The organism is Erwinia persicina NBRC 102418 (assembly GCF_001571305.1).
Lineage (GTDB): Bacteria > Pseudomonadota > Gammaproteobacteria > Enterobacterales > Enterobacteriaceae > Erwinia > Erwinia persicina.
This window is the reverse complement of record NZ_BCTN01000019.1, coordinates 57,672-103,057: the sequence shown is the minus strand read 5'-3', so window position 1 is coordinate 103,057 and position 45,386 is coordinate 57,672. Positions and strand designations below refer to the sequence as shown.

General features: G+C 56.0%; 40 protein-coding genes and 1 pseudogene (1 of these 41 only partly in view). 27 read left to right on the top strand and 14 right to left on the bottom strand.

Annotated elements, in window-relative coordinates:
• On the top strand, positions 1–619 hold a 619-nt coding region (locus tag EPE01S_RS23660; protein WP_062748140.1), incomplete at its 5' end, for a hypothetical protein.
• Positions 609–884, top strand: a complete 276-nt coding sequence (locus EPE01S_RS18630; RefSeq protein WP_062748138.1) for a hypothetical protein — start codon at positions 609–611, stop codon at positions 882–884. The genes EPE01S_RS23660 and EPE01S_RS18630, both read left to right, overlap by 11 nt.
• A gap of 49 nt (positions 885–933) precedes the next feature.
• On the opposite strand, the gene EPE01S_RS24230 is transcribed toward EPE01S_RS18630, so the two are convergent.
• The 3 genes from EPE01S_RS24230 to EPE01S_RS18620 form a co-directional block, all read right to left on the bottom strand.
• The gene (locus EPE01S_RS24230) at positions 934–984 is read right to left on the bottom strand and encodes a hypothetical protein (RefSeq protein ID WP_488361379.1); all 51 of its coding nucleotides are present in this window, start codon (positions 982–984) and stop codon (positions 934–936) included.
• Positions 985–1,198: 214 nt separating this feature from the next.
• Entirely contained in the window at positions 1,199–1,525 is a 327-nt protein-coding gene (locus EPE01S_RS18625) for a hypothetical protein (protein ID WP_137269831.1), read from the bottom strand.
• Positions 1,526–1,558: 33 nt separating this feature from the next.
• On the bottom strand, positions 1,559–2,461 hold the full coding sequence (locus tag EPE01S_RS18620; protein WP_373279688.1) for a lipid kinase: 903 nt from the start codon (positions 2,459–2,461) through the stop codon (positions 1,559–1,561).
• 494 nt (positions 2,462–2,955) lie between these two features.
• Between EPE01S_RS18620 and gdhA the strand changes: the two genes are divergently transcribed.
• Entirely contained in the window at positions 2,956–4,299 is a 1,344-nt protein-coding gene (gene gdhA, locus EPE01S_RS18615; RefSeq protein ID WP_062748130.1) for an NADP-specific glutamate dehydrogenase, read from the top strand.
• 96 nt (positions 4,300–4,395) lie between these two features.
• Here gdhA and EPE01S_RS18610 read toward each other — a convergent pair whose 3' ends face one another.
• Complete coding sequence (locus tag EPE01S_RS18610; protein WP_062748128.1) at positions 4,396–5,793, bottom strand: amino acid permease; 1,398 nt, start codon at positions 5,791–5,793, stop codon at positions 4,396–4,398.
• Between the two features lie 457 nt (positions 5,794–6,250).
• On the opposite strand from EPE01S_RS18610, the gene dld reads away from it, so the two are divergent.
• Both dld and EPE01S_RS18600 read left to right on the top strand, forming a co-directional pair.
• Entirely contained in the window at positions 6,251–7,942 is a 1,692-nt protein-coding gene (dld, locus tag EPE01S_RS18605) for a D-lactate dehydrogenase (RefSeq protein WP_062748126.1), read from the top strand.
• 164 nt (positions 7,943–8,106) lie between these two features.
• The gene (locus EPE01S_RS18600) at positions 8,107–8,550 is read left to right on the top strand and encodes a DUF3828 domain-containing protein (protein ID WP_062748124.1); all 444 of its coding nucleotides are present in this window, start codon (positions 8,107–8,109) and stop codon (positions 8,548–8,550) included.
• A 6-nt stretch (positions 8,551–8,556) separates the two neighbouring features.
• On the opposite strand, the gene EPE01S_RS18595 is transcribed toward EPE01S_RS18600, so the two are convergent.
• Positions 8,557–9,489: a VirK/YbjX family protein gene (locus EPE01S_RS18595; RefSeq protein ID WP_062748122.1), complete on the bottom strand. Its 933-nt coding sequence runs from the start codon at positions 9,487–9,489 to the stop codon at positions 8,557–8,559.
• 215 nt (positions 9,490–9,704) lie between these two features.
• On the opposite strand from EPE01S_RS18595, the gene gstA reads away from it, so the two are divergent.
• The 3 genes from gstA (at position 9,705) to EPE01S_RS18580 (ending at position 12,244) form a co-directional block, all read left to right on the top strand.
• The gene (gene gstA / locus EPE01S_RS18590; protein ID WP_062748120.1) at positions 9,705–10,310 is read left to right on the top strand and encodes a glutathione transferase GstA; all 606 of its coding nucleotides are present in this window, start codon (positions 9,705–9,707) and stop codon (positions 10,308–10,310) included.
• 66 nt (positions 10,311–10,376) lie between these two features.
• Positions 10,377–11,210 carry an AraC family transcriptional regulator gene (locus tag EPE01S_RS18585; protein ID WP_062748118.1) on the top strand — a complete coding sequence of 278 codons (834 nt, stop codon included), beginning with the start codon at positions 10,377–10,379 and terminating at the stop codon, positions 11,208–11,210.
• Between the two features lie 71 nt (positions 11,211–11,281).
• Positions 11,282–12,244, top strand: coding sequence for a DMT family transporter (locus EPE01S_RS18580; protein ID WP_062748116.1), 963 nt, complete (start codon positions 11,282–11,284; stop codon positions 12,242–12,244).
• 862 nt (positions 12,245–13,106) lie between these two features.
• On the opposite strand, the gene EPE01S_RS18575 is transcribed toward EPE01S_RS18580, so the two are convergent.
• Positions 13,107–13,502 carry a transposase gene (locus EPE01S_RS18575; RefSeq protein ID WP_062748114.1) on the bottom strand — a complete coding sequence of 132 codons (396 nt, stop codon included), beginning with the start codon at positions 13,500–13,502 and terminating at the stop codon, positions 13,107–13,109.
• A gap of 546 nt (positions 13,503–14,048) precedes the next feature.
• Between EPE01S_RS18575 and EPE01S_RS18570 the strand changes: the two genes are divergently transcribed.
• Entirely contained in the window at positions 14,049–15,305 is a 1,257-nt protein-coding gene (locus EPE01S_RS18570; RefSeq protein WP_062748113.1) for an MATE family efflux transporter, read from the top strand.
• 8 nt (positions 15,306–15,313) lie between these two features.
• Positions 15,314–16,270 carry an ATP-grasp fold amidoligase family protein gene (locus tag EPE01S_RS18565; protein ID WP_062748111.1) on the top strand — a complete coding sequence of 319 codons (957 nt, stop codon included), beginning with the start codon at positions 15,314–15,316 and terminating at the stop codon, positions 16,268–16,270.
• Positions 16,271–16,327: 57 nt separating this feature from the next.
• Here the strand turns inward: EPE01S_RS18565 and EPE01S_RS18560 are convergent, their stop codons facing one another.
• The gene (locus EPE01S_RS18560; protein ID WP_062748109.1) at positions 16,328–16,609 is read right to left on the bottom strand and encodes a YjcB family protein; all 282 of its coding nucleotides are present in this window, start codon (positions 16,607–16,609) and stop codon (positions 16,328–16,330) included.
• A 491-nt stretch (positions 16,610–17,100) separates the two neighbouring features.
• Between EPE01S_RS18560 and dgcN the strand changes: the two genes are divergently transcribed.
• Positions 17,101–18,399 (top strand): diguanylate cyclase DgcN/YfiN, encoded by a 1,299-nt coding sequence (gene dgcN / locus EPE01S_RS18550; RefSeq protein ID WP_062748104.1) that lies wholly within the window; start codon positions 17,101–17,103, stop codon positions 18,397–18,399.
• A gap of 3 nt (positions 18,400–18,402) precedes the next feature.
• Here the strand turns inward: dgcN and soxS are convergent, their stop codons facing one another.
• Complete coding sequence (gene soxS / locus EPE01S_RS18545; protein WP_062748102.1) at positions 18,403–18,828, bottom strand: superoxide response transcriptional regulator SoxS; 426 nt, start codon at positions 18,826–18,828, stop codon at positions 18,403–18,405.
• Positions 18,829–18,919: 91 nt separating this feature from the next.
• Between soxS and soxR the strand changes: the two genes are divergently transcribed.
• The 4 genes from soxR to EPE01S_RS18525 all read left to right on the top strand — a co-directional run bounded on the left by soxR (position 18,920) and on the right by EPE01S_RS18525 (position 23,631).
• On the top strand, positions 18,920–19,387 hold the full coding sequence (soxR, locus tag EPE01S_RS18540) for a redox-sensitive transcriptional activator SoxR (RefSeq protein ID WP_062748100.1): 468 nt from the start codon (positions 18,920–18,922) through the stop codon (positions 19,385–19,387).
• A gap of 30 nt (positions 19,388–19,417) precedes the next feature.
• Positions 19,418–20,080, top strand: coding sequence for a glutathione S-transferase family protein (locus tag EPE01S_RS18535; RefSeq protein ID WP_062748098.1), 663 nt, complete (start codon positions 19,418–19,420; stop codon positions 20,078–20,080).
• A gap of 378 nt (positions 20,081–20,458) precedes the next feature.
• Positions 20,459–21,808, top strand: a complete 1,350-nt coding sequence (locus tag EPE01S_RS18530; RefSeq protein WP_062748096.1) for an NCS2 family permease — start codon at positions 20,459–20,461, stop codon at positions 21,806–21,808.
• Positions 21,809–21,981: 173 nt separating this feature from the next.
• On the top strand, positions 21,982–23,631 hold the full coding sequence (locus EPE01S_RS18525) for a Na+/H+ antiporter (RefSeq protein WP_062748094.1): 1,650 nt from the start codon (positions 21,982–21,984) through the stop codon (positions 23,629–23,631).
• Between the two features lie 84 nt (positions 23,632–23,715).
• On the opposite strand, the gene EPE01S_RS18520 is transcribed toward EPE01S_RS18525, so the two are convergent.
• Entirely contained in the window at positions 23,716–24,618 is a 903-nt protein-coding gene (locus EPE01S_RS18520) for a LysR family transcriptional regulator (RefSeq protein ID WP_062748092.1), read from the bottom strand.
• A 107-nt stretch (positions 24,619–24,725) separates the two neighbouring features.
• Between EPE01S_RS18520 and EPE01S_RS18515 the strand changes: the two genes are divergently transcribed.
• From EPE01S_RS18515 to EPE01S_RS18505, 3 genes are all read left to right on the top strand, one after another.
• Positions 24,726–25,154 (top strand): CidA/LrgA family protein, encoded by a 429-nt coding sequence (locus tag EPE01S_RS18515; RefSeq protein WP_062748090.1) that lies wholly within the window; start codon positions 24,726–24,728, stop codon positions 25,152–25,154.
• On the top strand, positions 25,147–25,845 hold the full coding sequence (locus EPE01S_RS18510; protein ID WP_062748088.1) for an LrgB family protein: 699 nt from the start codon (positions 25,147–25,149) through the stop codon (positions 25,843–25,845). Before EPE01S_RS18515 ends, EPE01S_RS18510 begins: the two co-directional genes overlap by 8 nt.
• A gap of 140 nt (positions 25,846–25,985) precedes the next feature.
• Positions 25,986–26,531, top strand: coding sequence for a YfaZ family outer membrane protein (locus tag EPE01S_RS18505; protein ID WP_062748087.1), 546 nt, complete (start codon positions 25,986–25,988; stop codon positions 26,529–26,531).
• A gap of 89 nt (positions 26,532–26,620) precedes the next feature.
• Here EPE01S_RS18505 and EPE01S_RS18500 read toward each other — a convergent pair.
• From EPE01S_RS18500 to acs, 3 genes and pseudogenes are all read right to left on the bottom strand, one after another.
• Positions 26,621–28,279 (bottom strand): annotated as a pseudogene (locus EPE01S_RS18500) (cation acetate symporter).
• Complete coding sequence (locus EPE01S_RS18495; protein WP_062748086.1) at positions 28,276–28,587, bottom strand: DUF485 domain-containing protein; 312 nt, start codon at positions 28,585–28,587, stop codon at positions 28,276–28,278. The pseudogene EPE01S_RS18500 and the gene EPE01S_RS18495 overlap by 4 nt, the downstream one beginning before the upstream one ends.
• 254 nt (positions 28,588–28,841) lie before the next feature.
• On the bottom strand, positions 28,842–30,797 hold the full coding sequence (acs, locus tag EPE01S_RS18490) for an acetate--CoA ligase (RefSeq protein WP_062748084.1): 1,956 nt from the start codon (positions 30,795–30,797) through the stop codon (positions 28,842–28,844).
• 524 nt (positions 30,798–31,321) lie between these two features.
• On the opposite strand from acs, the gene gltP reads away from it, so the two are divergent.
• From gltP to EPE01S_RS18475, 3 genes are all read left to right on the top strand, one after another.
• Entirely contained in the window at positions 31,322–32,623 is a 1,302-nt protein-coding gene (gene gltP, locus EPE01S_RS18485; RefSeq protein ID WP_062748081.1) for a glutamate/aspartate:proton symporter GltP, read from the top strand.
• 366 nt (positions 32,624–32,989) lie between these two features.
• Positions 32,990–34,534 (top strand): methyl-accepting chemotaxis protein, encoded by a 1,545-nt coding sequence (locus EPE01S_RS18480; RefSeq protein ID WP_062748079.1) that lies wholly within the window; start codon positions 32,990–32,992, stop codon positions 34,532–34,534.
• A 162-nt stretch (positions 34,535–34,696) separates the two neighbouring features.
• Positions 34,697–35,461 carry an AraC family transcriptional regulator gene (locus EPE01S_RS18475; protein ID WP_062748076.1) on the top strand — a complete coding sequence of 255 codons (765 nt, stop codon included), beginning with the start codon at positions 34,697–34,699 and terminating at the stop codon, positions 35,459–35,461.
• Here the strand turns inward: EPE01S_RS18475 and leuA are convergent.
• Positions 35,443–37,116, bottom strand: a complete 1,674-nt coding sequence (leuA, locus tag EPE01S_RS18470; RefSeq protein WP_062748074.1) for a 2-isopropylmalate synthase — start codon at positions 37,114–37,116, stop codon at positions 35,443–35,445. The two genes, EPE01S_RS18475 and leuA, sit on opposite strands and share 19 nt — an antisense overlap.
• Before the next feature lie 19 nt (positions 37,117–37,135).
• Between leuA and EPE01S_RS18465 the strand changes: the two genes are divergently transcribed.
• Both EPE01S_RS18465 and EPE01S_RS18460 read left to right on the top strand, forming a co-directional pair.
• The gene (locus EPE01S_RS18465) at positions 37,136–37,339 is read left to right on the top strand and encodes a hypothetical protein (RefSeq protein WP_157076031.1); all 204 of its coding nucleotides are present in this window, start codon (positions 37,136–37,138) and stop codon (positions 37,337–37,339) included.
• Positions 37,340–37,707: 368 nt separating this feature from the next.
• Complete coding sequence (locus EPE01S_RS18460; RefSeq protein ID WP_062748070.1) at positions 37,708–39,360, top strand: dihydroxyacetone kinase subunit DhaK; 1,653 nt, start codon at positions 37,708–37,710, stop codon at positions 39,358–39,360.
• A gap of 73 nt (positions 39,361–39,433) precedes the next feature.
• Here the strand turns inward: EPE01S_RS18460 and sbmA are convergent, their stop codons facing one another.
• A complete protein-coding gene (gene sbmA / locus EPE01S_RS18455; protein WP_062748068.1) occupies positions 39,434–40,642 on the bottom strand; it encodes a peptide antibiotic transporter SbmA in 1,209 nt (402 codons plus the stop codon).
• A 271-nt stretch (positions 40,643–40,913) separates the two neighbouring features.
• Here sbmA and EPE01S_RS23505 point away from each other — a divergent pair, with 271 nt between their 5' ends.
• The 4 genes from EPE01S_RS23505 to EPE01S_RS18440 all read left to right on the top strand — a co-directional run.
• Entirely contained in the window at positions 40,914–41,102 is a 189-nt protein-coding gene (locus tag EPE01S_RS23505) for a hypothetical protein (protein WP_137269818.1), read from the top strand.
• The gene (locus EPE01S_RS18450; protein ID WP_062748066.1) at positions 41,095–43,557 is read left to right on the top strand and encodes a sensor domain-containing protein; all 2,463 of its coding nucleotides are present in this window, start codon (positions 41,095–41,097) and stop codon (positions 43,555–43,557) included. Before EPE01S_RS23505 ends, EPE01S_RS18450 begins: the two co-directional genes overlap by 8 nt.
• Positions 43,558–43,820: 263 nt before the next feature.
• Positions 43,821–44,558, top strand: coding sequence for a gluconate 2-dehydrogenase subunit 3 family protein (locus tag EPE01S_RS18445; protein ID WP_062748064.1), 738 nt, complete (start codon positions 43,821–43,823; stop codon positions 44,556–44,558).
• Positions 44,559–44,560: 2 nt separating this feature from the next.
• On the top strand, positions 44,561–45,386 hold the 5' end (the start) of the coding sequence (locus EPE01S_RS18440) for a GMC family oxidoreductase (protein WP_062748062.1). It continues 959 nt past the right edge of the window; 826 of the gene's 1,785 nt are visible here — the first part of the coding sequence; it begins with the start codon at positions 44,561–44,563; the stop codon falls past the right edge of the window.

The window sequence follows — 45,386 nt, the reverse complement described above, 5'->3', positions numbered from 1 at the left end:
GACGGGTAAGAATGCGGTTGAGAATAATGCACTGAGTCTGCCAACGGGCCTGATGAATTATGGTCAGGCGGTGGCATCATGGGACCAGTACGCCCAGGATAACAATCTGACGCCGGAACAGAAACAGGCTGGATTAGATAAGCTGGCGCAGGGTGATTTACCGGAAGGTGCGAATATCACCAAAGTTATCGTGAATGGGTATAAGGATGGCGTATTGATTGCAGGAGCTGCTTATTTAGGTCCAGCGGCATCGGTGGGTAAAGCTGTGGGCGGTGCAGTAATAGCGGAAATCGCCAATGGCTCTTATCAGTGGTTCGATCTGAGTCAGCCTGGAAATGAAAATAAAACCTGGGATTATAAGGGAAGTCTCTCGACAGGAATTACAGGAGCATTAGCACCGGGGCGCGGGGTCTGGCAGAACGTCGGAATGGCAGCAGGTGGCTCGGTGTTTACTGATGGGCCTGACATAGGATCTGTTGGTGGTGCTGCTTTAGGGGCTTGGGCAGGAGGAAAGTTCGGGGAGTTAGCTCCTTTCCCTGGGGAAATAAATGATCTGTTTGGTGGCATCGGGGGAGAAATAATAAGCAATAAGGTTAAGGATAAAATTAATGAAAATTAAAAATAGGCAGAATAGAGCAACATTTACTGCTTTCCTTTTAAGCACAATTTACTACGGCTTTTGCTTTTTCGCATTTATCTTCTTGGTTAACAATGTAATTATCGAACTAGTTACCTCAGGTAAAATTGATTTCTCCAAAAAGTCCTTGAGCTATCTATCTGCTGTAAGTTTAATTATTGGGATAGCATCAGGAGCAAGAATATGGATCTTTGCCAAAATAGACGAGCGAAAAGCCCGTAAATCGCCTCCATCCAATCCAGAGTAACCCCATCAATCCCGGCCATCGCGCCGGGATTTTTTTGCTTGTTGTCCGGTCAGCTACCGCCCCGCCTCTGCGGCTTCGCCATGACCTGAATCACGTCCATCAGTTCCCGCTGCTTACGGGCCGAGAGCTTAGGGCAGCGCTGGCCTGCATCAATTCCGGCTCCGGTGGCGGTATTTCCGTCGTCAGCACCAGGCAACCGTTCATCACCCGCCCATCAGCCGGCGTGCCGGTGACAATATTATTTGGCTGCGATCTTTAAGAGTCTGCTTACAGTCTGGCCGTCCCTGACGGGCTGAAGGTGTCTTTACCGGCCGTTAATTATTCTCCGCCTCTTCCCCTTCCTCACCCTCTTTCTCTTCCCCACCGCCCGAAATCAAATCAGACAGCTTCATCTCCCCCAGTTCATCCATTTTTTTCCTGGCGTCTTCCAGGGGCTGCGCCGCATTCAGTTCTGCCACTTTAGCATCGGCCAGGTCCGTCGCCTGCTTTCTGGTTTCATCCCACTGGGTTTGTGCCGACTCCACCAGACTGTTTGTGCGTTTATCCGCTTCTTCTTTAATATTTTCTTTGGTCGCATCGTCACAGGCGGTAATTAACGTCATCATTGCCGTTAAGGCCAGAATGCTAAATTTATTCATCATATTAACCCTTATTAAACCTTTATCAGATGTTGCTCAGGACGGGGCAAAAACAGTTATTGCATGTGCCTTAATGGTAAACCGGGCGGGCGTCTGCCCAATCAGTTCGCCGTCGGCGTTAATATCATGGGGGCGGCGCGTGCTCAGCGTCATGGCGGTGGTGGACAGGGTGCGCACCTTACGCCAGCGACCGTGCGTTCCTCGCCGGAGTGCGGGCAGCAGGGCTATCATTTCCCACCAGTGCGCCACCTCCAGGCTGTACACGTCCAGCCGGCCGTCATCCGGGGCGGCGCTCTGTTCCACCGTCATTCCCCCGCCGTAAAAGCGGCCGTTGCCAACGGAAACCTGCACGGTTTTTACTTTCTCTACGATGCCGTCATGTTCCAGCGTGGCGCTGAACGGACGGCTCTGCTTCAGCAGCCGGAAGGCCGCCAGTGCATAGCCAAATGTCCCCCAGCGTTTTTTGGACTCGGCCGTTAAATGGTGTGCCAGCGTGGCGGAAAAACCGATGCTGGAAACGTTAAAAAACAGGTGGCCGTTGACCTCACCCAGATCGACGGGGCGCTGGTGCCCGGTGGCAATCACCCTGACGGCCTGACTCAGGTTATTCGCAATACCGAGCGTGCGGGCAAAATCATTGGCGGTGCCCAGCGGCAGTACGCCCAGCGGCAGCCCGCTGTGCATCAGGCCTCTCGCGGCGGCATTCAGGCTGCCGTCACCGCCGCCGACAATAACCAGATCGATGCGGTCGGCATAGTCGAGAATAATCTCGCTACTGTTACGGCGATCGCCGGGCCCGGGCTCAATCACCTGAATGCCTCCGGCGGTCAGCAGGGATAATGCCTGCTGTTTATTCGCTTTCCCGTTACGGGCGTTTTCATTAATCAGTAATAATCCGATCGGCTTTTCCTGATTATTTTCATTGTGATTGCTCATCATTATTTTCTCAGGTGGTAAAGCACAATTTGTGGAGGGTTGATGAAATCACACTCAATTACGATGCGGCAAGCCGCATTTATTAAGTTTACATTTATACATAAATAATGACGCCACAGGCTGTCTTGCGGCTTAAATAAATACAATTACTGTCGTTTGTTTGCGCTGTAATAAAAGTGTCATCTTTTCTTTTTTCGGCAGATATTTATTCAGCGGTCCGTTTTTGCTTTTCTGACCGGGCAATCAACAACAGTGATGATGGCGGCTTGGTGATAACTTTTTCTTATGGTGATGCGTGGGAATTCCTTGCATCAGCTCAGGTTTTCCGCCGCCTGCGGCAGTTTCACCCGTTTTTTAGCTATATTTCGGGTCATAAGTTTTTTGTTGTACCACCGAAAGCCGGTGATATAGTCGCAGAGGAACAACATCATCCCTCTGATTACCCTAACAATACTAAACAACATCAGGGCCAGAACATTACGCACAAGGAATTAGTCATGACAGCTTTTCACTCTCTTGAGTCGTTTCTCACCTCCGTTCAGCAGCGCGATCCTCACCAGCCGGAATATCTGCAGGCCGTGCGCGAGGTGTTCACGTCACTGTGGCCGTTCCTGGAACGACACCCGCAGTATCAGGAGCAAAGCCTGCTGGAGCGTCTGGTCGAGCCGGAACGTTTGATCCAGTTCCGCGTTGCCTGGACGGACGATCGCGGTCAGGTGCAGGTGAACCGGGCATGGCGCGTGCAGTTCAGCTCCTCCATTGGCCCCTATAAAGGCGGGATGCGCTTCCATCCGTCGGTAAACCTGTCGATTCTGAAATTCCTCGGCTTTGAGCAGACGTTTAAAAATGCCCTCACCACCCTGCCGATGGGCGGCGGTAAAGGCGGGTCGGACTTTAATCCGAAAGGGAAAAGCCAGGCGGAAGTGATGCGCTTCTGCCAGGCGCTGATGACAGAACTTTACCGCCACCTGGGCCCGGATACCGATGTGCCTGCGGGGGATATTGGTGTGGGGGGCCGTGAAGTAGCCTTTATGGCCGGAATGATGAAGAAGCTGTCGAATAATACCGCCTGCGTGTTTACCGGCAAAGGCCTGTCATTCGGCGGCAGCCTGATCCGCCCGGAAGCCACCGGCTACGGTCTGGTCTACTTCACCGATGCGATGCTGAAACGTCACGGGCTGGGCTTTGAAGGCAGTACCGTTGCGGTCTCCGGTGCCGGTAACGTGGCGCAGTACGCCATTGAAAAAGCGATGGCGCTGGGCGCGCGCGTGCTGACGGCTTCTGATTCACGCGGAACGGTGGTAGACGAAGCCGGGTTTACCCCGGAAAAGCTGGCGCTGCTGGCGGAGATCAAAAACGTGCGTTACGGCAGCGTGGAAGATTATGCGCGTGAACGTGGCCTGGTTTACCTTGCCGGGCAGCAGCCGTGGAGCGTGCCGGTCGATATCGCCTTACCGTGCGCGACGCAGAATGAGCTTGATCTGCCGGCGGCACGTCAGCTGATTGCTAACGGCGTGAAAGCCGTGGCGGAAGGGGCCAATATGCCGACCACTATCCCGGCGACCGATGTGTTCCTTGAGGCGGGTGTACTCTTTGCGCCGGGCAAAGCGGCAAATGCCGGTGGCGTAGCCACTTCTGGCCTGGAGATGGCGCAGAATGCGGCACGTCTGAGCTGGAAAGCGGAGAAGGTTGATATTCGTCTGCAACACATCATGCTGGATATTCATCACGCCTGCGTGGAGCACGGCGGGGAAGGCAGGCAGACCCACTACGTCCACGGCGCGAATATTGCCGGGTTCGTTAAAGTGGCGGATGCAATGCTGGCTCAGGGTGTGCTGTAACATCGGATCGTGAATGTTTTACCGGGTGGCCATGCTGATCGGGGCCGCCCGGCAGTGTCCGTCACCGGCACGGGGCGACCAGAAAAAGGGTCGCCCCTACGACGCCGTAACAACATTTTGCTGTTCACGCCGCTGTTTCACCCGCCAGAACCACGCCAGCAGGATAAACCACAGCGGCATCGCACACAGCGCGGTCAGCGTATCCGGGTCAAAGACCATTACCACCAGTGAGAACAGAAAAAACAGCAGCGTCAGCCAGCTCATCACAATCCCGGCGGGCATTTTAAACGCCGAGCGCTCGTGCAGGGCCGGGCTGCGCCTGCGATACACCAGATACGCCACCAGAATCATTCCCCAGGTATAAATCACCAGAATCGCTGCCAGTGTAGACACCACGGTAAACAGCGTCATCACGTTGGGCACCAGGAACAGCAACAGCGTGCCGCTTAACATGCAAAAGCAGGAAAACATCAGGCTGCGGACCGGGATCCGCGTGGTGCGCGACAGAATACGGAACTGCCAGTGGGCGTGCTGTTCCAGCGACAGGCCATACAGCATGCGGGTGCTGGAGTAGACCCCACTGTTGGCGGAGGACATCGCCGAGGTCAGCGCCACAAAGTTGATCACGGCGGCGGCTGCGGGCAGCCCGGCTTTGGCAAACAGCGTCACGAATGGGCTGGTGTCCGGCGAGATGTGCGGCCAGGACGTCACGGCGATGATCACCACCATCGACAGCACGTAAAAGATAATGATGCGCAGCGGGATCGCCCTGATCGCCCGCGGCAATACCTTCTCCGGCGAGCGGGTTTCTGCACTCATGGTGCCCAGCAGTTCAATGCCGGTGTAGGAGAAAATCGCGATCTGGAATCCGGCGAAGAAGCCGACGATGCCGTGTGGCATAAACACCGCCGTGTCCGTGAGGTTGTCCAGCGAAGCGGTCACGCCATCCGGTGACGTCCAGCCGCGGGCGATCATCCAGAAGCCGGTGACGATCAGCGCAATAATGGCAATAACTTTAATAATCGCAAACCAGAACTCGGCTTCGCCAAACATCTTCACCGACAGCAGGTTAAACAGGCACAGCAGCCCCAGCGTCAACAGCGCCGGGATCCACGGCGACAGCGTCGGCAGCCAGTACTGCATGTAGCCACCGCAGACCACCACATCGGCAATACAGGTCACCACCCAGCTCAGCCAGTATGACCAGCCGAGGAAGAAGCTCGCCTTTGGACCAAGGTAGTCGGAAACAAAATCTGCAAACGAACGGTAATCCAGACGGCTCAGCAACAGCTCGCCCATTGCCCGCATCACCATATACATAAAGAAGCCGACCACAATATAGGTGATCAGAATGGAGGTGCCGGACACCGCAATGGTTTTTCCCGCCCCCATAAACAGCCCGGTGCCGATAGCGCCGCCCAGCGAAATCAGCTGAATATGGCGCGAACTGAGTCCGCGATGCAGGTGCTGCGGCGCATCCTTTGGGTCAGACATGGCATCCTCTCAATCCGTTCTTGTTAGCAGACACAGCCCTCACTGAAACGGGTGACAATCAGGGCAATACGTCGGGGGGACAGGTACGTGGCGTTCATGCTGGCGCTGCGCTGTAACAAAGTCAACACAGGTGTATAGACAAATTATTCACTTTTTGATCACATTCAACTTTCTGAAAAACAGGGTAAAATATTTTTATATGCAGTTAAATTGCATAGAGGATGCATAAAAAAGCGTTTCCTACAGGTTAATAAAAAGTTAACTATTTATTCATTTTTTGCCGACAGACGCGTGCGAAAAAAAGATCGGCAGGCTGGCGTTACGATCGATTTCCGTTATGGGCTTTTCGCCGCGATCAGCAACCTGACCGATTTTCACGCCGCCGGCGCTGGCCCTGGCGCCAGCCCCTCGGGTACAATCGATGCTGCTAAAAATGCGCTATGGAGCGGCACCCTGAATGCAACATTCTCTGATCCTGCAACAACTGAGCGACCTCGTCGGCTCAGACCATCTGATCGCTGACGGTGAACGTAAGGCCTATTACTGCAAAGGTTTTCGCGTGGGTCACGGCGACGCACTGGCGGTGGTGCTGCCGGTAACGCTGCTGCAGCTGTGGCAGGTGCTCAGAGTCTGTCAGCAAAACGATGCCATTATCCTGATGCAGGCGTCCAATACCGGGGTGACCGGTGGCTCGACGCCGCACGGTGATGACTATGACCGTCCGGTGGTGATTGTCAGCACGCGCAATATTAAAGGCGTTCAGGTCATCGACAATGCGCAGCAGGTGATTGCCTTCCCCGGCAGTACCCTGACGGAGCTGGAAGAGAGCCTGAAGCCGTGGCAGAAAGAGCCGCATTCCGTGATCGGCTCCTCCTGCATTGGCGCGTCGGTGGTGGGGGGGATCTGCAATAACTCCGGTGGCTCGCTGCTGCAGCGCGGCCCGGCGTTTACCGAAAAGTCGCTGTTTGCGCAGATTGACGATCGCGGCCAGCTGCATCTGATCAACCACCTCGGTATTGATCTGGGCCAGACCCCGGAAGAGATGATCGCCCGGCTGGAAGCCGGAGACTATACCACCGGCACCGCGCCGGACTGGGAAGGGAAAACCTGGGCCGACGACTACGCGGCGGTGATCAAAGATGTCGATGCCACCACGCCCACGCGCTTCAACGGCAACCCGCAGTATCTGCACGACAGTGCGGGCTGTGCCGGCAAGGTGATCGTCTTTGCCGTACGTCTGGCCACTTTCGACGCCACGCCGCAGGAAGACACCTTCTACATCGGCACCAATGATGAGCAGGTACTGCTCGACCTGCGTCGCTATCTGATCGAACGGCTCGACACGCTGCCAATCCAGGCGGAATACATTCACCGCAACGCGTTTCGCCTGACCCTGCGCTATGCCCGTCATATGTTTTTGTCGATCAAACGGCTGGGGCCGGCGGCGCTGCCGGGGCTGATGCGCAAAAAGGCGCAGTGGGATGCGCGGGTGAAAAAGCTCAGGATCCTGCCAGCCAATACTGTCGACCGGCTGATCCAGTGGGGCAATCGCATCACGCCGTCAACCGTTGCCCCGCGCCTGCTCTCTTATCATCGCCGTTATGAGCATCATCTGATGATTAAGCTGGCCCGGCCGGAGGTGGCGCAAATGAGTCGTCTGCTCACCACGTTCTTTGCTTCACGCAACGGCGACTGGTTCCATTGTACGGACGCGGAGCAGCAGGATGCGTTTCTGGTCCGCTTTGGCGTGGGTGCCTGTACGGTGTTTTACTGCGAACATGCCGGTATCAGCACCGATGAACGACTGATCGCCTTTGACATTGCGCTGCGTCGTAATGACGACCAGTGGTTGATCCGCCTGCCGCCAGCACTGCAGGATCAGGTACTGGAAGCGTCCTGCTGTGGTCACTTCTTCTGTCTGGTGAACCATCAGGACTATATTCTGAAACCGGGCGTGGATGGCGCACAGTTCAAAGCGGCGGTGCTGGACTATCTTGACCAGCGCGGAGCAAAGTACCCGGCAGAACATAACATCGGGCATCTGTATCACGCTTCCGATGCTCATCAGCATCACTTCCATCAACTTGACCCCACTAACGCCTGTAATCCGGGCATTGGTAAAACCAGTAAGAAAAAGCACTGGGCATGACGGGGGTCATGCCTGTCTGTCTGGCCTGCGATAAACATTTACTAAATAAGCAGGTAAACAGGGGAACGGAGGCTGGATTAGCCGGATAAATTCAATACAATCACTGGCAACCTGACGGGTTCTGGTTGGGAAAATGAATAGCGGTGTTATCCGGAGCGGTTTGCATGAAAAAGTGGTTGCTGATGCTGGTGGTTTCGCTCGTTGCTTTTCAGGCAGCGGCGGCAGCACATAATGACGATCCCCAGGGAACCAGCCTGGCGTTTTACAACTGGTATCTGACGGCACTGAATAAAGAAGAGAGCCCGATTGATGAACACGATCCGTTACTTAACGAATACGTGACGCAGCGTCTGCTGGAAAAAATCAATCTGCTGATTAAAAGCCCGGATGGCATGGATGATGACTATTTTTTACAGGATCAGGACTACAGTGATGGTTGGGTCAATAACGTCAGTGTCAGCCGTTTTACGTTAAACGGTAACCGGGCAACGGGGGATGTCACCCTGGGGCGTGACCCCGGTGACCAGCAGCATCTGCTGGTCACGCTGCTTCACGAACGCGATGGCTGGAAGATCGACGATGTCGAGCAGGAGACCACCGCGCCGTAATCATCCTCAGTGGAAACGGGCGAACTGCTGGCGGATGACCTCCAGTAGTTCATAGCGGCGGCGATACTCCGCGCGCTTTTTACTGGGGATTTCATCCATACTCTTCTGACTGAATACCAGCGGCAACTGCCATAGCGCCGGGGAAACCCGTTCCGCGTTTAATGACTGCCAGAATTCGTCATAGCTCGCCAGAAAAACATCCTTCTTTTTAAAGCGGTAGCGCAGGCTGCGGTAGGTGTGGCCCCGGTCGCTCACTGCCCTGATCGCACTGATCCCGGTCGCCCGTGCCAGCAGCGAGAGCCCCTCCATCAGCACGCGTTTGGGGAACAGCCCATAGCAGGACTTGGTTGCAGCCCGGATCCGCTCGTGCGGCGTGCTGCTGCTTGCGCCCTGGATCCCGCCGATCACCAGCATCGGCAGTCCCTGATGGTCTGTTACCGCGAAGGTCAGAATAGCCAGTACCGTGCCGTCGCAGTGCAACAGCATATTCACTTCGCCTTCACGCTCACAGCGTCCGTTACAGGTCAGGGTGATCTGAAACTGTTCTCCCTCCTTGCCGGTGAAGCTGGCCAGCTCCGTGGGCTGGGCCGACAGCATCGCGTTGCGCAGGCCAGGGTGGGTAAGCTGTTGCAGGAAGTCATAATGCTGGCTCAGCACCGCTCCACGCTGTGCGGCGGACAGCCCCAGGTACAGGTAAGGCCGGTGGATTTTACCCGGCAGCATCGGTTGCAGATCCAGCGCCTGACGCATTGTGGGCCGGGAGGCGATCTGATGCATGTGCTGCGCACTTGCCAGAGGCCACGCCAGCGAACGCGCAAGGAATTTGGCGCGCCAGGATGGTTTTTCCCAGATCGCACCCGGAATAACGCCGCCGTTCAGCAGAGCCAGAAAAAGCGAAAGCCCGTCAGTATGACGGGGGATGACCAGTGTTTCTGACATGATGTTTTAACCTGTCCCTGTGGAGTTGACAGCATTGAAGCACGCGGAAAATAAATGGCGCATCAATGCCGGTCAGGCCACGCCCTCAGTCAGCACGGCGGTTAAGCTGGCGTTTAATTTTGCGCCAGACACGCCAGTGTGGCATCAACGGCCAACATCGGCGTAAGATGAGTCGCGTACTCTGACCCTCGTGAATTTAAAAGGAATTACGACTGATGAAACTGTTCTATACCCCGGGTGCCTGCTCGCTCTCCCCACATATCGTTCTGGAGGAGGTCGGGGCGACCTTTACGCTGGAAAAAGTTGACCTGAAAACCAAAAAAACCGAATCCGGTAGCGACTTTGTTACCATCAACAGTAAAGGTTACATTCCTGCGCTGTTACTGGATGACGGCAGCCTGATGACGGAAGGGACGGTCATCGCGCAGTATGTCGCCGATCTGAAGCCAGAAGCGGGTCTGATCCCGGCGGCAGGGAGTGCAGATCGTTACAGAGTGCTGGAGTGGTTGAGCTTTATTTCTACTGAACTCCATAAGCCGATGGGCGCGCTGTTTAACCCGGCGCAAACGGCAGACTGGAAGCAGGCGACCGTGGCTGGACTGAATAAGCGCCTCGACTGGCTGTCTTCCGCGCTGGCCGGAAAAACCTGGCTGCAGGGTGAGCAATTTACGGTGGCCGATGCCTACCTGTTCACCGTGCTCGGCTGGAGCCGGGTGGTGGGCTTTTCCCTCGATGGCTGGCCCGATCTGCAGGCTTACGCCGCCCGGGTAGGTGCGCGTCCTGCCGTACAGCGTGCAATGAAGGCCGAAGGTCTGATATAAGCCGTCTGGATCGCATCAGGTAAAGATCGTAAGCTGACGGCCTGATGTGATTTGGCGGGGGTGGCAATGGACGGAGTGCCTGAGCAGTTCAGTGATGAGCAGGATCGCGCCCGCTTCCGCCACCTTTCGGGGCGGCAGGGCGTTGAGCTCTATCGCGCCCATATCACCCGCTATGCGTTTGAGCCCCACACCCATGAAGCGTTTGGCATTGGCACTATCGATCGTGGGGCCGAGCGCTTTCGTTATCGTGGTGTACAGCACCTTGCCCCGGTTGACTCTCTGGTCCTGATGAACCCGGACGAGCTGCATACCGGGGAATCCGCCACCGAGGGCGGCTGGCAGTACCGCATGATCTACATTGAACCACAGCGGCTGGCGGCGCTGACCGGCGAGCCGGACTGGTGGTTTGAGCAGGCAGTGTGTCACGATCCCTTGCGTGCCCGACAGCTCTCTTATCTGCTCGGCAGCCTGTGGCAGACTGACGATCCCCTCGCCCTGGATGGGTTACTGTTGACCTTGTGCGATTTGCTGCGTCCTCATGCCCGCATCGCGCGTCCGCTAGCGCCGGAGCCGCGGCATCGCTTTGATAGTGTTCGCGACTATCTGCGCGCCAACCTCAGTCAGCGGATTACTCTCGACGAGCTGGCGGCGCTGGTCTCTCTCAGTCCCTTTCACTTTCAGCGGCAGTTTAAAGCCCACTATCACGTCACCCCACATCAGATGCTGATGGCATTTCGCCTGTATCAGGCCAGCCAGCTACTCCGTGCCGGGCTGCCGGCGGCTGATGTCGCGGCGGCGGTGGGCCTGACCGATCAGGCGCATCTGACCCGCAGCTTCGCCGCCCGCTATGGCATTACCCCTGGCCGCTATCAGCAGCAGGTGCGGGCCGCTGTCCGCTGACCGCAATTTGCTACAATCTCCCGGTCTTACCTTCCCCCATAATGGGGTTTTCTTGCTGTCCGGAGTGGACAATGCTCACTGGAATTTTCTTTGCCCTCAGTGCAGGGCTGATGTGGGGCCTGATTTTTGTCGGGCCGCTGATGGTGCCGGATTATCCCGGCACCCTGCAATCAATGGGCCGCTATCTGGCGTTTGGGCTGATTGCCCTGCCGCTGGCCTGGCAGGACCGCCATCGTCTGGCGGCCCTGACCCGCCGCGACTGGCAGGAGGTGATCAAGCTGACACTGGTGGGCAATCTGCTTTATTACGCCTGCCTGGCCACGGCGATACAGCGTACCGGCGCGCCAGTGTCGACGATGATTATCGGCACACTCCCGGTGGTGATCGCCGTCAGTGCCAATTTGTTTTATGGCCGGGATGAGGGCCAGTTACGCTGGGGTAAGTTATTCCCGGCCCTGGTGCTGATTATTGTGGGCCTGGTTTGTGTGAACGTGGCTGAACTGAACGGCGCGGCGCATCCACCGGACCTGTGGCGCTACCTCAGCGGAGTCGCGCTGGCTTTCATCGCCGTGGCGTGCTGGACGTGGTATCCGCTGCGCAATGCCCGCTGGTTGCGGAAAAATGCGATCCGTCCGGCCACCTGGGCTACCGCACAGGGACTGGCCACGCTGCCGATGGCGCTGCTCGGATACCTGCTGGTCATGGGGCAGCTGCACCTGACCCAGCCTGGATTTTCGCTGCCGTTTGGCCCGCGGCCCGGGGTTTTTATCGCGCTGATGCTGGCGATTGCACTGTTGTGCTCCTGGCTGGGCACGCTGTGCTGGAATGAAGCCAGCCAGCGTTTACCGACGGTGCTGGTGGGGCCGCTGATTGTTTTCGAGATCCTGGCCGGTCTGGCGTATACCTTCTTATTACGTCAGGCCTGGCCGCCGGTGCTGACGCTGTGCGGCATTTTGTGTCTGATGGTGGGCGTCGTCAGCGCAATGCGTATCAAGCCAGAACCGGTAGTAAACCCCTTGAAAATTCGCGATTAAATTTTCCTCTTCCGGGCGATGAAAGTCCCACTATCGCCGGAAGAGCAACGCAATCCTCTGTGGCCCGGTTTTGCCTATTTTCTTCGCCACAATGTGATCTTCGTCACTCTTTGCAGCGCAGCAATGGGGTTTTAATCCCTGCCAGCCCGCTGCCCCGTCTGGCACAGGTCGCGATTGTTCGGCTATAAGAATAATCGCTAATCAACAAATCCTTTTTTTTGTACAGTGAATCCCGTCTACTGAATGTGAAAATCTTCATTTTTGAGACGGCTTTCTCAGCCACAGACCATCCTTAACTTAACTTCGCTGATGATAAAATCACCAGACCCTGGTGTGTACCCGGAAGGGACAGATTGGCTAATGATAAGCGACGGCGTGATTCCAGCGGTGATGAGTGCGTGAAGGGGGATAAAATGATTAGTGTTGGTAAACTTTAAATTCTGCATCATCAGTCCTGCATATCGGTTCCCTGCCCGGCAGGCCAGGTAAATCGGTGTAAAGAGGCATCGCGGCGTCTGCGGCATCCATCAGAAAAAACTGAGATTAATGAACCATAAAAAAAAAGAGAAGTGTGAAGGGGGCTAACGTTTTTTTGGCAGAAAGAGAAATAATTATTAGAAACTTCAGGTTCACTTTAGGCGCGTTTATCTTTGGTTGCAAAGATAAACGCGCATTGAAAGCCTTGATGCTATTGAGGTTTTAGCTGGTGCGTGACGAAGATACAGCCAAATACTGTTGCGGGGTTACAAATAACTCATTAGTAATCGTCCGCATCAAAAAGTCGATCTGTACTTTTCAATAAGCGTAAAGAATATTTTATTTTGGTCCTGTTAAAGCATCATAATACACATCGACTGCCTGATTATTGATTTTCAAGATTGTAAGGATAATGGTAAACACTACGGCTGATATCCAGCAGACGGCAGCTGCGGCGCGTACCAATGTCATAGGTATCCTGTAGGAAATTAACGGCTTGCCGTTTGTCATTGGTTGTAAAGAAATTCTTGAGCACGCTTTGCAGCATCTCCTTATCAGATGAAAGGGACTGGATCTCTCTTTCCATACTATGAACTTTCTCTTCCAATTCCTTGATTTTCCTGCCTTCTTCAGATGACAGTCCGGCGTATTTCTTTTTCCAACTGTAGAATGTGGCTTCAGAAATGCCGAGTTCTTCACAAATCTCTTTCACTTTGATGCCGTTTTCAGAAGCTTTAATGGCACTGGTGATTTGTTCTTCGGTATATCGTGACTTTCTCATGAATGCTATTACCTTTCTTAACAATAATGGAGTGAGAATAACTGCATTAATCAATGGATCTGTTTTGCGTAAATATTAGCGCAGTGATTAAAAGTACGCGATTGGAATGGCAGGCTTTAAGTTAAGGGATTATGAAGAAATAACATCATGGGATTTCTCCTATTTTATTTCAAAAGGGTTTTGATAGCTTTCGATATTGGTTTTTTTGATATAGATTCGTCTCATGCCAGTACAAGACCACGGCGTAATTAGGAAAACTCCAACGTGCAGGGAAAAAAATGTGTGCTAACTTTAATCCCGGTCAAAGGGATTGAGAAAGCCATCATAGAAAAATTAAGACCATACAAAACCATAATCGACAGCATGGTCGACTGCTTCGCTTAGAAAACAGACTTTTAAAAATAAAAGGCACAATAAGGCCATTAAATATAAAATTTTTCGTTTTTACGTTCTCGCCAGCGTTCCACTGTGCGTAGTTGAATCAGTTGTGGACACGGATGTGTTGGTTTGCAGGGTTAGTGAGTGGGAAACACAAAGGATGCTTCGATGAAATACAGTGTGATGTCCAATGCGGCGTGGATGATGTCCGAAAAAATTGTGTCAGTGTTTGGTGTGATTTTTGTCACATCTTATGTGGCTAAATCGTTCGGCCCCGTTATATTTGGCCAGATAGCATTTTCTGCCTCACTGTTTTCAATTATTCAGACTATTGCCATTTTTGGTACTGAGACCATTCTTTTTAAAAGCATCAGTAAAAGCACGCCGAAAGGAATGCGACTGATGGCGGTGGCGAAGTCGCTGCGCCTGAATTTATTACTGCTGTTGTCACTGCCAGTATTGTTATACGTCTGGCTGACGATGCGCGAAAACTTTATTGTTTTCGCTGTGGCTTCTTTTTTTTCTGCCCTGTTTGTGACTCAGGATGTTTTTAGCGTTTACAATAACGCCCGCCTGGAATCACGAATGAATACGGTGGCGAATGCCACCGGAATGATACTGAGCTTTATCATTAGTTTTACTATCGCCTGGTGCAAACTGAGTCCGCTGTGGTTGTCACTTTCGATGGTCGCGGTCACGCTGGTACCCTATCTGATTAAGCGCAGTCGCTTCTATCAGGTCAACACTATCAGCCTGCCGCCACAGCATAAGCGTAAGAATTATCTGCGTTATTTGTTGTACGCGGGTCTGCCACTCGCCATTTCCAGCGTGTTTATTGCTGTGCAGGTAAAAACCGCACAGTTCTTTTTGCTGGGGGTGAGCTCGGCCCACGACCTGGGGCTGTTTACCGCGGCGAATACCATCTCTGCTTCATGGATTTTTATTCCAGTGGCACTTATTACATCCTGCTTTTCTGAAATTTTCAGAGAGCGTGCGGATGTGGCAGTTAAACTGGCTTCACGACTGAATGGTTATGTTATGGCAGTTTCACTTTTGATGCTCTCCGTTGTCACGCTGTTTGGTGACAGGATCATTAACAGCCTGTATGGGCAAGATTACACACAATCAGGAAATCTCATTACATTATTGTCGCTAGCGACCTGTTTTTCAGCAATGGGCACCGTAGCGTATCGCTACATGGTTAAAGAGGGTGGTTTCAATTACTTACTGGTGAAAGTGGTTCTCCTGGTCGTGATTGGTCTGGCCACGTCTTACTTCTTTATCCACGCCTGGGGATTAACAGGGGCAGCATGGAGTGTATTTATCACCGAACTCCTTTCCCTGACGATAATGAATTATTTCTTTAAGAATGGCGTCATTCTTAAAATACAGCTTTCCTCACTCAACTACAAAACCTACAGATGAGGTCAATCATGTTGAAGCTCAAAGCAGAATTGAGAAAGGGTTTTGTTTACCTGTTCAAGAAAATGCCTTGGTCTTACCAGGATAAAGTTTATTACTTTCAGAAGTTCAAAAGAATACCGAATATCCGGGAACCCAGACTCTTCAATGAGAAAGTTCTGTATCGAAAATATGTGACGGGAGACCATGTGCGCTATGCCAATTTATCGGACAAATTACTGGTCCGGGATTATATTGCTCATACCATTGGTGAGTCATATCTGATCCCGCTGGTTCATCAGACCGACGATCCGATTTCACTGCTGAGCTTGCCAAGCCTGAAGAATACGGTGATCAAACCCAATCATGGTTCAGGCATGGTTGAGATCGTGCTGGAAGAGCCGGACTGCATCCAGAAGCAGCTGCTGATCAAGCGTTGCGATGAGTGGCTGCATAAGGATTTCTCGCACCATGCCCGTGAGATCCACTATCGCTACATTAAGCCCCGTATTCTGGTTGAACAGTACGTTGGTGACGGTAAGTTTGCCGCCGTTGACTACAAATTTCATATGTTCAACAAGAAAGACGGTAACTTCGAATATGTGCTGCAGGTGATTTATAACCGGGTGGGGAACGCTGCGCTGTCGATGAACTTCTACGTTAACAACCTGAAGCAGACGTTCTATAAAATTCGTGACACCGGATTCGATACCAGCGCCGAGCTGGAGACGCTGGAGCATGCACTGGCGCTCAGTAAACAGCTGGCAGCAGATTTTGATTATGTGCGGGTGGACTGGTATATCCATGAAGGCAATATCTACTTCGGTGAGCTGACCTTCACGCCTGGCGCGGGCATGGTCACCGGACTGGAAAACGGTCTGAACCAGATCATGGGTGATATGTGGTTGCAGGATCGCCAGACGTCAGCGCTGCCTGAGGTCAAAGCCTCCAGCGACGTGCCGATGCCGGCGGTGCTCAAAAAGATCTAAACGTGGCAAGACATCGCCTGCCCGGTGAGTCAGGACAGCTCCCCGGGCTGATGTCGTTTACGGCATGGGCCAGTCGGCAGGAGCACGGCTCATCACCTCAACAAACACCTCTTTGGTGATATGCCAGAAGTTGTGCAGGTTTTCCATACTCAGCGTAATGCCCAGCAGCCCGGTGACAAACCAGCACGACATGCCAATACCGATGCCGGTAAAAGCAAAGGCCATCACGTTACGACTGGCTTTACGGCAGCGTACGTTGAAGGTACTGGCAAAAAACATCATCACTGCACTGAGCAGCTCCCATCTCATAAGGATAACGCTGGTGGTAATCGTCGCCATGCTGAAAAACTCCTGGGGGGCCTGTCCTGACAAATCAAATGCGACATCACCCGAAGCGGAACCGGAGCTGCCAGGTGTGCTCCTTTCCGGTCTGACGCACAGGTCATTAAAGTGTGATGGCGATCACATTATATCACCCGATTTTAAAAATTGAACAAAATTTAAACCTGGTATGGTAGATATTTTTTAGCCGCTAGTCTGAGTATTCTGTTAAGTCAAATTTATTGGTTTAAGATGAATCCGACGCTATTTAACATTGTGCGTTGACTTGATGATCTGTAGGATTTTTTCGCTAATGCTACTCATAACCCGGTTGTCTCTTTTTTCCCAGTGCTTTTTCCTGGGCCGGACAGCTGTCGGTCTAAAACAAGAATTATAAATATTTCTAATATAATTATCGATCTGCGTACAGCAGAAATCACCAAGGGGGAGTATATGTCTTTTCATGGTCACTCCTGGCTTCGCTGCCTTTCATCACTTGTGAACATCGGATGAACACCCTCAATCAGCGACCGTCTCAGACGGCACGTGTGCTGCCGACGATGGGCCAGTCGTTCCGGCGTATTCACCTGACGGTGATGCTGGTGTTCCTGCTGTGCAGTGGCCTTTCCCTGTCCGCACTGTCGATGTATGTGCTGCGCAGCTACGCGGAAAACAATATTCAGCTTATTGCCACCAGCGTCAGTTACAGCGCCCATAGCGCAGTATTAAAAGGCGATGCTGAAACAGCAAAAAACCTGTTGAGTGATATCGGCACCCATTCCGATTTTTCGGCTGCGCGCATCTATGATGCTCATCAGAAACTGCTGGTGAGCTGGCAGATGCCGGGAGCCAATGTGCACCGTGGCCTCAGCGCAGCCGTTGCAGAATGGCTGTTTCCAAAACCGGTCAGCGCGCCCATCATCCACCATCATAAGGAAATTGGCCGGGTCTGGATCCATGGCGACGCGACGCGCGTGCTGCATTATCTCTGGCAGGCCCTGCAGTGGCTGGGAGGCAGCCTGTTGATCACCGCCTTCCTGGCTTTCTATCTTTCTCACCGTATGCACGCCGGCATTTTACAGGGGTTGAAAAATATCGCCTCCGTCACTCATGACGTAAGAAAGCGAAGGGCGTTTTCCCTGCGCGTGCCGTCGGCGTCGATTGCCGAACTGGACAAACTGAGCGGGGATTTTAACGCCCTGCTCGACGAACTCGACCAGTGGCAGCGTCATCTGACGCGGGAGAACAGCTCCCTTGCCCATCAGGCACTTCACGACGGGCTGACCGGGCTGCCAAACCGTAAGGCGTTCGAACGCCGGCTTCAGGCCCTGCTGCTGGACCCCCATCGTCGTCAGCAGGTCAGCGTGCTATTTATTGACGGCAACCACTTTAAGCAGGTCAATGACCGTTATGGTCATGCCGCGGGCGATCGCGTGCTTACCGTAACCGCACAGCGTCTGCAGGCTCGCCTGGGTAAAAACGATATGGTCGCGCGGCTGGGAGGGGATGAGTTTGCGGTATTGCTCACCAGCGCCGGTGAAGAAGACGAGGTGGCTCAGGTGGCCCGCCGCATTATCCGTGCGATGCAGCCACCGGTTCAACTGCCCGATGGTACCCGCGTGGTGCAGTCATTAAGCGTGGGGGCGGCGATGGCGAAGCATCACGCGGTACCGGAGGCGCTGGTCGCTCAGGCCGATGCGGCGATGTATCACATTAAGCAGCAGGGCGGTGGCTGGTATCTGTCGCCGCTGCACTGGGGGCAGGAACCGCGGGCGATACCACCGCAGAGGCTGATGGCATCGCGCTAAACGTTAGCTGCACGTCGGGCAGGCTTTCTCGTGGCCGGACGGGCTGAAGCGCGGTGCGACATAGTCACCGCAGTCAAAGTTCCAGCCTGAACGCTGCAGCGTCTGGCGACGCATGGAATGGCGATAGGCCGTCGGCGTCTGGGCGAACTGGCGGCGGAAGACCCGGGAAAACGTCTGCTGTGAGTCATAGCCATACTGCAGGGCAATGTCGAACACCGGACGCTGGGTCAGGCGCAGCGCTTCGGCGGCCAGCGTAAGGCGGCGTTCACGAATATAACCACCCAGCGTCTGTTTCGTTACGGAACGGAACATACGCTGCAGGTGCCACTTCGAATAGCCAGATTTCGCCGCCACTTCATCAATCGACAGGGTTTTTTCCAGATTACTGTCGATCCAGTCTGTCAGGGTGCTGATGATGTCGTCATGCATACACTTTTCTCCCGGGTCTCTGCGTCAATAGGTCGCGAACTCAATGGTAGCTGAGTATAATTCCTCAAGTTAACTTGAGGTAAAGCGCTAAATGAAAAAAATTGTACGCACTTCCGATAAGCGGGAACTGACCCCTGGTGACGTTGCCCGGCGCTGCGGCGTGGCGGTATCCACGCTGCATTTCTATGAAAGCAAAGGGCTCATCAGCAGCTTCCGCAATCCGGGAAATCAGCGGCGCTACACGCGTGATGTGCTCAGACGCGTGGCGGTCATTAAAATCGCCCAGCGCATCGGCATCCCGCTGGCCACCATCAGCAACAGCCTGATGCAGTACTCCCCCGGCAAAAGAATGACACCGAAAGAGTGGGCGCGGCTGTCGCAGCAGTGGCGTGACGAACTGGACAGGCGCATTGAAACGCTCACCCGTCTGCGTGATGACCTGGATGGCTGCATCGGCTGCGGCTGCCTGTCGATGGAGGACTGCCCGCTGCGCAATCCGAATGACCGGCTCAGTGAACAGGGTACCGGAGCGATCCTGCTGGATGTGAAAGGCGCTTAACCTTCTATACTCAGGTTTTAAGGAGCGACTATGATCACCGTACATCACCTGAATAACTCACGCTCACAGCGCGTGCTGTGGCTGCTGGAAGAGCTGGAAGTCCCGTATCAGATTAAACGTTATCAGCGGGAGGGTACGCTGCTGGCCCCCCCGGAGCTGAAAAAAGTGCACCCGTTAGGTAAAGCCCCGGTGATCACCGATGACAATCGCGTGGTGGCGGAGTCAGGGGCGATTCTGGAATATCTGGAAGCGCACTATGATATCGGTGGCCAGTTGAAGCCAAACGATGACGAAGCGGTGATCCAGTCGCGCTACTGGCTGCACTATGCGGAAGGATCCCTGATGCCGCTGCTGGTGATGAAGCTGATTTTCAGCCGCATGGGGAAAGCCCCGGTTCCCTGGCTGCTGCGGCCGATCGGCAGCGCCTTTGGTAAAGGGGTGCAGAAGGGCTACCTTGACCCACAGCTCGCCACCCACCGTCAGTTTATTGAGCAGCATCTGGCCCGCAACGAATGGTTTGCCGGTAGCCGGTTCAGCATCGCTGACGTCCAGATGAGCTTCCCCCTGCAGGCCCTGACCGCGCGCGGTGGGGCCGCCGACAGTCCGGCTATCCAGGCCTGGCTGCAGAAGGTAGAGAGCCGTGCCGCCTGGCAGCGTGCGCTGCAGCAGGGCGGTGAAGTGAAGTTTGATTGAGTTCGTTCCTGCCTGATCCCCTGCACCCTGCCCGCATAGCCGTCATAAGAAAGCGCTATTAGGGGGCGGGGAATTCCCCCGCTAACATCTCTCACTGTGAACGACAGAGAGAGATGTAAATCAAGACTTGTGCAAATTTAAGCGATAACAGGTGTTGAATATGCACCATTAAACACCGGATAATCGTTTGCGCGAAAATACGCACTGCAATAACGCGGTTTTTACGTGGAATAGTAAACGTTTGCCTTTATCCGGTTTGTGCCTCGCCCTGAGGTTTTTGACACCGTGAATATTGTGCCAGGGATGCAAACGTTGACTACCGCTGGGATGCAGTGGTACCACGCCGCCATAACTCATAAGAATGTTCAGGGGATTACAATGTCAGCTCCTTCTCAACCGGCCAGCGGCTCTCTCGACGCCTGGTTCAAAATCTCTGCGCGCGGTAGCAGCGTCCGTCAGGAAATCCTGGCGGGTCTGACGACCTTCCTGGCCATGGTCTATTCCGTGATCGTGGTGCCCTCAATGTTGGGCAAAGCGGGCTTCCCGCCAACGGCGGTGTTTGTGGCAACCTGTCTGGTCGCCGGATTCGGTTCCCTGCTGATGGGGCTGTGGGCCAACCTGCCGATGGCGATTGGTTGTGCCATTTCCCTAACGGCCTTCACGGCCTTCAGCCTGGTGCTGGGTCAGCAGATCAGCGTGCCGGTCGCGCTGGGTGCGGTGTTCCTGATGGGGGTGCTGTTTACGCTGATCTCGGCTACCGGCATCCGGGCCTGGATCCTGCGCAATCTGCCGATGGGCGTGGCGCACGGCACCGGCGTCGGTATTGGCCTGTTCCTGCTGCTGATCGCCGCCGACGGCGTCGGCCTGGTGGTAAAAAACCCGGGGCCGGGCCTTCCGGTCGCGCTGGGCCACTTCCCGTCTTTCCCGGTGGTGATGACGCTGCTGGGTCTGGCGGTGATTTTTGGTCTGGAGAAACTGCGCGTACCCGGCGGCATCCTGCTGACCATTATTACCATCTCTGTGATCGGCCTGATTTTTGACCCGGCCGTGAGCTATCAGGGGCTGTTTGCCATGCCCAGCCTGAGCGATGCTCAGGGAAATTCGCTGCTGTTCAGCCTGGATATCCTCGGCGCACTGAAACCGGCAGTGTTGCCCAGCGTGCTGGCGCTGGTGATGACCGCCGTCTTTGATGCCACCGGCACCATCCGCGCCGTGGCCGGGCAGGCCAACCTGCTGGATAAAGACAACCAGATCATTAACGGCGGTAAGGCACTGACCAGCGACTCCCTGAGCAGCATCTTCTCCGGTCTGGTCGGGGCAGCGCCTGCGGCAGTCTATATCGAGTCCGCAGCGGGAACGGCGGCAGGCGGTAAAACCGGTCTGACGGCGATTGTGGTCGGCGTTCTGTTCCTGATGATCCTGTTCCTGTCGCCGCTGGCGTACCTCGTGCCGGGCTATGCTACCGCCCCAGCGCTGATGTACGTTGGCCTGCTGATGTTAAGCAACGTCTCCAAGATCGACTTCAGCGACTTCGTCGATGCGATGTCTGGCCTGCTGGCCGCGGTGTTTATTGTGCTGACCTGTAATATCGTCACCGGCATTATGCTCGGCTTCGGTTCGCTGGTCATCGGCCGTATCTTTGCCGGGGAATGGCGCAAGCTCAACGTCGGTACGGTGCTGATCGCCGTCGCGCTGGTCGCTTTTTATGCCTGCGGCTGGGCGATTTAATGCTGTTTCGGGGCCGGGTTCACCGGCCCCACCTTCAGATGCCACTGAATTTCCCCTCTTAAGGCACATCCTGTTTTTCAACGCTTTCCTAATTTGCTTTACTATCCCGCAGGGTATACAAATCCTGGGCTGCTTTTGTTCAGAGCCTTCGGAAGACATATAAAAAGGAACGCATGGAAATTTTCTTCACTATTCTCATTCTGACGCTGGTTGTGTCGTTGTCGGGCGTCGCAGCACGTATTATTCCCTTTCAGATCCCTCTGCCGCTGGTACAAATCGCGATGGGCGCCTTGCTGGCCTGGCCGACGTTTGGTCTGCACGTCGATTTTGATCCGGAGCTGTTTTTAGTCCTGTTTATTCCGCCGCTGCTGTTTGCTGATGGCTGGAAAACCCCGACCAGCGAGTTCCTCAATCACGGGCGTGAGATCCTTGGCCTGGCGCTGGTTCTGGTGCTGATCACTGTGGTCGGGATTGGTTACCTGATCTACTGGCTGGTGCCCGGTATTCCGCTTCTGTCTGCCTTTGCGCTGGCGGCGGTGCTGTCACCGACCGATGCTGTCGCGCTCTCCGGCATTGTCGGCGAGGGGCGCATCCCGAAAAAAATCATGGCGATCCTGCAGGGCGAGGCGTTGATGAATGATGCGTCTGGTCTGGTCTCGCTGAAGTTTGCCGTCGCGGTGGCCATGGGCACGATGGTCTTCACCGTCTCGGGCGCGTCGCTGGAGTTTATGAAAGTGGCGATTGGCGGCCTGCTGGCGGGGATTGCGATCTGCTGGCTGTACGGTAAGTCGCTGCGCCTGTTCAGCCGCTGGAGCGGCGATGACCCGGCGACGCAGACCGTGCTGCTGCTGCTGCTGCCGTTTGCGTCTTATCTGATTGCCGAGCATATCGGCGTGTCCGGTATTCTTGCCGCGGTCGCCGCCGGGATGACCATCTCGCGCTCCGGGATTATTCGTCAGGCACCGCTGGCGATGCGACTGCGTGCTAACAGCGTCTGGCAGATGCTGGAATTCGTGTTTAACGGCATGGTGTTCCTGATGCTGGGTCTGCAGCTGCCGGGCATTCTGGAAATCTCCGTACGTCAGGCCGATGCCGATCCTAATGTGGAGCTGTGGGTGCTGTTTGCCTCGGTGGTGCTGATCTATATGGCGCTGATGATCGTGCGTTTCGGCTGGCTGTGGACCATGCGCTTTATCAGCCGCAGCGCGTTGAAAAAACGCCCCATGGAGTTTTCCAGCTACTCAACGCGTGAGCTGCTGATTGCCTCATTCGCTGGCGTGCGCGGGGCGATAACGCTGGCGGGTGTGCTGTCTATTCCGCTGCTGCTGAGTAATGGCAATGACTTCCCGGCGCGTTATGAACTGGTGTTCCTGGCCACCGGGGTGATCCTGTTCTCACTGCTGGTGGGTGTGGTGATGCTGCCGTTGCTGCTGCGCGGGGTGGAAGGTGTCGATAAGACGGTTCACCGTCGTGAGCTGCAGATGGCGCGTGCGGTGATGGCCGGTACGGCGATTGAAAGCCTGTATAAAATGGAAGAGCGGCTGACCAGTGACACCGAAGAGAACATCGATCCGGAGCTGATTAAAGAAGTCAGCTCCCGCGTGATTGGTAATCTGCGTCGTCGCGTTGATGGTAAAGAGGACCTGGAGCGCGCTCTGTTTGCGGAAAATCTGGAACGTCGCTTCCGCCTGAGCGCGCTGCGTGCCGAGCGGGGTGAGCTGTATCACCTGCGCGCCACGCAGAAAATCAGCAATGAAACCATGCAGAAACTGCTGCACGATCTCGATCTGATGGAAACCCTGCTGGTCGAAAAGGAAGAATAACCGCAGGGTATTCGGGTAGGGGCGACCTTCTTTTCTGGTCGCCCGTGCCGCCGGTTTGCGTGGTTTACGCCTGTCCCCAGTGGTTCACAATGAAATGCGTGGCGTTTCCCCCGGCCAGAACTCGCGGCAGCAGGTAATCCATGCCTGGGCGCTGCGCGACAGATAACTCCCTTCCCGCCAGATCAGCCCCAGCTTCCACACCAGATCCGACTCCAGCGGCAGCCACAGCAACTGGCTCTTATCCAGACGCTGGCAGATAGGCTCCGGCAGGATCGCCACACCCATTCCGGCCTGCACCATTGCCGCCAGAAAATCCCACTGTCCGCTGCGTACCGCAATCTGCGGCGTAAATCCGCTGGCCTGAAACGCCCGCATCAGTTGGCGATTCAGGGAAAACTCCTCGTTGTAGATCAGAATGGGAAGCCCCGCCAGTTCACTGATCGGCATATGGCTGCGGCGAAGCCAGGCGTCGGTGCGCGGCACCAGAACACAGAGAGGATGACTCATCAGCGCCAGCGAATTCAGGGGCAAATCATCCGCCACCGGCAGGGCGGTCATGGCAATATCCAGGCTACCGGACAGCACGGCCTGTTGCACGGTCAGCCCGCCAAACTCGGAGATTTTCAGCGCCACACCGGGATAGCGCTGACGGAAGGCGGAGATCGATCCGGCAATCTGCATCCCGACCATGGGGGGAATGCCCAGGCGTAGCTCACCGGTTTTCAGCTCGTTGATATCGCTGATCTCCGCCTCCAGCTGCTTAAACTCCTGCAGGATGGTGACTCCGCGCTGGTAAACCGCCTGGCCGGTATCGGTCAGATGCAGCTTACGCCCCTCACGGATCAGCAACGTACAGCCCAGTTCATCCTCCAGCTGGCGCAACATCTTGCTGATGGTAGGCTGCGTGACGTACAGCTGCTCGGCGGCACGGGTAAAACTCTGCTGACGAACCACTTCCACAAAGTAGCGCAGGGCGCGAACGTCCATAATCATTCCTGTCTGGCATAGTTGGGATAATATTAAGTCATTTTTTTCACCCTTTGTTACCGCTTTATACTCTTTCCCATAAAAACATTTTAAGAGGGAAAAACAGCATGTCACTGGCGATACGTCCACAGGGTTCGGCCTGGCTGCAGCGGGTGCAGGTTCCGCTTCAGGTGGCGCTGTATGTCGGGCTTTTTCTGGCGTCAGAGCAGTTAGTGAACTGGCTGCATCTGCCGCTGCCCGCCAATATTGTCGGCATGTTACTGCTGCTGGCGATGATTATGCTGCGCGTACTGCCGCTGGGCTGGGTGAAAGCGGGAGCCAGCTGGCTGCTGGCCGAAATGCTGCTGTTCTTTGTCCCGGCGGTCGTGGCGGTGGTGAACTACGGCGATCTGCTGCGGGTGGAAGGCTGGCGCATTCTGCTGGTGATCGGCCTCAGTACGCTGCTGGTGCTGGCGGCAACCTCACTGGTGGTGGAGCGCGTATACCGCTTTGAACTGTGGCTTGCCGCCCGTAAGCAGGGGAAAAACGATGCGTGATTTTATTCTCAGTATCGTCTGCCTGCTTGCCACACTGGTGGTTTACTTCCTCAATAAGCGACTTTACCGTCGCTGGCACCGGCTGCTGCTGATGCCGCTGGTGATGACACCGATGGTGCTGGTAGCGCTGCTGCTGGTTGCCCATATCTCCTGGCAGGACTACATCGGTGAAAGCCGCTGGCTGCTGTGGCTGCTTGGCCCGGCCACGCTGGCATTTGCGGTGCCGGTCTATGAAAACATGGCGATCATTCGCCGTCACTGGCTCTCCCTCAGTGCCGGGGTGATCACTGCGACGACCGTGGCGGTGTGCAGTTCGGTATGGCTGGCGCAGATGCTGGCCCTGCCGGAAGCCATCCAGCGCAGTCTGGCGGTACGCTCTATCACCACGCCCTTTGCGCTGGCGGCAGCGAAGCAGCTGGGCGGTCAGCCGGATCTGGTGGCGCTGTTTGTGGTGATCACCGGGGTGTTTGGCATGGCGGTGGGCGACCTGCTGTTCCTGCGTCTGGCGATCAAACAGGGTCTGGCGAAGGGCGCCGGGTTCGGTGCGGCTTCGCACGGTGCGGGGACAGCAAGGGCCTATGAGATGGGGCAGCAGGAGGGTGTCGTCTCCAGCCTGGTGATGATGTTATCGGGTGTGGTCACGGTGGTGATTGCGCCGGTCATTGGCCATATTATGTGGGCCGTGAGTTAAATAAACGGTTTTCAGCGCTTTTGTAAGGTTACTCAAATTCACATTGATTCACGGCTTTCTCATATAATTTCTTTAACGGTTGGTTTACTCTGCAAGGCCGCCGCATCAAGGCGTGAGTAAATTTTAATCAGGAGAAAAAAATGAAAAGAGTGGCAATGACAACCGGCGCTCTGGCGCTGCTGGCGCTGGCAGGCTCTGCCCAGGCGATTGAAGGTGGCGTGAGTGTGGGCAAAGATTACACTGACGTTCACGTAGGCCTGGGTACTAATACCCCTGGTTTTGCACTTTCCGGTGACTGGCTGCGCAGCGATCACGACGGTAACGTAGAAAGCCTGGGTCTGGGCTACAACGTGGCTGTCGGTGATGTGTTCCTGTCTCCCACTGTTAAAGCGATGTCAACTAACCCGAAAGACTCCAAAGATGGCTACGGTGTGGCTATCGGTGGCGGCGTGCGAGTCCCGGTGACTAACATGTTCAACGTGTACGGTGAATACTTCTGGTCTCCGGACTCGTTCTCCAGCCATATCGATAACTACCAGGAAGCGTCCGCAGGCGTGAGCTTCCAGCCTATCTCGCTGGTGGATGTGAGCGTGGGTTACAAGTACATGACGATGAACGGTAAAGATGGCCGTAAAGATAACGTCGTGGCTGATGGCCCTTATGTGGGTGCTGCTGTTCATTTCTGACAGCGCGGGCGGACCGAAACAGCCGGTCCGCCCCTGTGAACCACTACGGTGCGGACCGTGACACCCGGTCCGCACCTGTCTCTCTGGTATTAATGACCTTTCCCGCCTTCAATGCCGATCCCCGTCTGTGAACGAACAAACTGCGCCTGGAAGCGCTGACGCTCCTCCGCACCGGATGCCGAGCTGTCGGTCACCGAGAACAGCTAGGTACCGATAAACGCCGCCAGCATCGAGAACAGCGCCGGATACTCATACGGGAACACCGCTTTCGCATTGCCCAGCACCTGTACCCATACCGTCGGGCCGAGGATCATCAGCAGCACCGCCGTCAGCAGGCCCAGCCAGCCGCCAATCATCGCTCCGCGCGTGGTGAGTTTTGACCAGTACATCGACAGTAAAATAATCGGGAAGTTACAGCTGGCGGCAATCGAGAACGCCAGCCCGACCATAAAGGCGATGTTTTGCTTTTCAAACATAATCCCCAGCAGGATCGCCACAATGCCCAGCAGCACGACGGTTATTTTTGACACCCGCAGCTCATCTTTTTCAGTGGCCTGCCCCTTACGGAACACGCTGGCATACAGGTCATGAGACACGGCGGAAGCCCCCGCCAGCGTCAGTCCGGCGACTACCGCCAGAATGGTGGCGAAGGCCACGGCAGAGATAAAGCCGAGGAACAGGCTGCCGCCCACCGCGTCCGCCAGATGCACCGCCGCCATATTGTTGCCGCCGATCAGCGCGCCGGTGGCGTCTTTAAACGCCGGATTCGCCCCGACCAGCAGAATGGCCCCAAAGCCGATAATAAAGGTCAGGAAGTAGAAGTAACCCATAAAGCCGGTGGCCCAGAATACGCTCTTACGTGCTTCCCGCGCGTCGCTGACGGTGAAGAAGCGCATCAGAATGTGCGGTAAACCTGCTGTACCGAACATCAGACCCAACCCGAGCGAAAGAGCCGAAATCGGATCGTGTACCAGCCCGCCGGGGCTCATGATCGCAATCCCTTTCGGGTGAACCTTGATGGCTTCGGTAAACAGCGTATTGAAACTGAAACCGACCGTTTTCATCACCATAATGGCCATAAAGCTGGCCCCAAACAGCAGCAGGACGGCTTTAATAATCTGTACCCAGGTGGTGGCCAGCATGCCGCCAAACAGCACGTACATCACCATCAGGATACCGACCAGCACCACCGCCACGTGATAATCCAGGCCGAACAGCAGCTGGATCAGCTTGCCTGCGCCGACCATCTGCGCAATCAGATAGAGCGCCACTACCACCAGGGAACCACAGGCCGAAAGCGTGCGGATCGGCTTCTGTTTCAGGCGGTAAGAGGCCACATCGGCAAAGGTATAACGCCCGAGGTTACGCAGGCGCTCGGCGATCAGGAACAGAATAATCGGCCAGCCGACCAGGAAGCCGAGGGAGTAGATCAGTCCGTCGTAGCCGGAAGTATAAACCAGTGCCGAAATCCCCAAAAACGAGGCGGCAGACATAAAGTCTCCGGCCATCGCCAGGCCATTCTGGAAGCCGGTAATATTGCCGCCCGCCGTATAGTAGTCGCTGCGTGACCGGGTACGCTTGGAGGCCCAGTAGGTGATCCCCAACGTAAAAGCGACGAAAATCAGGAACATGATAATCGCTTCGACGTTGGTGGGCTGGCGCTCAACCGCACCGCTGATGGCATCCGCCGCCAGCACGCCGCAGGGCAGCAGGGCCGCCAGCGCAAAGAACAGATGGCGTGATTTCATCCTTTCACCTCATTCAGCAGTTCGCGGGTCAGGCGGTCGAACTCGCCGTTTGCACGCCAGACATACACCCCGGTCAGCAGGAAGGAGATCACAATGAGGCCTACGCCAATGGGAATACCGCGCGTCACGTTCGTTCCTTCATGAAGCGGGGTGCCGAGCCAGGCGGGCGCGAAGGCAATCAGCAAGATAAACCCGACATACAGCACCAGCATAATGACGGACAGCAGGGTGGCAAAGCTCTGGCGTTTTCTCACCAGCTCTTTAAAACGTGCGCTCTTTTCTATTCTTTGATAAAGGACATCGTTCATTGTCATATCTCCAGAGGTATTTCCCCCTTCATCCCTGCCGCCGCAGTGGTACAGGCCTGAGCTATTTTCCAGGTGACTTAAGTGAATAAGTCCCCGGGAGTTCATCGCTTTACCGCCTTGCTGCAGCGTCAGTAACTGAGGGGAAATGTGAAATATAGTTTTTATAATTTCCTGGTTCGGACAAGATTAAGACCTGATACGGCAGGGCTGCTCTGCGGCAGTTTAAGAACAGGGGCACAGAGGCCCCCGTCGTGTTATGGCATTTTAATCGACTGCTTCTCTTCGAGTAATTTCTCGACCACGCCAGGATCGGCGAGGGTTGAGGTATCACCAAGATTACTGGTATCCCCGGCGGCGATTTTGCGCAGAATACGGCGCATGATTTTGCCGGAGCGGGTTTTGGGTAAGGAGTCCGTCCAGTGCAGCACATCCGGGGTGGCTATCGGGCCGATCTCTTTACGCACCCAGTTACGCACTTCGGTATACAGTTCTGGTGACGGCTCTTCACCGTGGTTAAGCGTAATGTAGGCATAAATTGCCTGGCCTTTCAGCCCGTGCGGGATGCCGACCACCGCCGCTTCTGCAATCAGCGGGTGCGACACCAGGGCTGATTCGATCTCCGCAGTACCCAGACGGTGGCCGGAGACATTGAGCACATCATCGACGCGTCCGGTGATCCAGTAATAGCCCTCTTCATCACGGCGTGCGCCGTCGCCGCTGAAGTACATATTTTTAAAGGTAGAGAAGTAGGTCTGCTCAAAGCGCTCGTGATCGCCATACAGGGTTCGTGCCTGGCCTGGCCAGGAGTCGACAATCACCAGGTTACCTTCTGTGGCTCCTTCCAGGGCGTTGCCCTCATTGTCGACCAGCGCAGGCTGCACGCCAAAGAACGGGTTAGTGGCCGAGCCGGGTTTCAGCGCTGTCGCTCCCGGAAGCGGGGTGATCATAAAGCCGCCGGTTTCCGTCTGCCACCAGGTGTCCACGATTGGGCAGCGGCCGTTGCCGATTTTTTTATGGAACCACTCCCAGGCTTCCGGATTTATCGGCTCACCTACGGATCCGAGAATACGCAGGCTGGAGCGGTCGGTGCCTTCAATCGCTTTGTCGCCTTCGGCCATCAGCGCGCGTACCGCCGTCGGGGCGGTATACAGAATGGTGACCTTGTGCTTATCCACGACCTCCGCCATACGGCTCGGTTTTGGCCAGTTCGGCACGCCTTCAAACATCAGGGTGGTGGCACCACAGGCCAGCGGGCCATACAGCAGATAGCTGTGCCCGGTGACCCAGCCAACGTCGGCGGTACACCAGTAGACATCGTCCGGATGATAGTCGAATACGTACTTGAAGGTGGTTGCCGCATAGACAAGGTAGCCTCCGGTGGTATGCAGCACGCCTTTCGGCTTCCCGGTGGAACCGGAGGTATAAAGGATAAACAGCGGGTCTTCCGCCCCCACTTCTTCCGGCTGATGATGGGCGCTGGCTTTATTCACCAGCTCGTGCCACCACAGATCACGATCGTTTTTCCAGCCCACGTCTTTCCCGGTGCGGCGGAAGACTACCACGTTGCCGACGCTGGTGACGTTGGGGTTATTCAACGCATCATCCACATTTTTCTTCAGCGGAATGGCGCGTCCGGCACGAATGCCTTCATCGGCGGTGATCACCAGACGGGCGTTACAGTCGATAATGCGTCCGGCCACGGCTTCAGGGGAGAAGCCACCAAAGATCACCGTATGCACGGCGCCAATGCGCGCGCAGGCCAGCATGGCGACGGCGGCTTCCGGCACCATCGGCATATAAATAGCCACGACATCGCCTTTGCTGATGCCCAGCTCTTTTAAGGTATTAGCAAAGCGGCAGACGTCACGATGCAGTTCACGATAGGTGATGGTTTTGCTTTCGCTACTGTCATCCCCTTCCCAGATAATGGCCGGGTGATCGCCACGGGTGGCCAGATGGCGGTCAAGACAGTTTGCCGCCAGGTTTAGCGTGCCGTCCTCAAACCAGCGGATAGAGACATTGCCGGGGGCGAAGGAGGTGTTTTTCACGATGGTAAAAGGCTTAATCCAGTCCAGGATTTTGCCTTGTTCACCCCAGAAGGCATCGGGGTCCTGTACCGACTGCTGGTACATCGACGAATACTGCTGGGGTGCGATCAATGTATTTTCCGCAATGTTCGCGGGAACCGGGTAGGTATGTGACTGGCTCATAGCTGGCCTCCTTGAAGATTGTTAATAATATGTCAATCAAAGGTTAAGTGAAGATGTTGGTTTGGCTTTGTTTTCTTTTTGCGCGGCAGATCACGCCATAACCTAATCTGATGGATCCGAACGCCCTGACGGCGTTAAAGATATTCATTTTGCGCAATAATCGTTGAGATACGCACGACAAGTCGCACAAAAAAGGCGCAGATAGACCATTTTGTTTCTGCGGGGTAATACGCTGTTTATGCATAGTGATGCTGTGATTGACTGAAATATTTCTATTTATTACAAAGGGTTATTATACAGGGCGAGCAGGCAGGGCTTTATCCTGTCCAGGGGGGATTAATTAGCCGCATCTCTGGCGGGGTTGCATTTAGGGCGTTGAAAATGGTACTGATTACGCGCCTGTAAATCAGGTATCAACCATCCATTACCTGCGAATTGCCCGATCCCGGTCAGCCTCCCTTGAGTGTTATTCACTCCGCATACCACACGCGGAAAGCAGGTTTTGTTAAGGAAACAGACACGTTATGAAAGCCGTAAAATTCAGCCTTGCATGGCAAATACTGATTGCACTGGTTCTCGGCATCGCCGCGGGTGCGATACTGCATAACCAGCCGGAAAATCGTGAATGGTTAGTCACCAACGTTCTCAGCCCGGCGGGTGATATCTTTATTCACCTGATCAAAATGATCGTCGTACCTATCGTTATTTCTACACTGATTGTCGGTATCGCCGGCGTAGGTGATGCCAAAAAACTCGGACGCATCGGTGTTAAAACCATCGTCTATTTTGAAGTGATTACCACCATTGCCATTGTGACAGGTATTACTCTGGCGAACGTGTTTCAACCCGGCTCCGGCATTGATATGTCGACGCTGGCAACGGTGGACATCTCTCAGTATGAAGCCACAACGGCAGAGGTTCAGGGGCAGCCACACAGTCTGGTGAGCACCATCCTGTCGCTGATCCCGCAGAATATTTTTGCGGCGATCGCCAAAGGCGACATGCTGCCCATTATCTTCTTCTCCGTGCTGTTTGGCCTGGGCCTCTCTTCCCTGCCGTCGGAACACCGTGACCCACTGGTGAAAGTGTTCCGTTCAACGTCAGAAGCGATGTTCAAAGTCACCAATATGATCATGCGCTATGCGCCGGTCGGGGTGTTTGCGCTGATCTCGGTGACCGTGGCGAACTTCGGCTTTGCCTCACTCTGGCCGCTGGCGAAGCTGGTGATCCTGGTTTACGTGGCGATCCTGTTCTTCGCGCTGGTGGTTCTCGGTGCGGTGGCCCGCTTCTGCAAGCTGCGTATCACCACCCTGATCCGCATTCTGAAGGATGAACTGATCCTCTCTTACTCTACCGCCAGCTCGGAAACCGTGCTGCCGCGTATAATGGAGAAGATGGAAGCCTACGGCGCGCCGAAAGCGATCACCAGCTTTGTGGTGCCGACCGGCTACTCGTTTAATCTGGACGGTTCCACGCTCTATCAGAGTATTGCCGCCATCTTTATCGCCCAGCTGTACGGTATTGACCTCTCTCTGGGGCAGGAAATCGTGCTGGTGCTGACGCTGATGGTCACTTCGAAAGGGATTGCCGGCGTGCCGGGCGTCTCCTTTGTGGTGCTGCTGGCCACACTGGGCAGCGTGGGCATCCCGCTGGAAGGTCTGGCGTTTATCGCCGGTGTTGACCGTATCCTCGATATGGCGCGTACCGCGCTGAACGTGGTGGGTAATGCACTGGCGGTGCTGGTGATTGCCAAGTGGGAAGACCAGTTCGATGCCAAACAGGCCCAGGCCTATGAGGCACAGCTAAAGGCGCAGCCTACAGCGTAATCCTCCTGCGGGCTGGCAGTTCTGATTGCCAGCCCGATCCCTTTCCGGTCAACGCCTTCCTTTATTCCTCTTTGCTAAAGCCCCCTGCTGACCTTCCCGCCTCTGGCTGGCCTGAATAAAGGTGTATTGCCAGTATCATAAATTTTCTCTGAAGAATAATACCCTGCTAAAAAAGAGGCAGTTTTGCTGACGCCGGCCACGTGTTTGCCACCAGGGCACTGACGCCAATGTGGCTGGCTTTGTCGCCCCGATCACGCTATTTGCGTAAACCCGGCTAAAGATCCCTGGTTTCGCGCCGAAAATATAAAAAAACGTTACTAATATTCCCTGGTACAACTCCCGTTGATCCATTCAAGGATTTAACCCATGCGCAATAACTTGCCCGTTACGCAGCAGGAATATGAGTTCGGCGATGACGCCACGCTCATGTCGACCACCGATACCCGCAGCTATATCACCTATGCCAATGATGCCTTTATTGAGGTCAGCGGTTTTACGCCGGAGGAAACCAACGGCCAGCCCCATAATATGGTGCGCCACCCGGACATGCCGCCGGAAGCCTTTGCCGATATGTGGGCAACGCTGAAAAAAGGGGAACCCTGGACGGCACTGGTCAAAAACCGTCGCAAAGATGGCGATCACTACTGGGTACGTGCCAACGCGATCCCGGTGGTACGCAATGGCAATGTGCAGGGTTACATGTCGGTGCGCACCAAACCCGGTGAGGAAGAAATCCGCGCAACGGAACGTCTGTACCAGGATTTTCGTAACGGGAAAGCAAAAGGTCAGCGCTTCCATAAGGGGCTGATTGTCCGTACCGGCCTGATGAGCTGGCGGTCACTGTTTAAAACTCTGCCGCTGCGCTGGCGTATCCGCTCGGCGCTGCTGGCGGTATTACCGCTGGCCACGCTGGGCGTCTGGGGGCTGGGTCTGAGCCATACCGCGCTGGGTCTGTTTGCTGCAGGGATGGCGCTGCTGCTGCTGCTGGCATCGGCCTGGCTGGAAATGCAGGTCTCCCGGCCGATTGAGCGGGTCTGCCAGCAGGCGCTGCGCGTCGCCACCGGTGCCGATCATAAAGTGGAACAGATGGATCGGGTTGATGAGGTAGGGACGACACTGCGGGCTATTGGTCAACTGGGGCTGATGTTCCGCTGGCTGGTTGATGATGTCAGCGGGCAGGCCATCAATGTACTCAGCGCCAGCGACGCCATTGCCCAGGGCAACAGCGAGTTGAGCCGCCGCACGGAGCAGGCTGCGGCTAACGTCCAGCAGACGGCTGCGACAATGAACGAAATGACCGCCACGGTGAAGAGTAATACCGAGACCGCCGCAGAGGTTAACAGCCTGTCGATCAGTACCAGCAAGGCTGCCGTTCAGGGCGGGGAAGCGATGGCTGATATGGTGAAAATGATGGCTGAAATTACCGACAGTTCGAAGCAAATCGCCAACATCACCAGCGTGATTGACGGCATCGCCTTCCAGACCAATATCCTTGCGCTGAATGCGGCAGTGGAAGCCGCCCGTGCAGGAGAACAGGGGAAAGGGTTTGCCGTGGTAGCGGGAGAAGTACGCAGCCTGGCCCAGCGCAGCGCGAAAGCCGCCAGTGAGATCAAAATGCTGGTAGAGAGCAGCGCCGGTAAGGTCAAATCCGGCACGCTGCATGTGAATGAGGCGGGTAAAACCATGGAAAGCATTGTTTCTCAGGTGCAGAACGTCACGTCACTGATCGCCGAGATCAGTGCGGCCACTGCGCAACAGGCCACGGCCATCGGTGAGATCAGCCTGGCGGTGGAAGATCTCGACAATATCACCCATCAGAACGCCGCGAAGGTGGAAGAGGGCGCGCAGGCCTCCGGCCGGATGACGCGGCAGGCGACGCGACTGGTTGAGGCCATCAGCGTCTTCCGTTAACCGCGCTGATGCCTGACCGCGTAAAAGGTCAGCCACGCCATCAGGTGGTGACGGTAAGGGCCGGCCGTACCGGTGAAAGTGATGATTTTCGCAGGGGCGACCTTTTTTTCCGGTCGCCCCTTTTTTTGCTAGGATGGTTCTCCATCCCGCCGTGAGAACGCCATGACAGCCACCCTCGACTTTTCCTTTGCGCACCGTCCGCTGATCCCCTACGCGCACGACTATCGTCACGGCGATGTTGAACCGCAGCATCATCATAACTGCGCGCAACTGGTGCATACGCTGACCGGTGTCGTCAGGGTGGAGACGGTGCTGGGGCACTGGATTGTACCGCCGGGTCGCGGCGTATGGCTGCCGGCCGGGGTGAAACATGCACTGCAGATGACCGGGGAGGTGGCGGCACGCACGCTCTTTGTCGATCCGCTGGCCCGTGCCGATTTGCCGGCCAGCTGTCAGGTGGTGCAGATTTCACCGCTGCTGCGCGAGCTGATCGTCAGCGCGCTGGATCTGCCTGAAGCTTACAGGCCCGCCAGCCGGGCCGAGCGCATCTATGAACTGATCCTTGATGAAATCCGCGTGATGACGGAGCTCCCCTTCAGCCTGCCGGAACCGCAGAGCGAGGCGCTGCTGGGCCTGTGCCGGGCGCTGCGCGCGGCACCGGGAGAGAGCTGGACGCTGGAAAACAGCGCCCGCCGGGTCAACGTCAGCAGCCGTACGCTCGCCCGGCGTTTTTATCAGGAGACGGGTCTGCAGTTCAGTGACTGGGTCAGACGCGCCAGGCTGATGGAAGCCCTGACGCGCCTGGCGCGGGGGGATTCAGTGCTGGCGGTGTCGCTGGAGCTGGGCTATGAAAGCCAGAGCGCCTTCAGCGCGATGTTCCGCCGCATCCTGGGTGTCGCCCCCAGCGACTACTTCCCGGCTGGCTGATGCTGCGCCACGGCGTTCAGTAGCGCCTGCAAAGAGGCCCGTGACACATCGCTGTCGATACCCACGCCCCAGGCGCTGCGATTGCCGGGGAAGATGCAGCGCAGATAGGTGACGGACCGGCTGTCGCTGCGCTGGCCGAGGGTGTGCTCGTGATAATCCTGAATGGTAAACGCGATGTCCAGCGACTGGCGCAGCGCATCTGCCGCCGCCGACAACAGGCCGTTGCCACGCCCGCTGATGGTGTCATACCGATCGCCCTGGCGGATGCCCGCCTCGAAGCGTAACGCCCCCTGGCTGTCGCTTTCGCTGCGGTACTCGCCCAGTTGCAACGTCGGGGCTTCAATGCCGTACACCCGACGAAACAGCTGCCAGATGGCCGCCTGGGTCATTTCACGATTTTCCGCATCGGCCACCTGCTGCACCTGCTGGCTGAAATCCTGCTGCAGGGCGCGCGGCAGGGCCAGGCCGTGATTCTGTTCAATCATCCACGCTGCACCACTTTTTCCTGACTGGCTGTTGACGCGGATCACCGCCTCATAGCTGCAACCGATGTCCGCCGGATCCAGGGGCAGATAGGGGACTTCCCAGCGACTGTCCTGCTGCTGCTGACGGGCGGCAAACCCTTTTTTAATCGCATCCTGGTGGGAACCGGAAAAAGCCGTAAAGACCAGCTCTCCGGCGTAAGGATGGCGGGGATGAACCGGCAGTTGGTTACACTGTTCCACCACGTCGACGACCTGCTTCATCTGGCTGAAGTTAAGCTGCGGATCGATGCCCTGGGTGTAGAAGTTAAGCGCCATGGTCACCAGATCGACGTTACCCGTGCGTTCCCCGTTGCCGAACAGGCAGCCTTCCACCCGGTCAGCCCCTGCCAGCAGTGCCAGTTCGGCGGCAGCAATACCGGTACCGCGATCGTTATGCGGATGTACGCTAATACAGACCTGCGGGCGACGGGAAAAGTGACGACAGAAGTATTCGATCTGATCGGCATAGACGTTAGGCGTACTCACCTCGACCGTCGCGGGCAGATTAATGATCATCGGCCGCAGCGCACAGGGCTCCCAGACGGCCGCCACGGCCTCACAGATCTCCAGGGCGAAATCGGCCTCGGTGAAGCAGAAGGTTTCCGGCGAATACTCAAAGGTCCAGTGAGTCTGCGGCTGCTCTTCGCAGCGCTGGCGAATGAGTCGCGTGGCGTTAACGGCCAGTTCGATAATCTGCTCACGACTCTGGCGAAACACCAGACGACGAAATACCGGTGCCGTGGCGTTATACAGGTGGATACAGGCCTGTTTTGCCCCCTCCAGCGCCACAAACGTGCGATCGATCAGATCGGCTCGGGCCTGGGTCAGCACCTGGATAGTCACATCATCAGGGATCATCCGCTCTTCGATCAGCTCACGCACAAAGTTGAAGTCAGTCTGTGACGCCGAGGGAAACGCCACCTCAATCTCCCTGAATCCACACTGGAGCAGCAGCTGCCAGAATGCTTTCTTACGTGCCGCATCCATCGGTTCTGCCAGCGACTGATTGCCGTCGCGCAGGTCAGTTGAGAGCCAGCGTGGCGCGCTCTTCAGCGTACGGCCTGGCCACTGGCGATCGGTCAGCGTGACGGGAGGAAACGGGTGATATTTGTCGGCGGGTTGCTGCAGCATCGGTCAGGCTCCTTGTTGGGTGAAGCCCTATACTGCAATGACGATGCCGCTTCTGGCTGGCGCAAAACTGACAACCGTGTATGAAAAAGTGACAACTGAAGATGAAAAAAAAGGAGCAAAAGGGAAAACCCTGCTCCTTTTACGCCCTGGTGTTGGCGTGGGTATGACGGGTGACACTGAGACTGGAAAGGGCACTGAAGATCAACGCCTTTTCAGGTTGTGATACGTATGATGGAAATCGGTAAGCGGCTGTTCTGTTGTACCGTCTTATCATCCACATTGAGTTATAAACTTATTTTTGTCTTCCCGCAGTTCATTTAATAGCAAATTGTGATTGATACTACAATTTCATTATGGCTGATCGGCTGTGGTTAATATGTATTAAAATATTACACAGCAGTAAGTTTTCTTTATTATCATTGTGATAGCCTGTTTTTCCTGACTGTGCCATGTTGCAGGTAAAAATCACCCGGCCTATTTTCAGTGTTGGCCCATACTGTAAATAAGAAATATCGCAACTATGTTGGATCGATTAAGGTTTTATTAATATATGAACCAGTAACCATTATTTTATGTGGATGAGGAGCACGAATGAGTCAGTTTTTTATGAATCAAAAACAGCATGTAGTGAACGACGCGATTGAGGGCATTTTGCTCAGTTCCCCGCACCATAATCTTGGCCGTTTATCGCTGGGGCCGCAGATGCGTGTGGTGGTCCGCAAGGACTGGGATAAGTCGCGCGTCGCCCTGATTTCAGGCGGCGGTTCGGGGCATGAGCCAGCCCATATCGGCTTTGTCGGTCAGGGGATGCTGACGGCGGCAGTGTGTGGCGATATCTTCGCGTCACCCAGCGTGGATGCTGTGCTGCATGCCATTATCAACGTCACCGGAGACGCCGGCTGCCTGTTGATCGTAAAAAACTATACCGGCGACCGCCTTAACTTTGGTCTGGCGGCGGAGAAAGCCCGGGGCCTGGGTTATAAGGTGGAAATGGTGATGGTGCGCGACGATATTGCACTGCCGGAAAACCCGCAGCCACGGGGCATTGCCGGAACGGCTCTGGTGCATAAAGTTGCCGGCTACGCCGCCGAACAGGGGCAGACTCTGGCGCAGGTGGCCGCCGTGGCACAGCAGGCCTGTGACGCGACGTCATCTATCGGGCTGGCGTTCACCACCTGCCACGTTCCGGGCGAGACACGTGATGACCATCGCGTACCGGAGGGAGGAAGTGAGTTGGGTATGGGGATCCACGGTGAGCCGGGTGCATCGACACTGAAAACCCAGAACAGCGCGGAGATTGTGGCAGAGCTGGTGTCGCGTCTGACGGCGAAAAAAATCGCGGGCCCCCTCGCCCTGATGGTTAACAATCTGGGCGGCTTTTCGGCGCTGGAGATGGCAGTAGTGGTGCGTGAAGCGCTGCATTCCGCGCTGGGCCAGCAGGTGAAACTGCTGATTGGTCCGGCGACGCTGGTCAGTGCGCTGGATATGAAAGGGTTTTCCCTGTCGGTGATGCAGCTGGATGCGGAACGCGAGACGGCCCTGCTGGCCCCGGTACAGGTCAGCGGCTGGAGCCCGGCGTTCGCGCCGTTCTCTGCGGCGGAAATCCCGGCGAAAACGGCCGCGCAGCTGCAGTCCGTCACCCCGTCTGATAACCCGACGGCGGCAGCGATAGTGAAGACGATATGCCAGACGCTGATCGGTCTGGAGAGTGAGCTTAACCAGCTGGATGCGAAAGTGGGTGACGGGGATACCGGATCGACCTTTGCCGCGGGTGCCCGTAGCGTACTGGACGCCAGTGAGGCCCACGCGCTGCCGCTCAACCAGCCGCATGCGCTGCTGACGGTGGTGGGGGAAAAGCTGGCCACCGTCATGGGCGGATCCAGTGGGGTGCTGATGTCGATTATGTTTACCGCCGCCGGACAGCAGCTGGCCGCTGGCGCATCGCTGGCAGAGGCACTGAACGCAGGCCTGGCGCGGATGCAGCACTACGGCGGAGCGCAGGTCGGGGATCGCACGATGATCGATGCTTTACACCCCGCCTTTGCCGCGCTGCTTAACGGGGACGACCTGACCCGCGTTGCGGCGGCGGCCAGGGAAGGGGCCGACAGCACCAGCACCATGCGCAGCGCTCGCGCCGGCCGATCGTCCTACCTTAATCAGGAAAGCCTGGACGGTGTGAAAGATCCGGGTGCCTGTGCCGTCGAGAAGGTGTTTGCCGCGCTGGCCGTGGCTCACCAGCCGTAGCCGCAGGGGAACGGGGCGACCGAAAAAAGGTCACCCCCTGCCGTTCATTGCCGGGGCTGACCTTCTTTTCGGGTCAGTCCCCGACGTCCAGCGCCTGCTCGAAGCTGCGCAGACGCTTGTAGATCGACATCAGTTCCACCAGTGTGGTCCAGGCGTTAATCAGATACTGGAACGCGCCGCGCACCTGATCGAAGACGTTAGTGATTTGCGTCAGCAGGCCGAGCGTGATGGCGCCTGTCACAATAGAGGGAAACAGCACAAAGATGCTGAATACCGCGTCCAGCTGCAGATAGAAAATGCGCGCGATATTAAAGTAGAGATAGTGAAAATAGAGGCGGAAGTAGTTTTTGCGCACGCTGAAAAACAGCTCGCGAACCTTTGGCGGGCTGGCGCGATCCGCATTATCCTCCCCATACACCAGCTCCTTACGATAGGCTGCCTCCACCCGCTGATTACGGAATGACAGTCCCGGGAGCTTAATCCCCACCAGCGCCAGCAGCCCGGTGCCGAACAGTGACCAGACCACCGCCGCAATCACCAGCGCATAGGGCACCTGCCCGAGGATCGGCACTGTCTTCACGTGTACCGATAGCGCCACCAGTACCGGCAGGAAGGCAATCAGCGTCATCAGCGCCTCAATCAGCCTGACGCCCATATCTTCCAGGGTCGAGGCAAAGCGCATCGTATCCTCCTGCACGCGCTGGGCGGCCCCTTCGATATGGCGCAGTCGCGACCAGTGCGCCATATAATAGCTGTTCATCGCCGTACGCCAGCGGAAGACATAATGGCTGATAAAAAACAGATTCAGCACGTCAATCACCACGGCAATCAGCGCGATGCTGAGGAAGCCGTTGACCTGAGTATAAAACGCCGAAATTTTGATGGTATTCGGATGCGCCATGGCCTTCTGTATCAGGTCGTAGAAGGGTTCGTACCAGCTGTTGATCGCGACCCCCACCTGCACGGAAAACCAGGTCACGAAGATGATCAGCGCGCTGCCCAGAATGGACCAGCGCTGCCAGGGATGGGGACTGAGGAAAAACCAGAATCCGGCAAACAGCAGCGTGGCCAGCAGATAGTAGCTATAGAAGCCCAACTCGCCAGGAGAGATAAACCGCAGGGCGTTATTGGGCAATGCGCCCGACGGCAGCCACGAAAGGTGCATCATCAGGTGAGCCAGCCTGCTGTCGGCATAGGCAAACCAGAACACCACCGCGAACAGACTCCAGAGCACCACGCTGCTGAAAAACAGCCCGGGCCTGGGGAAAAATGATTTAAACATAGGCACTCCGCTGTTAATGTCCGCTGGTTATACCGCGATTAACAGTGAGTAATCTCGTTACGGTTGTATCTATTAATGTCGGTATAAACATCTTTTATATTTTCTGGTTATTTGTGCCGTTAATTTTCCCGTAATCTTTATTTTGTGGAAGTGGAAGGACAAATTTCCCTGCAAACTGACGCCATTAAGGGCGTAAAGATAAAAATTTACGCTGAATATCTTTTTAAGCCTGGCCGACAACCGTTAATGAACTGGCGCAAGCGGATGGAAATTGCTTGAACAGGCTGATGTTTTAGGTTTATACCCGTGTGGTTTGACCACATTTACAGACAAGGATCCTGCCGCTTTCGGGTGGCGCGGGCGGGTTATTTTGCGCCAGTTAAGGGCGTATGCAGCGCTGAACGTCTTTTCTTCAATGGAAAAGGAGCGTCAGCGCCTGGGTGAAAATAATAATGAATGAAAACTCGGATGTAATGTACCGGCTGCTGGTACAAAGCGTAGTCGATTACGCAATCTATATGCTTACGCCTGACGGGACGGTGGCTAACTGGAATCCGGGCGCGCAGCGTGCCAAAGGCTATTTACCGACTGAAATTGTTGGCAAGAATTTTAGCTGTTTTTACAGTGAAGAGGACCGGCTGCAGGGAGCGCCGCAGAAGGGGCTGGCGATCGCGTTTGATCGCGGACGCTATGAGACCGAGGGCTGGCGCTACCGCAAAGATGGCTCGGCCTTCTGGGCGCACGTGGTCATTGATGCCGTCAGGGATGATGAGGGCCGGCTGATCGGCTATGCGAAAGTGACGCGCGACTGTACCGAACAGCGCCGGATGCAGCATGAACAGTTTGAACGTGAGCAGACCTTTCGCGTGCTGGTGGAAGGGGTGCAGGACTACGCGATCTATATGCTGGATCCGCGCGGCAGCGTTATGAACTGGAACGCCGGTGCGCGCCGCGCCAAAGGCTACACTGCTGAGGAGATCGTCGGTAAGCACTTTTCCTGCTTCTACAGCGCTCAGGACAGGTTGCTGCAGCTGCCGGAAAGCAATCTGGCGGTTGCCAGCCGCACCGGGCGTTTTGAAGATTATGGCTGGCGATACCGTAAAGATGGCAGCGCCTTCTGGGCGCATGTGGTGATCGACGCGATCCGTAACGACGAGGATCGGCTGATTGGTTTTGCCAAGATCACCCGCGACTGTACTGAAGTGCGTGAGTATGAGCAGCAGATCCTGCGATCGCGGGATCTGGCCGAGCAGAACAGCGCTAAAATGGCCTCGCTGTCGACGTTCCTCGACACCATTATTGCCAATATTCCCTCCTGCGTGATTGTGGAGGATGTTGTTTCACGCGAGATCCTGTTGATCAACAACAAAGCCGAACAGCTGCTCGGCGGGACGCAGCGCGATTTTATCGGCAAGCGCGGGCCGGAGTGCATGACTGCCGAAATGGGCGAATACTTTATGCAGCTCTCCGATGCCGCGCAGCGCAGAGAGGGAATGCAGCGCAATGAGCGGTTGTTGATGACGCCGGGCGGCGAGCGGATTATTAACGCCAGCGCCTCGATCATCCGGGGTAACGATGAGCATCATAACTATGTGCTGCTGATTGCCGATGATGTCACCGACCAGCGGGCGGCAGATGCACAAATTCATCATATGGCTCATCACGATAATCTCACCAGTCTGCCGAACCGCGTCCTGTTCAACCAGCGCCTGACTCAGGCGCTGCGGGAAGATCGCGATGCGCGCCGCAAAACGGCCACGATGGGGCTGGATCTGGATAACTTTAAAAACGTCAATGATGCCCTGGGCCACCAGACGGGCGACGATCTGCTGCGTTCCGTTGCGGTGCGCCTGCGGGGGGTTCTGCGTGATCAGGATACGCTGGCACGCAGCGGTGGTGACGAGTTCTCCATTGTTCTGCCGGGGCTGACACACCGGCAGGAGGCCGAAGCGGTTGCCTGCCGCCTGATCGAAACCATTCGTCCTCCGTTCAGTGTTGACGGGCATAACCTGTCGGTGGGGCTGAGTATTGGCATCGCCATCGCCGACAGCGGCATGGCCACGCCCGATGAGCTGTTACGCTGTGCGGATATGGCGCTGTACGAAGCCAAACGTAACGGTCGTAACCGTTATGAACATTTTACTGAGCGGATGGGGGACATCGCGCAGAAGCGCCGGGCCATCGAAAACGATCTGCGTGAGGCGCTCACCAGCCGCCAGCTGAGATTGTATTATCAGCCTATCACCAACCATCAGCACCGGGAGATCATCGGCTATGAGGCCCTGATGCGCTGGCTGCACCCGGAAAGGGGCATCATCATGCCAGTTGATTTTATTCCCATTGCCGAAGAGACCGGGCTGATCCACAGCCTGGGTGCCTATGCGCTGTATGAAGCCTGCCGTGAAGCGGCGACCTGGCCGGGCGAGCAGAGCGTGGCGGTAAACCTGTCCCCGCTGCAGTTTAAAAACAGCGCGCTGGTCTCGGTCGTCGAGGCCGCGCTGAAGGAGTCCGGCCTGGCCCCGCACCGGCTGGAAGTGGAGATCACCGAATCCGTGTTGCTGGATAACACCCTGGTCAATATCCATATTTTGCAAAATCTCAAGGCGCTGGGCATCCGTATTGCGCTGGATGACTTCGGCACCGGCTATTCGTCGCTGAGTTACCTGCGTTCCTTCCCGTTCGATAAAATCAAAATCGATAAGTCGTTTATCAACGACATGCACGACAGCCGCGAGGCACTGGCGATTATCCGCGCGATCACCGGGATGAGCCGTAGTCTGGATATTCAGATCACCGCCGAAGGGGTGGAGAGCAATGAGCAGTTTGAGCGGCTGAAGGAGGAGGGCTGCACGCTGTTCCAGGGGTACTATTTCGGCCGCCCGCAGCCGTCAGAGAACCGCCTGCAGGCGTTTTAACCTGCCCCGACAGGGCCGATCGCGATCCGTGACCGGCCCTGCCGGAGGTGGGGCAGGTAAATTGTTAATGAAATTGTGCCTTTTTGTTTCTATCCCCTCACACCTTATACGTATAACTGTTACAGTATGCGTCTCTGTTACCGGTAACAAAAAACCTCTAAACGCCGGAACACTAAACACCCCCTATAGAGAAGTGTGACGATAAAACCGTCCGTCCCCCCATTTTAGCGATCGCCCACGCGAACGTTTGAGAAGGCAATGCCATGTCAGAGCAAAAAACAGGCAGTACCCGCAGGGATTTTCTGCTGAAAACCATCACCCTCGCCCCGGCGATGGCAATAGGTTCCGCCGGCCTGGGTTCACTGGCCGCCGTCGCGCCCGCCGTGGCGAAAGAGGCGGCTGCCAGCGGCCCGCAGCAGGCGCGTGAGTATCAGCCCACCTGGTTTACCCCGGAAGAGTACGCCTTTGTGCAGGCAGCAGTCGCCCGGCTGATCCCCGCCGATGAGCGTGGCCCCGGCGCGCTGGAAGCTGGCGTACCCGAATACATCGACCGCCAGATGAACACGCCCTACGCCACGGGCAGCAACTGGTATATGCAGGGGCCATTCCATCCGGATGCCGATAAAGCCCTGGGTTATCAGCTGCCACTGACGCCGCGTGATATCTACCGGCTTGGCCTGGCCGATGCCGATGCGCTGGCAAAGCAGCAGCACGGTAAGCTGTTCGCACAGTTAAGCAGCGACCAGCAGGACGCCTTTTTACAGGCCCTGGAAGCGGGCAGCGTGACGCTGCCCCAGCTCCCGGCGAAAACCTTCTTTTCCTTCCTGTTACAGAACACCCGCGAAGGCTTTTTCAGTGACCCGATCCACGGGGGCAATCAGGGGCTGGTCGGCTGGCAGCTGATCAACTTCCCGGGCGCACGCGCCGACTTTATGGACTGGGTGGAACGCGGGGAGCGTTACACGCTGCCGCCGGTATCAATTCGCGGGGAAAGAAGCTAATCATGGCTAACGAACAGAAAAAAGTGGATGCAGTGATCGTCGGTTTCGGCTGGGCCGGGGCGATCATGGCGAAAGAGCTGACCGAAGCGGGTCTGAACGTAGTGGCGCTGGAGCGCGGCCCGCACCGGGATACCTATCCTGACGGCGCTTATCCACAGGTGATTGACGAGCTGACCTATAACATCCGTAAAAAGCTGTTCCAGGATCTGTCAAAAAGCACCGTCACCATCCGTCATAACGCTGCGCAGACTGCACAGCCCTATCGTCAGCTGGCCGCGTTCCTGCCGGGTACCGGCACTGGCGGCGCGGGCCTGCACTGGTCGGGCGTGCATTTCCGCGTTGACCCGATGGAACTGCGGATGCGCAGCCACTATGAAGAGCGCTACGGCAAAAATTTCATCCCGGAAGGCATGACCATTCAGGACTTCGGCGTGACCTATGACGAGCTGGAGCCGTTCTTCGACCAGGCCGAGAAGGTATTCGGCACCTCCGGTTCGGCATGGAGTGTGAAGGGCAAAGTGGTCGGCCAGGGCGGCAAAGGTAACCCGTTTGCCCCGGACCGTTCCAGCCCGTTCCCGCTGCCCGCGCAGAAGCGCACCTGGTCAGCGCAGCTGTTCGCCCAGGCGGCGGAGAGCATCGGCTATCACCCTTACGATCTGCCGTCGGCCAATACCTCCGGCCCGTACACCAACACCTACGGCGCGCAGATGGGGCCGTGCAACTTCTGCGGCTACTGCAGCGGCTATGCCTGCTACATGTATTCCAAAGCCTCACCAAACGTCAACATTCTGCCTGCGCTGCGCCAGGAGGCAAAGTTTGAACTGCGCA

Coding starts and splice junctions, on each gene's coding strand:
- gstA (WP_062748120.1), top strand. CDS start 9,705: ATGAAACTGTTCTATACCCCGGGTGCCTGCTCGCTCTCCCCACATATC.
- EPE01S_RS18565 (WP_062748111.1), top strand. CDS start 15,314: ATGTTGAAGCTCAAAGCAGAATTGAGAAAGGGTTTTGTTTACCTGTTC.
- EPE01S_RS18525 (WP_062748094.1), top strand. CDS start 21,982: ATGGAAATTTTCTTCACTATTCTCATTCTGACGCTGGTTGTGTCGTTG.
- EPE01S_RS18515 (WP_062748090.1), top strand. CDS start 24,726: ATGTCACTGGCGATACGTCCACAGGGTTCGGCCTGGCTGCAGCGGGTG.
- acs (WP_062748084.1), bottom strand. CDS start 30,797: ATGAGCCAGTCACATACCTACCCGGTTCCCGCGAACATTGCGGAAAAT.
- EPE01S_RS18610 (WP_062748128.1), bottom strand. CDS start 5,793: ATGTCTGACCCAAAGGATGCGCCGCAGCACCTGCATCGCGGACTCAGT.
- soxR (WP_062748100.1), top strand. CDS start 18,920: ATGAAAAAAATTGTACGCACTTCCGATAAGCGGGAACTGACCCCTGGT.
- EPE01S_RS18460 (WP_062748070.1), top strand. CDS start 37,708: ATGAGTCAGTTTTTTATGAATCAAAAACAGCATGTAGTGAACGACGCG.
- EPE01S_RS18480 (WP_062748079.1), top strand. CDS start 32,990: ATGCGCAATAACTTGCCCGTTACGCAGCAGGAATATGAGTTCGGCGAT.
- gltP (WP_062748081.1), top strand. CDS start 31,322: ATGAAAGCCGTAAAATTCAGCCTTGCATGGCAAATACTGATTGCACTG.
- EPE01S_RS18475 (WP_062748076.1), top strand. CDS start 34,697: ATGACAGCCACCCTCGACTTTTCCTTTGCGCACCGTCCGCTGATCCCC.
- EPE01S_RS18505 (WP_062748087.1), top strand. CDS start 25,986: ATGAAAAGAGTGGCAATGACAACCGGCGCTCTGGCGCTGCTGGCGCTG.
- EPE01S_RS18495 (WP_062748086.1), bottom strand. CDS start 28,587: ATGAACGATGTCCTTTATCAAAGAATAGAAAAGAGCGCACGTTTTAAA.
- EPE01S_RS18575 (WP_062748114.1), bottom strand. CDS start 13,502: ATGAGAAAGTCACGATATACCGAAGAACAAATCACCAGTGCCATTAAA.
- EPE01S_RS18585 (WP_062748118.1), top strand. CDS start 10,377: ATGGACGGAGTGCCTGAGCAGTTCAGTGATGAGCAGGATCGCGCCCGC.
- EPE01S_RS18570 (WP_062748113.1), top strand. CDS start 14,049: ATGAAATACAGTGTGATGTCCAATGCGGCGTGGATGATGTCCGAAAAA.
- EPE01S_RS18620 (WP_373279688.1), bottom strand. CDS start 2,461: ATGATGAGCAATCACAATGAAAATAATCAGGAAAAGCCGATCGGATTA.
- leuA (WP_062748074.1), bottom strand. CDS start 37,116: ATGCTGCAGCAACCCGCCGACAAATATCACCCGTTTCCTCCCGTCACG.
- EPE01S_RS18595 (WP_062748122.1), bottom strand. CDS start 9,489: ATGTCAGAAACACTGGTCATCCCCCGTCATACTGACGGGCTTTCGCTT.
- EPE01S_RS18450 (WP_062748066.1), top strand. CDS start 41,095: ATGAATGAAAACTCGGATGTAATGTACCGGCTGCTGGTACAAAGCGTA.
- EPE01S_RS18535 (WP_062748098.1), top strand. CDS start 19,418: ATGATCACCGTACATCACCTGAATAACTCACGCTCACAGCGCGTGCTG.
- EPE01S_RS18560 (WP_062748109.1), bottom strand. CDS start 16,609: ATGGCGACGATTACCACCAGCGTTATCCTTATGAGATGGGAGCTGCTC.
- EPE01S_RS18600 (WP_062748124.1), top strand. CDS start 8,107: ATGAAAAAGTGGTTGCTGATGCTGGTGGTTTCGCTCGTTGCTTTTCAG.
- EPE01S_RS18630 (WP_062748138.1), top strand. CDS start 609: ATGAAAATTAAAAATAGGCAGAATAGAGCAACATTTACTGCTTTCCTT.
- dld (WP_062748126.1), top strand. CDS start 6,251: ATGCAACATTCTCTGATCCTGCAACAACTGAGCGACCTCGTCGGCTCA.
- EPE01S_RS18510 (WP_062748088.1), top strand. CDS start 25,147: ATGCGTGATTTTATTCTCAGTATCGTCTGCCTGCTTGCCACACTGGTG.
- dgcN (WP_062748104.1), top strand. CDS start 17,101: ATGAACACCCTCAATCAGCGACCGTCTCAGACGGCACGTGTGCTGCCG.
- sbmA (WP_062748068.1), bottom strand. CDS start 40,642: ATGTTTAAATCATTTTTCCCCAGGCCCGGGCTGTTTTTCAGCAGCGTG.
- EPE01S_RS18520 (WP_062748092.1), bottom strand. CDS start 24,618: ATGGACGTTCGCGCCCTGCGCTACTTTGTGGAAGTGGTTCGTCAGCAG.
- soxS (WP_062748102.1), bottom strand. CDS start 18,828: ATGCATGACGACATCATCAGCACCCTGACAGACTGGATCGACAGTAAT.
- EPE01S_RS18530 (WP_062748096.1), top strand. CDS start 20,459: ATGTCAGCTCCTTCTCAACCGGCCAGCGGCTCTCTCGACGCCTGGTTC.
- EPE01S_RS18580 (WP_062748116.1), top strand. CDS start 11,282: ATGCTCACTGGAATTTTCTTTGCCCTCAGTGCAGGGCTGATGTGGGGC.
- gdhA (WP_062748130.1), top strand. CDS start 2,956: ATGACAGCTTTTCACTCTCTTGAGTCGTTTCTCACCTCCGTTCAGCAG.
- EPE01S_RS18625 (WP_137269831.1), bottom strand. CDS start 1,525: ATGATGAATAAATTTAGCATTCTGGCCTTAACGGCAATGATGACGTTA.
- EPE01S_RS18445 (WP_062748064.1), top strand. CDS start 43,821: ATGTCAGAGCAAAAAACAGGCAGTACCCGCAGGGATTTTCTGCTGAAA.